Raw genomic sequence first — 57,671 nt, forward strand, 5'->3', positions numbered from 1 at the left:
TGGCCGCGATGATGCCCGACGTCGGCGAGACCAGCTTCGGGCTGCTCGCCCAGGCACCGCCGAGCGACCTGGGCGCATGCATGATCGGTGACATCGCCGGCACCACCACGATCGACCCGACCCGGGCCGGTGAGCTGTTCCACGGCCGGCTCGATACGGACCGGCAATTGCGTCACGTCACCGAGTTGGTCCCCCAGGTCATGGCAGCCGGCCACCGGGGAACCCGGCCCGCTTGCGGCGGGTCCGCCGGTTCGCCGCGTCGCGTCCGGCGGCCTCCTCGGCCAGGAGGACGCGGACGACCTCGGCCGGGTCCCAGCGTTGGGCCTTGGCGGTGGGGATCAGGTCGCTCAACGCCCGTCGCAGGTGCGGGAGTTTGAGCCGCTTGGTGAGCTCGATGGCTTCGGCCAGCGGGTCGCCGTGGGCGCCGGTGATGGTGCGGATCGGGGTGGCCATCAGTGCTCGTCCTTGTCGCTGGTGATGCCGAAGCTGGACCAGGCGGAGGTGCCCGGCTGGAGGCTGTGCTGCTCGGTGGCCCGGGTGGGCTCGACGGTTTCCAGGCCGGCCTGGTAGGTGAGGATGGAGATCAGGTCGTTCTCCGCGAACCGGCCGGCGATCGCCGCGGTGCCGAGCGCCCGGTCGACCTCGGCGACGGAGTGGAGCTTGGCCAGGGCGACGGCCTCTGCCATCTTCGGCTTGAGCCGTCGGGCCCCGGAGGTCGCGGCCTCCCATGAGCCAGGAGGCGGCGCCGGGACCGAGGGCGAGGAAAGCAGCCTCCTGCGCGGTGGTTGCCCGAGGAGTGCGGTCGGCGTCCTTGTTCTCCCGCGGCGGGTAGTGCTCGTCCTTGATCGAGGGATGGCCCGGGGCCGAGCGGTCGTGCCGGGCGACCTCGACGGGCCCGTCCTCGCCAACGGCGGTGACGATCAGCTCGTCGCCGTGGAAACGGGCCCAGACCCGGGTGTCGACCAGCTCGTGCGGGACCGAATAGCGCACTCCCTCAGCGGAGATGGTGGACTCCCAGTTCACCCGCCGCGTGGTGCCGAACGCGACCGTGAACGGTTCCTTCGGCAGCGGATGGAGCCGCTGCCGCTCTTCGAGCAGGGCCTCGGCGGGGCGGCGCCGACTCTGGCGGTGGACGCGGTCGTTGACCGTGTCGCAGAACTCCCGTCAGGCCGCCTTCAGTTGTCCCATCGTCTTGTACTGGGGCAGCAGGTTCGCCGAGGTGGGCACCAGGTCCGCCTTCGCCAACGGTGCGACCAGCCACCGCTGAACGTAGAGGAGGACCCAGTTCCCGTCCGCGTCGATATGCCGCTCGACGGCCTTGAGCATCAGCTCGTGGTCCACGCTGTCGAAGAACGCCCGGATGTCGAGATCGACCACCCAGTCGCTCCGCCAACAGCGCCGCCGGCACTGCTCCACCGCATCCAACGCAGACCGCCGGGGCCGATAGCCGTAGGAGTCCGGATGGAAGACTGGCTCCACCCGCCGCTCCAGATACATCGCGGCCACCGTCTGGGCGATACGGTCAGAAACGGTAGGCACCCCCAGCACGCGGATACCCTTCCCGCCCGCCTTGGGAATCTCCACGGCCTTCACCGGTGGAGGGAAATACGAACCGGACGACATCCGATTCCACAGCTTGAACAGGTTCTTGGAGAGGTTCTTCTCGTACTGCTCGATCGTCACGCCATCCGCTCCGGGTGCACCCTTGTTGGCCTTGACCCGCTGAAACGCCTCCCACACCATCGACTTGGGAATTTCAAACGACTTGACCCTTGCCTGCGGCCCTGATCCGTTCACCTGGCTCCTCCCGGGAACTCCGGTTGACCACCAAACAAAATCAGGACAACCCGCCCCCTTCGCTCCACCCGTATTACACAGGCTTCATCACTACTACGAGGCGGTCCGTCCCCCTGCCGCGCATCGGTACTCTCCCTCTCGCAGTTTCAGCTACTTGAGGTTCTCCCTTATCACCAACGGCCTTGAACCTAACCGCTGGCAGCATCGCGGCGAGGGGTTCTCACGTTTCGCACCAGCGCCTGAACCGAGCTCGCGCCACCTTTATGCCGGGCACCACCTGGCCAGGAAACAGGAACCCGCCAGATTCATCCCGGGGCAACAACTGGACCCCGGTTTCGGTAACCATTGCTACGCTTTCGACACTTCATCAGTGGTTCACTCGCGTTCGCCTTCTCGGCTCACATCTGACGCATCTTGTGCGCCTTTTCCGCAGTGCTCATCACCCCGGCTCATTCACCGGAGCAACCTGCGGCGGTTGGGGACCTCCCCCTGCGTGGGCGGTCCCGGAGGGCCTGCCTCCATCACCGGTGCAGCATCACGTCGGAAAGGATTCGCCTACATCGAAACCTCCCGTTGTGTTCGTGGCGCACAATCGTCCGCATAACGGCAGTAGTTCAGCCGCCTGTAGCCCGGATCATCAGGGTCACGGGAGGGCATAGTCTTCATCTGCTTGCGCAGTGCACGACCTGCTTCCAGATGCCCTTGCTGTTCCAGCCTGAAGGCGCGTTGCCACAGCCGCATATAGGGTCGATGAGCTTTGCGCCGAGCCCCCTGATTGTGAGCGGGGAGCAGGTTCCTCTCGATGTACTTGTCCAGCCGGTCCAGCTAGATATTGGATAGGATCGGCGAGATCACGCCGCCTTGCGGCGAGCCGTCAACGTCGCGTGATATCGCCACTGTTCCAGGTATCCGGCCTGGAGTAGTCCGTCGACCAACCGCAGAAAGCGGTTGTCGTGGATCTTCTCGGCCAGAGTCGACCGCAGGACGCTGTGGTCCAGGCTGTCGAAGCAGGCTTTGATGTCACCCTCGACAAACCACGTGGTGCCCCGCCAGCCGGGGTAGATCGATTGCAGAGCGGTGTGACATCCCCGGCCGGACCGGAACCCGTGGGAATGATCGGAGAACTGCGGCTCGTAATACGCCTCAAGGAGCGAGCGCATCACTTCTTGCAGCAGTTTGTCCGACCACGTCGACAGACCTAAACCACGCCGCTTCTTCGTGCTTCCCTTCTTCTCGATGTAGACGCGGCGTGTTGGTGACCACCGATACCGCTCACTACGGAGCGCGTCGATGATCGTCTGGATCTTTTCCAGACGCATGCCGTCCACCGTTTCGGCCGTGACGCCGGGCGTCATCGCACCGTCGTTGCGGTAGATCCGCCCATAGGCGAGCAGGTACAGATCCCGGTTGAACAAGCACCGGTAGAGACGTTCCAGTGGCAGTCCCTTTCTGCCGCGTTCACGGATGATCCCCAGTAGGGCTTCGGCGCTCTGCATTCCGCATACCTCACCGTCGTGGATGATCTGTTGACACCTGGGGCCCTTCGCCCAATGTGGACGGCTTTCCCGTCCTCCTTGGTCGGTCGTTACTCCGACGACTACTACGACCCCTCCGTAGCCATAGGGCTCGCGCCCCGTAGGCCATCCCGTATTCCCCTTGCGCTGGACGTATCGAGCGTGACGTAGGCGGCCCTTCCGTCTCCTTGAGCGAACTCGCTGTCCGCCGCCCGCCGGCCGGAAGGGTTGAGACGAGGAAACTCGGACTCGCCCGATGCCGACGGCTGCGACCTAAGGCGTCGTGTCGCAGGGTGTGCATTTCCACCGCTGGTGACTGGGCTTCAGGCAGTATGGCTTTCGCCGTATCACGCGGGCTTTGCGCGGCAGCGCCTTTGACGCCTTCTCAACGCTCCACGCTTTCCCGCCATACTGTTGTCCCCTCGCGCTTTCGCGTCCAGGTCAGGCGGGTAGCCCCAAGGTCATCTCCTTCCGAACCTCGGCCCCATGCGGGGGCGATCCAGCGCCGAGTGAAACGGCGCACCGTTTCTGAGTATCCGGCTCTCCAGTGACTATTCCGTGGAGTCAGCGGCCAGTTGCCGCGCATGGATTTCGTCGTGGCAAGCGGCGCAGACTACAAACGTCTTGCGTCGATTCACGGCATCGCCGTCAACCCTCGGAAGAATCGAAGTCAACTCATGACCATTGGTCTTCCCCCCATCGGTAGGATGTGTTCCACGGGCGTTCGCCACTCTTGCGGCATGGCCGAAAGTAAACGCTCCCCATGGCTGCAGAAGTATTATTTTTTCGGGTGTTCAAGTATTCCATTCACAAAGCGGATATCCAGTGTCCACGGAAGCCGTTGATTGAGAATTGAGCCGCAATTGAGTCGCGCCGGATGGCAGGGTGGAACAGTTACCCCTGCGGGCCGAGAGGCCCAGCCGCCATCGAGCAGGAGGGGACGCCTCATGTCAGCAGAGCGGGTAACAGCCCAGTACAACGAGGAGTTCCGCACGCCGTGCAGCGACTTGCCCGCGGCCGCCCAGCACGTCAAGGACTTCCCGACGCTCGCACCTTGGCATGGCGAGCATTTGGCGGAGCCCCTCTTCGTTGCCGAGGCGGGCGAATTGCCCGCCTTCGTCTCGTCCGACGACGTCACCACCCGGGCAGGGCGGACAAGCCCATTGATCGATGTCCCTGTCGTCGACCGCCTGACTGCCGAATTGCTTGATCAGAGTTGCGTGGGTGCTCACAGATGCAGAAATCCAACGAGAAGGCGAACAAGAAGGCCTCTGCATGCGAGACGTGTGGGGAGCGCATACAACGCGTCGAGGGCAAGAAGTCGACACACAACCGCTATTGCTCGAATGCCTGCCGGCAACGCGCTTACCGGCGCCGCGTCAAGGACGGCACACCTCTGGCCGGCGCCAACGACGCGACTCAACTGAGCAGTTTCATCGGCCGCGAGCACGACCTCGTCGAATTGCGTCGCATTCTCCGTACCACCAGGCTCCTCACCGTGACCGGACCGCCCGGCGTCGGTAAGTCCCGGCTCACGACGGAACTCGCGAAGAAGGAACAGCGCGTCGGCCACCGCAACACCGTGTTCATCGATCTCCGCACTCCGGAAATGGCCGGTTCCGATCCCCGGCGGGCCGTCGCGGCCCTTGAGGCGGCCATTGAGGACCAGATCGCGCCGACGATCCGGCGCACGGCCTGTCGCGCCGATGAACAGCGCGTCCTGCTCGACAACTGCGAGCACCTACTGGAGACATGCGGCCCGGCGATTGTCGACCTGCTGTTCCGATTCCCGGGACTACGCGTGATCGCCACCAGCCGGGAGCCGTGGCGCATCTCCGGTGAGGCCGTCTACCGACTCCCCGGACTCTCCCTGCCCGGCGCCGCCTCCGTCGAGTCGCCGGAGAGCTACCTACGGGCGGACGCTGTACGGCTTTTCGTCGAGCGGAGCAGTGCGGTCAACCACGAGTTCCGGCTGAACGAGGAGAACTCGGAGGACGTCAGAGCTGTCTGCACCGCACTGGACGGCATCCCGCTGGCTCTCGAACTCGCAGCCCAGCTCGCCCGCGCGCTCCCCGTGGCCGAGATCAGGGAGCGCCTCAAGGAACCGCTGTCCCTGCTGAATCAAGGCTGGCGGACCGCCGACCCCCGACACCGCAGCTGGCGTGCGGCGTTACGGTGGAGCTACGACCACCTCAGCGCCGATGAACAGCGACTGTTCCGCCGTCTGTCGCTGCTGCCCGGCATCAACAGTGTCGAGGCGGCGACGGTGGCGTACGGCGGCGATCCCGCCGACGCCGAGACGGTCCCCGACCTGCTGATCAGCCTAGAGGCGAAGTCGCTGGTTGTCGTCCGCACGCGCGGACCGCACCGGCCCTCCGGTTACCAGGTGCCGAACTCCGTCGGCAGCCTCGGCCGGCACCACCTGACCGCCTCCGGAGAGGAGGAGGGAGTGCTGAACCGGCTGGCGGACTGGACGGCGGCCCGCGCGAGAACGCTGAACGACGAACTGGTGCTGTCCCCTGGGGCGGTGTACCAGTTGTCCGACGAGCGCGACATCATCCGCCGTCTATTGTCGTGGCTGGCTACCACTGACGACGAGAGGCAGCTCTCCTTGTCCTGGGCGCTCGCCGCCGCAGAGCTGGCGTCCGGTGAGAACGTGGGCGATGTCCTGGAGAGAATCCAGCACACGCTGGCGGTCACCGAGACCTCCTCCGCACGCCGCCACCACGCGCTGGAGGGAGCGCTCACGCTTGCCTGCTGGTATGGGCACGGTCGGCAGGCCATGAATCTCGTCGGGAAGACCGTGGCCGTCGCGCGCCGCTCCGGTGACGACGTACAACTGGCCCGGGCCGCGCTGCTGTCGAGCCTTGCCAACGAGATGTACGGCGACCGTGAGGCCGCGTATCGCGACCTCGATGTGGCTCTGGGCGTCGCGAGACGTGGTGCGGAGGAGGTCCCGCTCGCCGTCTGCCGGGCGCATCTGGCCCGGCACCTGCTGCACCGCGGCCGCTGCGGCCTTGCCGCTGTGCTGCTGGAGAAGACCCTTCCCGTGTTGCGGGCGTCGGCACCGCCGGAACACCTCAGCGCCGCCCTGATCACCGCTGGTGCCCTCGCGCTGGAGAACGACGACCTGCCCAAGGCCGAGGGGTTCTTCCAGGAGGCCCTGGACTCCGCGTTCCGGCCCGGTGCCTACGACGGGATTCTCGGGCTTGCCCTCTGCGCGGCGCGGAGCGATGACTTCGAGCGCGTGCTCAAGCTCATGACCACCACTGAGGGCAGGCCCTCCACGGTGCTGCGCTTCTTCCCGGCCTGGCGTAAGGAGCTCGTCGAGGCCTACGGTGCCGCCACGCGCATCTTGTCGAAGGGGCGGGTCGTCGCGGCACTGGCGTCGGCCCGCGGTCTCGGCCTCCGGCAGAGTGTCGTGCTGACCCGCGCCGACGCCGTTCCCTCCCCGCCGACCGGGGACGACGACCTGCTGACGGCGCGTGAGTGGGAGGTGCTTCAGTTGGTGATGGAAGGACTCGCCAACTCGGAGATAGCCCATCGGATGCACCTCTCCGTGCGGACGGTGGAAACGCACATCCGCAACATCCGGTCCGTCCTGCAACTGCGCTCCCGCGCGCACATGGCCGCCTGGGCCGCCCGCCACCACCCCGAACTCGTTCGCCGACGTCAACAAGACCGCCCACCTGGGATCGCGGCATGACGCGAGTGGAGTCTCCGAGACGGTCCGCGCGTCGGGATCTGGCAGCGGTGGACATCTGCGAGTGCTTCCGACCGCGGCGCGGGCCGCGCCGCCAGGGATCGCCTCCTGGCCATTGACCGCCCCTCGCAGAACAGCGTGCTCCCCGCGTTACGACACGGCCGGGGCCACCGCCCGCTCTCGTAACGGGGGCGATCACCGGTCCCCCGGGAGCGAGCAGCGTCGAGAGTGACGGCATGGAACTCGCGATGGCGGAATTGACCCGCGCGCTACAAGACCCCCTGCTCGACGCGATGAACTTCCTCAACGAGGTCGCCGAGCGGTTCCCCGACGCCATCTCCTTCGCGGCGGGACGGCCGAACGAGCGATTCGTCACCGCCGACGACACCGCGAACGACCTGCGTGCGTTCCGCACCTACCTGACGGCGCACTCGACCCGGCCCGAGCATGACGTCATCAGAGCCCTGTTCTCGTACGGGCCGGCCAAGGGCATCATCAACGACCTCGTCTGCCGGTACCTGCACGTCGACGAGGGCATCGAGACCGTTCCCGAAGCGGTCGTCGTGACCGTCGGCGCGCAGGAGGCGATGGTGCTGGTCCTGCGCGCGCTGTGCCGCGACGCCGCCGACGTCGCGCTGGCGGTTGCGCCGACGTACGCGGGTTTCACAGGAGCGGCCAGCGTGGTCGGTATGCCCGTTCTCCCTGTTTCCTCGGGTGACGACGGAGTCGACCTCGACGACCTGGAGGCCGTTCTCGCCACGGCCCGCGCGGCCGGTCTTCGGCCTCGCTGCCTCTATGTCATCCCCGACTTCGCCAATCCCACCGGGATGTGCCTGCCGATCGCCGAGCGGCGTCGGCTGCTCGAGGTCGCCGAACGCAACCGGCTGCTGATCGTCGAGGACAACCCGTACGGCATCTACGCAGGTCACGGCGAGCGGCTCCCCACCCTCAAGTCCCTCGACGAGGGCGGCCAGGTCGTCTACATCGGTTCCTTCGCCAAGTCGGTGATGCCGGGCGCCAGGGTCGGGTACGTGGTCGCCGATCAGGCGGTGACCTCGGGCGGGCGCAGGACCGGCCTGCTGGCCGACGAACTCGGCAAGATCAAGAGCATGATCACCCTGAACACATCCCCGGTGAGCCAAGCGGTCGTCGCTGGTCGTCTCCTGGCCCACGACTTCAGCCTCGTCCGAGCCAATGAGCGGGTGACCGCCGTATACCGGGACAACCTGGACCGGCTGCTGCGCGGGCTGCGAGTACGGTTCGGCGGCGACGGCGCGCAGGCCGTGCACTGGACCAGGCCGGTCGGCGGCTTCTTCGTCATGCTGCACGTTCCGTTCCGGGCGGACGAGGCCCTGCTGGAACACTCGGCTAGTCGTCACCAGGTGCTCTGGACACCGATGAGCCAGTTCTACCCCGGCTCCGATGCGGGCGCCCGCAGCCTGCGCCTGTCGTGCAGCGCGCTGCGGCCCCAGGACATCGAACCCGGCCTGGACCGGCTCGCGGCACTTGTGGCCGAGCAGAGCTCAGTGGTCGCGTCCTGACGCCGGCCCCGGACGGGGCGGTGGATCTCGCGGACGACTGCCCAGCATCCGTAACAGCGGCTTCTGCGGATCCGGTCGACTCCTGGTCCGCACAGCATGGACGTACTGAGCTGACACGAGGAGAGAACACCGTGATGCCTGTGCTGGAAGATCTGAGTGTTGACCATGTCCGGTTCGCCGTCGCGGACCTCGACACCGCGACCGATGTCTGGGTGAAGCGTTACGGCATGGGCCTGTACGCCCGCTCCGCCGACTCGGCGTCCAGCGCGGGTGTGGCCACCGCGGCGGTAGGGACAGCGGACATCAGGCTGGTGCTCACTGCCGCCGACGGAGCGGACCACCCGGCCGCGGCGTATGTGGCACTGCACGGCGACGGAGTGTCCGACATCGCACTCCGCACCTCCGACGCGGCAGCGGCCTTTCGTACAGCCGTCCGACGCGGCGCGCAGCCGGTGTCGCCCCCGGCCGACCACGACGGGATCATCTGTGCGACGATCTCCGGCTTCGGTGATGTGGTGCATACCTTCGTCGAGCGTCCGAACGCCCTGGGCTCACGTACCCTGCCGGGACTCGTTCCGTCCGGCGAACCAGTCAAACCCGGCGCGGACGACCACTTGGACACGATTGACCACTTCGCGGTCTGCGTCGAGGCCGGCCAACTGCGCCCGACGGTGGACTACTACAAGCAAGTCCTCGACTTCCGCGAGGTGTTCACCGAACGCATCATCGTCGGCGAGCAGGCGATGGACTCCATTGCCATACAGAGCCGCTCCGGTGACGTCACCTTCACGGTCATCGAACCCGATCTGACACGGCAGCCCGGCCAGATCGACGCGTTCATCAAGAACCATGGCGGCGCCGGGGTGCAGCACATCGCCTTCAGTACCCGCGACATCACCCGGGACGTGGAAAGGCTGCGCGACACCGGCGTCCGGTTCCTCGAAACACCCGGGAGTTACTACGACATGCTGCCCGAGCGGCTGACACCCACCCGGCACGGTGTCGAGCAGCTGAGGGCTCTCGACATCCTCGCCGACGAGGACCCCGACGGCCAGCTCCTGCAGATCTTCACCGGCTCCGTCCACCCGCGCAACACCCTGTTCTTCGAGCTCATCGAGCGGCTCGGCTCACGGACCTTCGGCAGCGCCAACATCAAGGCACTGTACACAGCGGTCGAACGGCAGCGCCCCGCGGACGACGACCGCCGGTGAGGTCGGGCCCGCGCCACCCGATTGGGCCACGGCGCGCAACGCACACCGACGGCCACGCCCCCACCGGGCCGCGAGGTCACCACCTGAGCAGGGCTGTACGAGAAAGAGTCCCCCAATGAGCAGCACCGGCGCCGGACCGGGCGTCACTCCACCCTGGACCCGCGTGGCGGAGGCCGAGCAAGCGGCCCGCGACCGGCTTCCGGCGGACATCTGGGACTTCGTCGCGGGAGGCAGCGGGGACGAGTCCGTCCTGACGGGCAATCTGACCGAGCTGAACCGAATCACCGTGGTACCGCGTGTGCTGAACGGGCAACCGGGCGGTGTGCGGCTGGCGCGGCAACTCGGGCGCAGCGAGACCCGGATGCCGGTGGTGATTGCCCCAATGGCCTACCAACGACTCGTCCACCCACAGGGTGAACTCGCGGTGGCCGAGGCTGCGCGCGCGGAAGGCATTCCGTACGTTGTGCCGATGCTCTCCAGCCACCCGCTGGAGAAGATCGCGGACGTGGGCGCGACACTGTGGTTCCAGCTCTACTGGCTGCGCGACCGGGGAGTGCTGCTCGACCTGGTGCGCCGGGCCGAACAGGCCGGCTGCCGGGCCATCGTCATCACGGTGGACGTCCCCGTCATGGCCCGACGGCCGCGCGACCTGCGCAACGGATTCGCCCTGCCTGCCGACGTCACCGCCGACAACCTCGACGACACCGGCCCAACCACCCACACCCGGGTGCCGGGCGCCTCAGCCGTGGCGACCCACTCCGCGGTCGCCTTCGATCCGGCGGCCTGCTGGTCCGACCTGGAGTGGCTGCGCGCCCAGACCGAACTGCCGTTGGTGGTCAAGGGGATTCTCGACCCCCGCGACGCCGTGCGGGCGGCCGAGCGTGGGGCCGACACGGTGGTCGTCTCTAACCACGGCGGCCGTCAGCTGCCCGCGGCCGTGCCGAGCTGCGCCGCGCTGCCCCCGGTGGTCGAAAGACTGGCCGGCCGCTGTGAGGTCCTGCTGGACGGCGGCGTGCGCACGGGAGCAGATGTCCTGCGTGCTCTGGCCCTGGGCGCCGACGGTGTGATGTACGGCCGTCCGGTGCTGTGGGGCCTCGCCGCGGACGGCGGGGCTGGTGTACGCACCGTTCTCGGCCTCCTGCGCACCGAGACCGAAGAGGCCCTGCTGCTGTCCGGCTGCGCCGACCTCGCCGCCGTTCGTCAGCTGACGGTGGCGCGCACCGTCGCGTAACGGTGTCTCACGCCGTTCGGGCGGATGGTCCTGTTCGCCGGGGCAGTGGCGTGCGGCGTCGCCGCGGACAAGGCCTGCTCTGGCCAGTTGAACAGACACGGCAGCTGTAGTTCGTCAGGCGTGAGGCATCGCCGCTGGCCGACGTGGTGGATGGGGTGCCTGCGCGCACGGGTACGGCCACCGGCATCGTGATCTTGTGTGACGAAGAATCGAGAAGCGGTGGATCCGCCAGAAGTACAAACGGTTCACGGCGAAGCGGAAGGCGCTTGCGAAGCTGCGGGAGATCGCCCAGCGATACCCGCGGATGTTCGCGCACTGGCGCCACACCGCACGAGCCGCCTCGGGCTGGTGATCAGAGCGACAAGAGCCGTGTAACGGGAGACTGTTACGCACGGATCTGTGAGAGCCGAGGGGTGGGATTCCCCTCGGCTACTCGGCAATACGCGATGAACGCGTCGAACCACTCGCGGGCGTGGGCCAACGAATCGAACCGTTCGGGATAGTCCGACATGTACTTCGTGGTCTTGAACTGGGCCTCGCTGTAAGGGTTGTCGTTGGAGACCTTCGGCCTCGAGTGCGACCGCGTCACGCCCAGATCGATCAACAGCTGGGAGACTTTCTTCGACGTCATCGAGGTGCCGCGGTCCGCGTGCACGGTCTCGGGCACGATGCCGTTACGGGCGATGGTCTCGCGGATCAACTCCTCGGCCCGCACCGCCGATTCAGCTCGCTCGACGGTGTGGCCGACAATGTACCGGCTGAAGATGTCAATGATCACGTAGGCGTGATACCAGACGCCCTTGACCGGTCCGGCCGCCTTGGTGATGTCCCAGGTGAACACCTGCGAGGGCCCCGTGGCGACCAGCTCGGGCACCGCCTTGGCGGGATGGGTGGCCTGCCGTCGTCGCTCACCGGCCTGATCCTGCTCGCGCAGGATCCGGTACATCGTCGAGACGGAGCAGTGATAGCGCCCGGCATCCAGCTCGCGGGCCCAGATCTGCGCGGACGCGAGCTCGGCGTACTCGTCGCCGTTCATCAACTCCAGCACCGCAGCCCGCTCTTCGGCCGTCAGGGCCGACGGCTGCACCTGCGGGGCACGTGCTCTGCGTGGTGGTGCCGGCCGGAGCCGCCGGTAGTGCGTTGCGCGGGAGCGGCCGGTCAGCCGACAGGCGGCCGTGATGCCCAGCTGAGCCTCGACGCCGGTGAACGCCTCGTCCACGACAGGGTCGACGGCAGGCTTCAGTCCGCGCTCTCGGAGATCATTTCCAAGAGCGCGGAAGCTTTTCCCATCACCTCGAGTGCGGCCTTGTTCCGGGCCAGGTCCCTCTGCAGCCGCTCCACCTGCTGCCGCAGCTTCCAGGGATGTCTCACCCAAGGCTGACAGAGAGGGCTTGCCGCCCGCGGCGCGCTAGAGCGCGACGGCGTCCTTCCTGAACTCATCCGGATACGGAGACTTGCGTCCCACCTGGACATCCCTCCCTGGACCCTCGAGATCCATTGTCAGGGTGTCCACTCCAAAGGATCAGCCTCATACTGGCCTTGGACCTTGACCAAACACATAGGGGCCCCCGCGTCTGGTGACCAGAACGACAAGAGCCGTATGACGAGAGATCGTCACGTACGGATCTGTGAAGGCTGAGGGGTGCGAATCCCCTCGGCTACTCGGCGATCAAGCCCAGTGGCCGGGGCCGCCTCGGTCACCGTCATGGCCTGCACCACTCCAGCACCGCCATTGCGCTGTGCATCTTGTTCTCGGCCTGTTCGAAGGCGATGCCGGCGGGCCCGTCCAAGACATCCGCAGTGACCTCCTCGCCGCGGTGCGCGGGCAGGTCGTGCATGAAGACGGCCTTGGGGCTGTCCTCCCACAGCGCCGCCGTCACCTGGAACGGCGCGAACACGGCCCGCCAGCCGGGGTCGGGCTTGCTGGTGCCGGTGGTCTGCCAGCGGGTGGTGTAGATGACGTCGAGGTCGCCCGGCAGGTCCGCCACGTCGTGCCGCTCCCGGAAGAGTGACCCGTGGCGGGCGGCCTGAGCGGCGGCCCGCTCGCGGTAGGCGGGCGCGAGGCCGTACCCGGGCGGGGTGCGCAACTCCAGCTCGGTGCCGGGGAACCGGGTCAGGGCGAGGGCGAGCGCGGAGGCAGTGTTGTTGCCCTCGCCGACGTACAGCACCCGCAGGCCGTCGATCCCGCCGAACCGGCGGCGCATGGTGGTCAGATCGGTGAGCGCCTGGGTGGGGTGCTCGTCGGCGCTCATCGCGTTGACGACCGCCATCCGGTCCTGGGCCGCCCAGACGCGCATCTCCGCAGGGTCGCCCGAGGTCCGCGCGACCAGCACGTCGAGCATGCGGGACATTACCCGGCCGGTGTCCTCATTGGTCTCGCCCGTGTTGAGCTGGAGGTCGCCCGGCCCGTACGCGACGATCCGGCCGCCCAGGCGCAGCGCGCCGCTGGAGAACGCGGTGCGGGTGCGGGTGGAGGTCTTGCTGAAGTAGATGCCGACGATATCCCCGTCGAGCGGGGCCACCGGGCCGGCGGTGCCGGCCGAGAACTCGGCGCCGCGTGCGACGAGGGCGTGCAGGTCGGCGTCGGTGAGGTCGTCGATCGAGATCAGATGCCGTACGTGTGCCACGGGTTCCTCCTGGCGGGACGGGGGTGGGCGGGGTGGCGGGAGCCACAGGTCATGGCCGCTCTTCGTCGGTGACGACCGGCGCCCGGTGTGCTGCCGGGCGCCGGTCGGCGTCGGGCGCGGTGCGCGCTCAACAGGCGCGGGCTGGCTCGTCGTCGAACTACTCCACGGGGGCGACATCCCCGGCCGGTGGGGCCTCACTCGTGGGCGCGGGCTCCCGGTCCAGTCCGAGCACGAGTGGTACGGCCAGCACGCTGATCGCGGTGAGGAACACCCAGGGCAGCGCCGCACCGCCCTCCAACAGCGCTGTGAGCAGCGCCGGGGCGACGGCACCGCCGAACGACCAGGACATCTGGTAGACGCCCAGATAGCGGCCCCTCAGATGCTCGGGAGCCATCACCACGCTCAGTTCACTGGTCGGCGGCGAGCTGAGGATCTCGGCCACGGTGTAGAGCACCATCGCGATCAGCAGCCCGGCGATCAACGCCCAGCCGGGCAGCACGAGCAGCGTGCCGAAGACGACGAACGCCGCCGCGTTGAACAGCAGGGCCAGCACCAGCACCGTCACCGGCCTGCGGGCCTCGATCCACCGGCTGGCGAGCGTCTGGAGCAGCGCGACCATGGCCGCGTTCAGCACGACCAGCACGCCGACGATCCAGGCGCCGACATCGAGGTAGTCCGCCGCGTAGACGGCGAGCAGCACCATGATCACCGTGGAGGCGAAGACGAAGGAGATGTTCGCCGCGACCAGCCGCAGATACCGGGTGTCCTTCAGCACGGTGCGATAGCCGCCCGAGGGTTGTCCGGTGGTTTCGCCTGCCGCCTGCTCCGGTTCGGCGGGCTTCGGCTCCGCGGGCCCGGCGGCGGCCGCCTTGCTCCTGTCCGCGCCCCGGAACGTGATCACGAGCCAGCCTGCGACGGCGAAGGAGACCACGTTGGTCACCATGACCGCCCTCAGCCCGGTGACGGTTCCGATGCTCAGGGCCACCGCGGACACGGCGCCGCCGAAACCGACGCCGACATTGCGCAGGGCACGGACGAAGCCGAACCAGCGGGCCCGCTCGGCGCCCCGGGCGACCAGCACGATGAGTGGACTGTTGCCCATCCAGAAGGCCGTGGAACCCAGTTGCACCACGAACTGCCACAGCACGATCTGCCAGGCCCCGTGCGAGAAGAGGAAACCGATGAAACCGACCACCGAAATCCAGTTACCCGCAGCGACCACGGTCCGCGGACCGTATCTGTCCAACAGGGGCCCGATAAAGAACGGAACGGGCAGAACGAGCAGCTGGCCGGCGGTCAGCGCGGCGCCGACGGCGACCAATGACAGCGACGTCGTCTTCACGAAGAAGACGACGGTGAACGCCCCCACCAGCCCGTTTCCCAGACTGTCGATCAGATTGGCCGCGACGAACCGGCCTTTCCCCGCGAGATCCGGCAGACCCCAGGCCGACTGAATCCGCCGCCACGACGAAGGCGCGGGGAAATTCTGCGGCATCATGACTTCTCTTTACCTCGCCGTGTCGGCGGGCACTTCGCCCCACACGGGCAGCTCGCTCTGATGAAATACGGCCGCGATGCGCGCGTTCGCGGGCGGCCCGACGGAGATGATGCTGCTCGCACCGGCCGGCACCGCCTTGGCGAACGTTCCCGCGCAACCCTGCGGCGTGTAGAACATGCCATAGACCGCCTGCCACTCCTCGGTTTCCCCGGTCACCGGGTCCACCACGAACTCAGACCGCGGTACCACTCTCTGCTGTACGACACATCCCTCCGCGGCCGAGTCCTCCAGAGCCCGCCGCCACGTGGCGTCGTCCGTCTCCCAGCCCACGACAGCGCCGACTCCGCCGCCCCGTGCGCTGACCTTCAGGATCAACTGCTCGCGCCGCTCCAGGCATTCGTCGACGAGGTCGGTGTCAGTCTTGAGCGCGTCAGTGTTGATCAGCCGGGTCCAGGGCAACACCCGGTCGACGAGCCGGCACTCGTCCTCGCTGAGATCGCGCCGCCGCGCCGCATCGGAAAGCAGGGCCATACAGGACTTGTTGGCGAACATGTTGCTGGACAGGGGGGTCCAGAGCAGTGTCCCGCCGGCCCCGTGCGCACGCAGCAGCGGTGCGACCAGGTCCCAGCCGTCAGGTTCCTCGGCGATCTGGTCCGGGACGAAGGTGCGGTAGACCACGTCGATCTTCGTGTCCCCGAGGTAAAGCGCCCCCTCGCGTTCGTGCACGTCGGAGACCTCGGCCACCAGGATGTCGAGGCCCGCCCAGCGCAGTGCGGACTGGAAGTTGGCCCAGTGCTCGCCGTAGTCCTTCAGGCCGCCACGCCACTCCAGCAGGGCCACCACCGGCTCACGGCCGGGTGCCACCCGGGCGCCGAAGCGGCGCAGGGCCTCCACCACGGCGCGGACGGGATGCACGTAACCAAGCCGGTTCCGGCGCGCGAAGCCAGCGAAGGCGTCGACCTCCATCGCCGCGCGGGAGATCTCCCCCGCGAATCCCCAGCCGCCCGCCTCGCTTCCCAGATTGAACTCAAGGAGCTTGAACGAGGTCCCGTCGTGGTACATGTCGGCCCGGCCGTAATGGGGCGGCAGCAGGTCACCGAACCGCCGAATCGCTTCCCAACGCCCGTCGCTGATTCCCAGCACCGACCGGAATGCCTCCAGATCGCCGCCGAACATCCGGTCCGGCAGAGAGAAGAGCATGTCGATGAGGTGCCGCAGGTCATCGGCAAACTCGCGAATCTCACGCTCGGCCACGAAGAGGGGCCTGGCCAAGAACTCGACATTCCACGGTGCGAGCGTCGGGAAATCCTTGACGTACCGGGCGACCGAGGGCAACTCGCTGTCCGGTGTGCGGAACTCCTCGTTGTACTGGGCTGTGACCCGTTCCGCCGACATGAAGGCTCCACTCGTGCTCGATGGTGACGGGACATCTCGGCCCGCAGAAATCACCGTTTCACCCCGATCTCCCGCGTGACTCAATTGCGGCTCAATTCCCGCTCAACGGCCCCTTCGGGCGCGGAACATCTGTATTAATCTGCAATGACAGCAGACCTGAAAGGAACGGCTCCGCAGTCATGCGGGACGCTTGTTCCTGGCCCTCACGAGCGGCGGACGCCCGTGGAACGCGGCCGGGCCCGGCCGGGGCCCGGGGGCCCCGCGGCGCCCGTCCTGGTCGCCGTAGCTGTTCCGCCGAAGACCAAGGGGAGGTGGCCATGACCGCCATGACGGACACTTTCGCCGACGCCATCGGCGGGCTCGGGGACGCCGAGTGGGACCGGCTCGCCGACGGCAGGTTCTACTCGTCGGCGCTGTGGCTGCGGCTGTGCGCCCTCGACCCCGGGTCGGTCTCCGGCGGTCTGCACGTGGAGACCCCGGGCGGCGGCCGGGCCGCGATCCCCGTGGCGGCGGTGACCGACGAGCCCACCCCAAGCCTGCGGTGGCACGACCTGCTTGCCGCGCGCGGCCTGCCGGCGCCCGAGCCCGGTGGCCTGCTCATCGGCCAGCGCCGAGGCTACCTGGCGCACCTGCTGACCGGAGAGGGAACCGATCGGACCGAGGCCGCCGCCGCGGTGCTCGACGCGGTCCGCGCGCTGCGCTCACCCCTGCACGAGGAGTCGAAGATCGCCCGCGTGGCGATGTACCTGACCACCGAGGACGTGCGGGCGCTGCGCGCGGCGGGGGTACGGACCGCCCCTGTCGCGCTGACGGCCGACGCCTGGATCGAGATCCCGCCCGGCGGCTACGACGCCTGGCTGGAATCGCTGTCGGCGCACCGGGCCCGCCGTATCCGCAGCGAGGTACGGAAGTTCGAGAAGGTCGGGTACGAGGTGGAGCACCGGACGCTCGCCGAGTGCTGGCGGGACGTCGCCCGGCTGCTGGCCTGTTCGCTCGCGCGCTACGGCAGGACCGTCGACGTGGCCCCGATGGCCGAGTCCCTCCGCAAGCAGGGTGAACTCGCTGGTTCGCGCGCCGAAGTCGTGCTGTGCTCGCGTCCCGGCGAGCCGCCCGTCGGCTTCTGCATGTACTTCCGCCGCAGCGACACCGTCTACCTGCGGGCGCTCGGCTTCGACCACGACCAACTTGCCTCGGCCGCCGAGTATTTCAACCTCACCTACTACATGTCGGCGCGGCTTCCGGGAGTGCGCTGGCTGCACGCGGGCACCGAGACCGCCGAAGGAAAGGCGCTGCGCGGTGCGACGCTCCGGCCGCTGTGGCTGCTGGATCTGTCCGAGGACAGCCCGCTGGCTGGGTACGACGAGGAGATCCGCGAGCACAACCGTGCCCTGCTCGCCCAGTTCCGCGACACCTCGCCCGCGATTTCCGACGCCCTGGAGTACGAGCTCTGGGAGCCGTACTGCTGAGCCTGGGTCCACCGGGTTGATTTCGGGGTGAGGGGTTCGGCGGGTTTTGGGTCCTCGCAGAGTTGACCGGTGGTTTCGGGTGTCGGGTGTCCGCTGGTCTGCCCAGCTTTTCCACGTTTCTACAGGTGTCGGGCCCTCTCGGGCGGGTCGTTTCAGGGAGCGTCAGCCGACTGGTGGTGGCGCATGCGTGGCGGTGAATAGCTGGATGAACTCGCTTTCCCAGGGTCAGTGTTGGGGCAGGTGGAGGGTGAGGCGGCGTGCCGTGCGGGCCAGGCGTGTGGGCATGTTGATCAGGTGGTCGCGGATCGTCGCGGTCGTCGCGCGGGCATGGAACGCACAGGCCAGGGCCCCGGCGGCGCGGGTCAGGTTGTGGGCGAGGGCGGCGAGCGTGAGCCAGGCGGCGTTCGCCTGGAAGTGCCCGGAGGGGGCGTGCGCGAAGGCGCTGTTCTTGACGTCCGCGATCACCTGCTCCACCACGGCGTACCGTCGGTGATCACGCTCGGCGTCGATCAGGGTGAGCGGGGAGTCGGTGAACGCGGCGTGGTAGCGCCAGGTAACGAAGAGCGTGCCCTGCCCCTCGGGCAGATCCGCTCGCGGAGTTCTTCGATCTCGGCGTTTTGGTCCTTGACTGTCTGCCTGAGCCGGGTGAAGGCCTCCCATAGCTTTTCTCGGACTCGGGGACCTGGGTGGTCTCGGTCCGGGCGCGTTAAATAGCAACACCCCTTGCGGACTGTCTCTCTACAGCGCCGCAGATCCCGCTACGGCGCTCACACTCTGGGAGTGCCCTATCTGCCGGCAGACGCCAAGGGGTTTTACTCCCCCTTGGCGCTGGCCGTCCGCGGCGACCAGGACGCCCGCACGCGGCCTGCCTGCGGAAACCGAGCCGGAAAGATCACCCGCAGCTTCCCTTCCCCTGTCGCATGGGGAGCGCAACTCCGTGCTCCCATCCCGGAAGAGGGTCGGGAGCCGACAAGGGCCCTTATGCCTCTTGATGCAGAGAGCATCCGAATCGCTAGGGTGATCACAGGGGCCTACGGTTGACGACGGCGCACGAGTTCTCCGTACGGCGTTGTAGGTGCCCTTGCCGGAAATCTCATCCGCCCTGGTGGGGACCGCTTCTTCGGATTCCCGAGACCTTAGCCGCGGTCGCTCGAGCCGACACTCTCGCGCAGCTGCTGTCAGCACGTCATGATGATCGATCGTGCTGCTGCGACTGGCTTCCTTGGGTATGTCGAACGCGTTCGCGATGCTTCGCCTGCTGCCGATGACCGACCGAGATAGGGACGCGGAGAACCTCGCCCTGCGCCACCAGATCACCGTGTTGGAACGCCAACTCGGCAAGGAAAAGGTCCGGTTCACGCCGAGCGATCGGGCATTCCTGGCGGCGCTGCTGCACCGGCTGCCACTTCACGTCCTGCGAAGATTACGGCTGCTTGTACGCCCTGACACGGTGCTGCGTTGGCACCGCACCCTCGTCGCGCGCCGCCATGCCGCCTCCTGCCGGCCCAAGCGTCCGGGACGGCCGCGCACGGTGCGCTCGATCCGCGTCCTGGTGCTGCGGCTGGCGAAGGAGAACCCGAGCTGGAGGTACAGGCGTCTGCACGGCGAGCTGCTTGTGCTGGGGGTAAAGGTGGGCGCGTCCACCGTCTGGGAGATCTTGAAGGAGGCCGGCATCGACCCAGCACCCGAGCGGAACTCCAGTAGTACTTGGGCCACCTTTCTTCGCTCTCAGGCTGATGCCCTGCTGGCATGCGACTTCATGGAGACCATCACTCTGTCGGGGGTACGGATGTACGTGCTCGTGGTGATCGAACACAACAGTCGCCAGATCCGAATCCTGGGCGCCACCACGCAGCCGACCGCCTCCTGGGTAGCGCAAGCGGCGAAGAACCTGGTCATGGACCTCGAAGACCTCGGCTACCGGGCACGGTTCATGATCCGGGACCGGGACGGGAAGTTCCCCGCCCTCTTCGATGACGTCCTCAAGGACGCGGGGATCGACGTCGTCCTCAGCGGCATCCAGATGCCACGAATGAACTCGATCATGGAGCGCTGGATACAGACCTGTCGCCGCGAGCTCCTGGACCGGACATTGATCTGGAACCAGCGACATCTGCTGCACACCTTGCGCGAGTTCGAGCAGTTCTACAACGGACACCGACCACACCAGGGCATCGATGAGGTTTCCGGCAAGGGCAGCCCCCTGGTCTCCCAGCGCCTGCTCGTCGCCGGACGCCATCCCGAGGCACGGCTGTTCACCGGACCCCGCGGCGGACGTATCTCCACCGCGGTGCTGCGGGACGCCACCCACTGGGACGAGGTCGTCACCTCGCTCGGCCTGGAGCACCTGCGCCGCCACGACCTCCGGCATACGGGGCTGACCTGGATGGCCGACGCCGGAATCCCCTTGCACGTGCTGCGCGTCATCGCCGGACACGGATCGCTGATGACCACTCAGCGGTATCTCCACCCCGATCTGCGGGCCATCGCGGAGGCGGGCCGTTCCCTCAGCGCCCACCTGTCCGGGGCTCCGGCGCCCTCGGAGCAACTGGCCGCGTCTCTGCAGGCACTGTAGGAACCCGACAATCGCCGCAAGGGAAGGGGTGATCTTGGTCCCCAGCCGCAAGGCTCTGATCAGGGGTTTCTTCCCTGCCGTGGTCCCCAGGTGGTCGCCGAGCCCCTGACGGAGCGCTATGCGGGGACGGTCCTCCGGATCGACGAAAGACCCGCTGACCTGAGGGTTTCCCCTGCCAGCGGGCCTTCTCACACCGTCGGGACGACAGGATTTGAACCTGCGACCCCTTGACCCCCAGTCAAGTGCGCTACCAAGCTGCGCCACGTCCCGGCGCCCGTTCCGGCCGGGAATCCCCGACTGACCGCGCACGAGAACAATACCGCATGTCAGAGGGTGGGTGCTGCCACATACCCGCGTCGGCCCGGTACGGCCCGCGGGAGAGAGGCGTACCCGTACTCATGCACCGCCGTCACCGTGCCGCCACGCTACGCGCATGACCACTCCATCGATTCAGCGGCCGACGACCACGGCCTTCTTCGTACAGGCCGCGCTCTCCTTCGGGCTGTCGCCGGCGGCGCTGGTGATCGGCATCGTCAAGCTGCCGGTGGGGCCCTGGGAGCGCGGGGTTCTCGCCATCGGCCTGGTCTTCGTGGTGTTCTCGGCGTTCACACTGGCCAAGCGCATCCGCGACCGCCAGGAGGTCGAGGAGGTGACGAACCGGGTGGACAAGGCCCGGATCGACAAGATCCTCATCGAGCAGGACGTCTTCCACCGGGGTCAGGTCTGACCCCGGTGCCGTGGGCCGCGGACCTTCCGGCTCACGGCCCGGCGCCCGGCCTCAGGCACACGCGCTCAGATGCGCTTGTCGAGCCAGGCCAGCAGGTCGTCCTGGACCTCGTCGCGGTTGGTCTCGTTGAGGATCTCGTGACGGGCGTCCGGATAGGCCCGCCAGGTCAGATCGCGGGTGCCCGGATAGCGGAAGTCCTCCAGGAGTTCATGGACCAGGGTCATGCGCTGATGACAGGGGTCCTGGTCGCCGACGGCGACATGGACGGGCAGCCCGCGCGGGATGCGGGCGAGCTGGCCCGGGTCGTTGATCTTGCGGATCGCACGTACCCAGTCGGCCGCCAGGCCCGCGCAGAACGGGAAGCCGCAGTCCTCGTCGGCGGCGTAGGCGTCCACCTCGGCGGCGTCGCGGGAGAGCCATTCATAGCCGGTGCGGTGGGTGAAGGCGTCATTGAAGGAGCTGAAGTGGCGCGGGATGAAGGCGGAGAGCGCACTGCGGCCGTGCTCGGCGATCTCCTGGTCCAGCTCGGCGAGGGCGCCGTCGATGTCCAGGCCGGGCAGGGTACGGAAGGCGCCGGTGAGGATCAGTCCGGCGAGGTCGGCGCCGTACTCCTGGGCGTAGTCGCGGGCCAGCATCGCGCCCATGCTGTGGCCGAGCAGTACCAACGGGACGCCGGGGTGGGCAGCGGCCGCGTGGTTGCCGATGCCCTTGAGGTCGCTGACGGTCGCCCGCCAGGCGTCCTCGCCGGCCACTCCGCGGCCGCCGGTCGAGGCGGCGGTGGCGCCGTGGCCACGGTGGTCGGAGGCGAGGACGGCGTAGCCGTGGCCGGCCAGGAACCGTGCGAAGCGGTCGTAGCGCCGGCCGTGTTCCGCGGCACCGTGGGCGATCTGGACGAGGGCGCGCGGGTGGGCGGACTCCGGGAGCCAGGTGTAGGTGGCGATACGGGCGCCGTCCGGGGCCTGGTGGAAGTCGGTCTGCATGGCCTGCATGGCGTCGTCTCCTGACTGCCGGGGCGGTGGCTGACGAGTCGTCGGCGCCCACTCTTCCGCGCGGGGCGGCGGTGCGCCACGGGGCGCGCATGGCGTACTTGCCCCGGCCGCCGTACGGCGTGACACGATCGATCGGTTCTTTATCGGCGCTGTGCCGCAACCCCCTTTCCCAGGAGGACCGTTGGACACCACGGACCGTTCCGAGAACCGCTTCGAGAGCTCTTCCCTCCGCCCCTCGCCGCTGTCCCGCCGCAGATTTCTGCAGGGCACAGCCTCCGCCGCCGCCGCTGCGGGGCTGGCCGGTGTCACCGCTCCCGCCGCATTAGCGCAGGATGCCGGAGCGAGCGGCGCCACCCTGTCCTTCACGGCCGCCACCAATGGCGCGGCCTCGCTCTCCCCGGCCGGTGACCGGCTGGTCGCCGAGATCCAGAACGTCCTGTGGTCGCTGCCGCGGGCCGGCGGCGATGCGGTGGCACTGACCCCGCCGGACCTGGAACCCACCCGTCCGGTGCACTCCCCCGACGGCCGCCGGATCGCCGTCTGCGCCTACCGCGGCGGCAACTTCCACCTCTGGACGCTCGCCGCCGACGGCTCCGGTCTCCAGCAGCTGACCGACGGCCCGTGGGACGACCGCGGCCCCGCCTGGTCCCCCGACGGCACCCGGATTGCCTTCGCCTCGGAACGGGGCGGGGACGCGGTGACCGGCAGCCCGTACCGGATCTGGGTACTGGAGGTGAAGACCGAGCGGCTGACCCGGGTAACCGGGCTGCCCGGCCAGGACGGCCCGCATCAGGACGCCGCCTGGGAGGACTTCGACCCCTGCTGGTCGCCGGACGGCTCGCGGATCGTGTTCGTACGGGGGCAGGTGGCGGGCGCGGCGCTGGTCTCCCGTACGGTCGCCTCCGTGCCGGCCGACGGACCGGGCCCGGTGCGCACCGAGCACACCGAGACGGCGGCCGCGCAGGTGATGGTGCCGGCGCTGTCCCCCACGGGGCGGCTCGCCTATCTGCGGACCACGGACTATCCGGGACCCACCTGCGCGCTGGTGGTGGACGGTGCCCCGGTCGCGGTCGACGGCGATGTGGAGCCGGTGCCGCCGCGCTGGGTCTCGCGGGAGGAGTTGCTGCTCACGGTCGGCGGGCAGTTCCGGATCGTCCGGGCCGATGCCCCGCAGCGGGCCGAGACCATCCCGTTCACCGCGCGGCTGCCGCTGGACCGGCCCGGCTATCGCGTCAAGGACTACGGCTTCGAGCGGACGACGGCCGGTCCGGTGCGCGGGGTCCATCTGCCCGCGCTCTCGCCCGACGGCCGCAAGGTCGCCTTTGCCGCGCTCAACTCTCTCTGGATCGCGTCCACTTCGGGTGGCGGTGCCCCGCGCAGGATCGTCCGGGCCGAGGCCACCCGCTACGTCCTGGCGCCGAGCTGGTCCCGCGACGGGCGCGCACTGCTCTATGCGGACGACCGGGACGGGCTGTTCGCGGTGCGCCGCCGGGACATCGCCACCGGCCGGGAAACGGTGCTGGCCACCGGCGGCCGGGTGCAGCCCGCACTGTCACCGGACGGCGGACGGCTGGCCGCACTGGACATGTCCGGAAATCTCATTGTACGGACGCTGGCCGACGGCACGGAGAAGGTGCTGGCCGCCCCGATGGGCGCCGGCGGGCTGCCCGGCCGCCCGAGCTGGTCACCGGACGGACGCTACCTGGCGTACTGCGACCGCAATCGCCTCAACCGCCGTTTCCGCGAGGGCTACAACGTCATCCGGATCGTCGACATCCAGACCGGAAAGGACCGGCTCCACCCGGTCGCCGAGCATGTCTCGATCGCCGACCGCTACGACTCCGGGCCCGTGTGGTCGCCGGACGGGCACTGGCTGGCGGTGATCGTCGAGTCCGCACTGTGGGTGCTGCCGGTGCGGCCCGACGGCACGCCGGACGGTGCGCCGCGGCGGCTGACCGACGAGAGCGCCGACCACCCGTCCTGGTCCGGGGACTCCGGCACACTGCTGTACCTCTCGGCCGGGAAACTACGGCTGATCAAGCTGTCCGGCGGCGCGGCACGGACCGTCCCGCTGCCCCTCGACCGGCGCCCCTCACGCGCCCGGGACACCGTCGTCCACGCGGGCCGGTTCTGGGACGGCACCGGCGACGAGGTGCGGGACGATGTCGATGTGGTGGTGCGGGACGGGCGGATCACCGCCGTGGAACCGCATCGCGCCGCCCGCGCGGGCGCGGCCCGGCGGGTGGACGCCTCCGCGCAGACCGTGCTGCCCGGCCTGTGGGACGCGCACACCCACCCCTGGCAGACGACCTACGGCGGGCGGCAGACCGCGCTGCAGCTGGCGTACGGCATCACCACCGCGGTCTCCTGTGGTGGCTTCTCCTACGAACAGGCCCGTATCCGGGAGGCCGTGGCGGCCGGTGTGCTCGCCGGGCCGCGCCTGCTGACCTGCGGAGAGCTGCTGGACGGCGGCCGGGTCGCGTACAGCATGGGGCGGGCCCACCGCACCCGCGCGGGACTGCGCCGCTCGCTGGAGCGCGGCGCGGCCCTGGACTGGGACTTCGTCAAAACCTATGTACGGGCGCCGGGCTGGGTGATGGCAGAGGCCGCACGCTTTGCACACGAGCGGCTCAACGTCCGCGCCGGGAGCCATCTGCTGACCCCGGGAGTCCAGCTGGGCCAGGACCTGACGACCCATCTGCAGGCCACCCAGCGGCTGGAGTTCGGACACGCGGTCACCAGTTCCGGGCACGCCTACCAGGACGTCGAGGAGGTCTACACGAGCACCGGCTTCCATCTTCTGGCCACTCCGTTCTCGGCGGCCGCGCTGCTGGGTGACGATCCGGCGCTGGCCGACGATGTGCGGGTGGCCCGGCTGATGCCGCCGTGGGACACCGCGGTCGTACGGGAGAACGCCGGGCATCGCCCCACCCCGGCGCAGCTGGCCGACATCGAGACCGAGGTCGGCGTCTACCGGCGGGTGCTGGACGGCGGCGGACTGGTCGCGCTGGGGACGGACCAGCCGCTGGTGCCGGTGGGGCTGGGCTTGCATCTGAGCCTGCGGGCGCTGCACCGCGGCGGTCTCGGTGTGAGCCGGACACTGCGCACCGCGACGGCACTGCCCGCCCGGGTGTTCGGTGCGGAACGTGACCTGGGGACGCTGGAGGTCGGCAAGCTCGGCGATATGACGCTGGTGGACGGCGATCCGTTCCAGGACTTCGACTCGCTGGTGCGGACCTCGGCGGTGCTGCGCGGCGGCCGGCTCTTCGAGCAGCGGGAGCTGACCGGCTCCTTCCCGGCACCGGCCACCCAGTCGCTGCGGGCGGCCGGCACCGACTGGCTGGAGGTGGGCCGGCAGCAGCGTCGTGAGTCCTGCTGCGACCTCTCGCACTGACGCACAACACCCCGCCGCGGCGGGGTGGGAGGCGTGGGGTGGCGCGGCTTTCGGGCCTCCGGAGCCGCGCCACAGGCATCCCCGAACCGGGGGTGGTGCGCATCCGCTTCGCGCTTCAACTCTTCGCTTAAATGCACCCAGTTGATGTTTTATGCGCCCCGCAGTAGGTATGCCAACGGGTATTGCACGGGGTAAGCGAAAGATCACTTTCCGGAACGTTCGCTGGGTGCGGCACTGCCAGTGCCGCCCCGAGGCGAGAGGCGACCAGCACGGGGGAGATCGCGAAAGAGGGGCTCGTCTTGCATCGCTACTTCACGGACCAGCGGCATGAGGCGCTCAGGCACCAGGTGCGGGAGTTCGCCGAGAAGGAGGTCCGCCCCCGGGTGGCGGAAATGGAGGCGAACCGTTCCGTTTGCCGTGACCTGTCGCGTCTGATCGCCCGGCAGGGATGGATAGGCGCGACGGTGCACCGCGCATACGGCGGGATGGGCGCCGGCCATGTCGCCAAGACCCTGATCATCGAGGAGCTCTCACGGGTGAGCGCCGCGATGGGCGCCATGGTGCAGGCCTCGCAGCTGGGCGTCGCGAAGATCGTCCACTTCGGCAACGAGGAGCAGAAGAAGACCTGGCTGCCGGCCATAGCCTCCGGCGACTGCCTGCCGACCATCGCGGTCACCGAACCGGAGTCCGGCGGCCATGTGCTGGGCATGACCTCCACCGCGGTCCGCGACGGCGACGACTACGTCCTCAACGGCCGGAAGATCTACGTCGGCAACAGCCATGTCGGCGATCTGCACGGTGTGGTGGTCCGCACCGGCGAGGGTTCCAAGGGCCTGTCGGCCTTTCTCGTCGAGTCCGACAGACCCGGCGTCCGGGTCGCCCCGCAGCAGCCCGCAATGGGGCTGCACGGCTTCAGCTTCGGTGAGCTGTTCTTCGACGACTGCCGCATCCCGGCGGCGAATTTGCTGGGCCGGGAGGGCGACGGACTGTCGGTCGCGTACTCCTCCAGCGTGCTGTACGGACGGCCCAACCTGACCGCCGTGTCGCTGGGCATCCATCAGGCGGTGCTGGACGAGACCACGGCGTTCTGCGCCGAGCGGCAGCGCTACGGCAAGCCGCTGGCGGACCTGGGCAACATCAAGCTCAAGCTCGGACGCATCCAGTCACGGCTGCTGCTGGCCCGGCTGTCCGCGTATCACGCGGTGCATCTGCTGGACCAGGGGCTGCCATGCGATGCGGAGCTGATGAACGCCAAGCTGGTCAATGTGGAATCGGCGCTGGAGTCGGCGCGCGATGCCATGGACATCCATGCCGGGTGCGGGCTGTTCACCGACCGGCCGGTGGAGCGCTTCCTGCGGGACGCCCACCACATCTTCGCGCCGGCCGGCACCTCCGACATCCAGCTGCTCCGCCTGGGCGAACTCGCCCTGGGGCGGGCGCGGGGCGAGTGGTCGAGCCGGCTCGCGGATCTGCTGCGGCGGGAGCCCTCGGAGTGGCCGGAAGAGGGCGACGCCCCGGCAGACGCCCCGGCGGACGCCAGGCGGAACGGTGACACCACGGCCACGGTGCCGGGCCAGCGCACCGGACCGGTGAGCCGGCGTTCATGGTGCACCCGGCCGTGAGGAGCGGCAGGCCCCGTCACGGGGCCGCGGTCACCGGCCCGGAGCCGATGCCGCGGCCCCGGGCCGGCGTCCGGCACAAGGGCCGTCCGCGCCGGGCACCGGGGCCGGGTTCCGCACCGTGAGGCCGCCTCGGGGAAGCCGCCTCAGGCGTCGCTCTGCTGCTTCTCCATGAGATGGATCTGCTCGACGAGTTCGGCGGCCATCGCCTTGATCGTCTCCAGCCCCTCCCGCCCCCAGGGGCGCGGTTCGAGGTCCACGACGCAGACGGTGCCCAGCGCCGTTCCGGTACGGTCGATCAGCGGCGCACCGAGGTAGGAGCGGATACCGATCTCGTCGACGACGGGGTTGCCGGCGAACCGCGGATAGTCGCACACGTCCTCCAGCACCAGGGCCTTGCGGCGGACGATGACATGCGGGCAGTAGCCGTGGTCGCGGTCCATCACCCGGCCCGGCTGGGCGCTGGCGGGCGCCGGTCCCAGCTCGACGGCCCGGTCCTGGGCGGGCGTGTAGAGACCGGCGAAGTACTGCCGACGCTCGTCCAGGAAGTTGACCATCGAGTACGGGGCCCGGGTGGTCCGGGCGAGTTTGCGCGCGAACTCGTCGAACGCGGGCAGCGGGGACTCACCGATACCGAGGGCGCGCAACCGGGCGACGCGCGCCGGGGCCTCGTCGTCCTGCGGGGTGAGCAGCAGATGACGCGTCGGGTCGTAGGAGGGGTACGGGGCGCGGGAGACGGGGTGGTTCATGGCAGCTCCGGGGTCGCGGCGAGGGCAGGGGTGAGCAGATGCTGGACGAGCGCCACCAGGACGCGGGTGGCCGAGCTGCACTGGCGGGCGTCGCAGACCACGACGGGGATGTCCGGGGAGAGGTCCATGGCGGTACGGACCTCGTCCGGGTCGTAGCGGTAGGAACCGTCGAACTCATTGACGGCGACGATGAACTGGATACCGCGCCGCTCGAAGAAGTCGACGGCGGCGAAGCACTGGTCCAGGCGCCGGGTGTCGGCGAGGATGACCGCGCCGAGCGCGCCGTTGGACAGCTCGTCCCACATGAACCAGAAGCGCTGCTGCCCCGGCGTCCCGAAGAGATAGAGGACGTGCGCGGGGCTGAGCGTGATCCGGCCGAAGTCCATGGCGACGGTGGTGGTGTCCTTGTCCTCGATGCCCGCCAGGTCGTCCGTACCGACGCTGATCTGGGTGAGGAGCTCTTCCGTACTGAGCGGCTCGATCTCGCTCACCGCTCCGACAAAGGTGGTCTTGCCGACCCCGAAGCCCCCCGCGACCAGGATTTTGAGCGCGGTGGGGAAGAGGTCGGTCGAGGAATCCCCCGGGGTGTGGGGGTCACAGTCGTTTGCGAAGTCCATTCAGCACCGCCTCCAGCAGGGCTCGGTCGGTACGGGACGCGGGCCCTGCCGAAACGGCTGCGGGGGCCCGCGCGGTGAGCGCCCCGCAGTCGACGAGGTCGGCGAGGAGCACTTTGGTGACCACGGCGGGCAGCCGTATGTGGGCGGCGATCTCGGCGACGGAGACCGGCCCGCAGCACAGCCCCAGCACCTGGGCGTAGTCGGGGCCCTGGCAGGAGACGGGCCGCCGGCCGGTGGCCATCACCATCGTCAGCAGGTCGAAGTGCGCCGTCGGACGGGTCCGGCCGTTGCTGACGGCGTACGGGCGGACCAGCCGGCCCGCCGCGTCGTCGTACCACGCTTCCCCGTTCTGCCCCCGTCGACGACGCACGGTCATGGTCAACGACCGCCCGCGGGCGCCTGCTGGCGTGCGGGGGTGGACAGATAGGGCCGCACGCTCTTGACCAGCATCGACATCTCGTATCCCAGCACCGCCACATCGGCTTCGCGGGCGGCGAGCACGGCCAGGCACGCGCCCGACCCTGCGGTGGACACGAACAGGAAGGCGGACTCCAGCTCGACGACGACCTGCAGGACGTCATCGCCCTCCCCGAAGCGCACACCGGCACTGCGGGCGAGGGAGTAGAGGCCGGAGGAGAGGGCGGCCATATGGTCGGCGCTGTCCGGGTCGAAGCCGTGGGCGGCCTTGACCAGGCCGTCCGAGGACAGCAGCAGCGCGCTCCGGGCATGCGGCACCCGCTGTACGAGCCCGGTCAGCAGCCAGGACAGATCGGTGTGCTGGCCTGACTGCAGCTGCGAATGCGCCTGCGCACGCACATCACTCACCATGGTTGCGGTCGTCTCCTCGGGGGCGGGCCATCGTGGCATCGTGGTCACGGTCGTAGAGCAGGTCGTGGCCGGCCGGGCTGCTGGTGTCGCGGCCCTGGGCCAAGGTGGTGCCGTTGCCGCCGGCGGTGTCACCGGCGTAGGTGTCGTCGGCGAGGCTGAAGCCACGCCGGAAGGCGGCCATCAGGCCGGGGTCGTGCTCGGGCTCCGGGCCCGTACGCCGTGCCGCGGAGGGCAGGATCGGCTCGCCGCGCAGCTCGGGGACGAGATGTGTCTGCTTGAGCCGCCGGGGCAGTCGCGGGCGGGCGCCGTTGTCCACGGCCGGCGGTGCGGGCGGCAGGACGACCGGGCCGGGGTCGGCGGGGCGATCGGCGGGGGTGAGGTCGGGGGCGAGGTCGGGGGTGTGCGACTCGGGCAACTGCGCGTCGGCCATCCGGACTTCAGGAGTGTGGGCGCCCGAGGCGCGGACCAGCCGGCGACGGCCGGCGCCGGGTTCGGTGTTCGCGAGGGCGGGGGGCGGAGCCTGAGCCGGGATCGGGACCGTACGGTCACCGTAGCCGTGCGACGCCATGTCGAGCACATGATCGGGGGCGGGGCCGGGGCTGGGGATGGCCACGGTCCGGTGGCCGGGGCCGGGCGCCGCCGGGCCGGGGGTATGGCGGTCGTGACGCTCAAGGTGGCCGTGGTGCGCCGGGCGGCTGTCGGTGTCGTCGACGAAGCCGCCGCGGTATCCCCCGTCGTGCTCACGCACCGGGTCGGTGTCCGGCGATCCGGTGTGCGGGGCATCCGCCCCGCCCGGTTCCGCGGCGGCCGAATTCGCGCCGAGCAGCTCCTGGGGCACGATCAGCACGGCCTGTACGCCGCCGTAGATGTTGCTCTGCAGCCGGACCACGATGCCGTGCCGCCGGGCGAGCGAGGAGACCACGAACAGCCCGATCCGACCGTCGCTCAACAGCTCGGCGACATCGATGTGTTCGGGGTCGGCCAGCAGGGCGTTCATCCGCGACTGCTCGTCCGCCGACATGCCCAGGCCGCGGTCCTCGACCTCGACCGCGAGACCGGCGGTGACGAGCTGGGCACGCAGCAGGACCGGGGTCTGCGGGGCCGAGTAGATCGAGGCGTTCTCGACGAGTTCGGCGAGCAGGTGGATGACGTCGGCGACGGCGTGGCCGCGCAGGGTGCCCTCGATCGGCGGCACCAGTTTGATCCTCGGGTACTGCTCGACCTCGGCGATCGAGGAGCGCAGCACCTCCGTCATGGACACCGGGCGGCTCCACTGGCGGCGCGAGACGGCGCCGCCGAGGACGGCGAGGTTCTCGGCGTGCCGGCGGATCCGGGTGGCCAGGTGGTCGACGTGGAAGAGGCCCTTGAGCAGGTCCGGGTCCTCGACCTGGTTCTCCAGCTCGTCCAGCAGCTCGATCTCGCGGTGCACCAGGGACTGCAGTCGGCGGGCGAGGTTCACGAAGACCTCGACCTTCTGCTCACTGCCGCTGGCGTTGCTGCGAGCGATGGCGACCGCATCGATGACGGCGGACTCGGCGGCCCGGCCGGCGGCGGCCACCTCGTGGGCGAGCAGATCGAGGGTGTCCCCCGTGGGCACCATGGCCTGTTCGGGCTCGCGGCGCTGGATCCACTCGCCCTGCCGTACGCGGTCGAGCAGGTCGTACAGATCGGACTGGCTGCGGGCGCAGACCTGGCGCAGCCGGGCGTAGCGGGCAACGACGGCGCGGGCCTCGGCGCCGGCGGCGGCGCCCGCGGTGAGCACGATGACGCAGATCAGCGCGAGCCCGCCGCACAGCACCACCCACTCGCGGCCGGTGAGCCGGGCACCGCCTGCCTGGACCACGAAGGCGGCGACGGCCGTGCAGATGACGGCGACGAGGAGGCAGGGGATGGCGGTGAGCCTGACCAGACGGGACCGTATCGCCGAGTCGGCGGCCGACTCGGGGAACGAGGCCCGGCCGTGTCGTCCGCCCTCACGCTCCCGCCGCCGGGCGGAGGCAGGTACGGGGGCGAATCCCGGGGAACCCTGGGGCCCCGGGGATCTCTGAGCCTCCTGAGAGGTCTGGGTCCCCTGGGGGAATGCGGTAGGCATGTGCCCTCCGGATCGGCCGTTGGCAGTTCGCGGAGCACGCACGCTAGTTGTTGCACGGGTGGGGTTCGGACCCACTTCGAGGTTTCGCTACCCCTCGCCACCTCCTTGAGTGGGCGTCGCGCGCACATCAGTACGAGACAATCCGAACTCCCGTACCACTGAAGGGAGTTGAAACCGACCGGGGTGCCTCTTTCGACGGCTCGTGCACGGCGCTCGCAGGCATGACGTACGCCGGGCGCCCGTTCGCCCCGCTGTACGCGCCCGGCACGGACAACGGCGCACCACCACGGCTCACTGCCCCGGCGGACGCCGGTGCGGCGATATGCCGGGGCGCTCGGCGAACGGTGCGGCGGCAGGTCCGGGGGCTGACGCCGGTGGTGCGTGCGAAGCGGTCGCGGAAGGCGGTGGGTGAGTCGAAAACCGACCTGCGCGCCGATGCGTTCACCCGAATGCGCCCCTCCACAGCTGCGCCTGTCCGTACGTCGTGATCGCGGCATGGCACCATGACGGCGCCCGCCACCGCCGGAGCGAATGGCCCTCCGCCCCGGCATCGGCGGGCCCCGGGGCCACCTCCCGCCAGGACCGCGGCATCGGCCGTGTGAGCGGCCCGCTCGTGGAACTCATGGGCACCGCCGACCTGATCCAGGTGTCAGCGGTCCGCGACGAGGTCCACGTCGGAGGCGGAAACCGCCGGCGGCCAGGCGGGCCAGCCGTGGACGGGGGGCACGGCGATCGCCCGCCACCACGGGTAGACGGCCGGCGGTGCGGCGGGCTCGAACGGCTCGCCCGGCCGGGGGTGGGCGCTGCTCACCCCGGCGTTGCGGGCGGCGGTCAGCGTCCACTCGGCAGGCTCGGCCCACGGGTGCGGCGCGAGGTTGAACGTGCCCCAGTGGATCGGCACCAGCACGCCGTGGGACTCCCCGCCCTGGAGGTCGAGGTGGGACCGGACGCCCTGTTCCGGGTCCATGTGGATGTCCGGCCAGAAGTCGCTGTAAGCGCCGATCTGGATCATCGTCGCATCGAACGGGCCGTGCGCCGCGCCGATCTCCGCGAAGCCGGAGAAGTAGCCGGTGTCGCCGCTGTGGAAGATCCGGTGCTCGGGTCCCGTGACCACCCAGGAGGCCCACAGGGTGTGCTGCGGTCCGCGCAGACCGCGGCCGCAGAAGTGCTGCGCGGGGGTGGCCGTGAGGGTCAGCCCGCCGACGCGGGTGGATTCGTGCCAGTCGAGCTCGGTGATCCGCTCCGCGGGCACGCCCCAGAACTCCAGGTCGGCACCGACCCCGAGCGGTACGACGAAGGCCGCGCCGGTGCCGGTCAGGCCCTGGATCGTGGGCATGTCGAGGTGGTCGTAGTGGTCGTGAGAGATCACCACGACATCGACCGGCTCCAGCTCCTCCAGCGCGATCGGCACCGGGTGCATCCGCTTGGGCCCGGCCCAGCTGACCGGCGAACAGCGCTCGCCCCAGACCGGGTCGAAGAGCACCCGCCGGCCGTCCATCTCGGCCAGCACACTCGAATGACCCATCCAGGTGAGCCGCAGGCCGGAAGCGGGCGGCTCCGCCCCGTCCGCGGCGGTCGGGCGGTACACCGGAATCCGGCCGACCGGTGCCCGGCGCAGCCGTCCCTCCCGGCTCAGCTGGGTCCGCATCATCGGCAGCGCCGAGCCGTGGAGCAGTTGTCGGGTCTCCACCGGGTTACGGAACTGGCCGTCCACGAACTGCGGCGACCTGCGCATCCTGGCCAGCCGCTCCCCCGTGGGCACAGCGCCGAAGGCCGCGGGGCGCAGCGCGGAAAGTCGAGTGCGACGGGGTCTGGAACCGGTCACGGCACCTCCATGGTCGGGGCAGTCGCGAAGTGAACGGGCCGCGCGAGCGGCGGGTTCCGGTACGCCGCGCCACACGGCGCCGCCGTACGGTTTCCGCACCACGACACCCGGACTCTCCACACCATCACCCGCAGACACAAACGGCGCGACCGGCCGTGGCATTCCGGGGAGCGGTGTGACCTTTCCCGGAGGCTGCGGCGGGCGCTTCCCCGCCCGGCAACCCGGACGCGTCCATCGGAGCGGCCCCGCGGGCGGGCTGCCGGGGCGGGCGGCCGGGCGCCGGGCGGGGACCGGCCTGCGGGCGAGCGGCCGCAGCCGGTTCCCGGGCGGGCTCACACCCCTTCGACGACCGCGGGCGGGCGGGGCAGGCCCAGCCGGTGGGGCAGAAGGACCGCATACGCAGAAAGATCCGCGGGGCGACGAGAGGGGTGGGCGGCGCGGTGAGGCAGAAGACGTCCCGGAAGGCCGCGCCGACCACACGGTCGATGGCGGCTCGGGCGAACAGCCGGTCGGTGTACCACGTGCTCAGCCGCTCCCCGAGGCCCGCCTTCGCGTCCTCGGGGCTCGCGTACGGGCGGTCCGAGCCGACCGCGGCGAGGCAGGCGGACTCCGCCGCGCGGGGCACCGCCCGCTGTGCCCGAGCGGTGATCCCGGGGCGCGGACCGCCGCCGTCGGCGGGCGCGGTGCGCCCGCCATTGGGGTGCTCTGCCATGTCCGCCTCGCTCCCCCGCCGGCCCGCCCTGCCGCCGCCGGCCCGCTCGCCCCCGTCCCGTCACCGGACCCGGACCCGGCCCCGGACCCGCGCGCCGTGTCAGGATTCGTACGACCGTGCCGGTGCCCGGTCGTCGTCCACGGAGCCTGATCACTGACGGCCGCAGGCTTCAGCGCCCTCGCCCTCGCCCTCCGTGTCAACGGCCCTTTCCGTCACCCGATTCGGGGGCAATGCCGCAGGTCCCGGCCGTCGCGTGTGAGCGCCCGTGCACCACCGGCCACTGATCGTCGGCGCTTCTTGCGCGTCCTTTCCTCCCTCGTGTCACCACAGTCACTGACATCCCGTGAGGAGCCGAGCCTGCGTCTAGACTCCCGGCAGCGGACGCACCTCGTCCGCAAACGGTCTCACCAGCAGGGGATTCGTCTCACCAGCAAGGGATTCAGGGACGCTCGTGACATTCCAGCAGGTTTCCGAGCCGTATGACGCCTATGACGTGCTCGTCGTCGGCGGGTCGGGCGTGGACACCGTCGTGTCGGTCGGCGCACTGCCCGTACCTCTCGCCGACTCCTATGCGGTACCGCCCGTTCACGAAGGGGCGGGGCACACCGGCACCGGTGTCGCGCTCGGCTGTGCGGCACTCGGGCTCACCACCGGATTCGTGGATTTCCTCGGCGACGACCATCCGGGCACGCTGGTCCGTGAGCGGCTGGCCGGCACCGGCGTCGATTTCCGGCCGCTGATCTCGCCGCATGGCACCCGGCGTGCGGTCAACCTCGTGGCCTCCGACGGCCGTCGGATGTCGTTCTACGACGGGCGGGACCCGCTCGATCTGCGGATGCCGCCCGATCATTACCTCCCTCCGCTGCGCCGCACCCGGCACGTCCATCTGTCGATCATGCACTTCGCCCGTTTCCTCTACGACGACATCGAGGCGCTGGGTCTCCCCGTGTCCACGGATCTGCACGACTGGGACGGGCTGACGGACCATCACCGGGAATTCGCGCTCCGCTCGGACCTGGTGTTCCTCAGTACGGCCGGGGCGGGGGAACGGATCGGGTCCGTCATGCGGGAGATCCTGCACGAGGGGCGCGCCGAGGCCGTGATCGCGACGGCGGGCGCGGGCGGGGCCTACCTCCTCACCCGGGACGACCGCACCCCACGCCTGGTGCCGGCCGCGGTCCCGCCCGGCCCCGTCGTGGACAGCAACGGCGCGGGCGACGCCTTCACCTGCGGCTTCCTCTACGGGCGGCTGGCGGGCCGGAGCCTCGACGAGTGCGCGCGCCTGGGCGCCGTCGCGGGTGCCTTTGCGTGTACTTCGCCGGGCACGCACACCCGCCTCGCCGGGCCGGCGGACCTGCGGTCGGCCCGCACCGCGACGGCGCCGGCCACCACCGCCGCGCCGGCCGGTGCCGGACAACGGCTTCCGGGGCCGCCGGACGCCCGGGTGTCGCGCGCGGGTGCGTAACCTCCGGCCGGGCCCACGGGCCCGGCCGGTCAGTCCTTGCGGCCCACCCCGCCGTAGAGCGCTGTGTTGTGGGCATCCTGCTCGCCGGGCACCGCGCCGTCCGGCCGCCACAGCGGCACCCGGACGACGCCCGGATCCAGCAGGGTGAACGGGCCGAAGAGCGGCTCGATCTCGGCCTGCGACCGCAGACTGAGGGTGGCGGTGGCGCTCTTGTAGACGTTCACGACGCCGTCTCGCACCCGCTCGTCCAGGCGGCCCTCCTCGTAGGACCCAGCGGTCGCATGGGACAGGACGAGGTGGCTGCCTGCGGGGAGCGCATCGGCGAGGGCGGCGACGAGTCCGGCGGGGTCCTCGTCATCGCGGATGAAGTGCAGTACGGCCACCAGCAGCAGCCCCACCGGCCGGCCGAAGTCGATCAGTTCCCGGACGGCCGGGTGGTCCAGCAGCGCCTTGGGGTCACGGACGTCACCGAGCACGAAGGCGGTGCCTTCGGTGTTGGTCAGCCGGGCCCCGGCGTGGGTGGCGACGATCGGGTCGTTGTCGACGTACACGACGCGGGTGTCGGGAGCGGTCTCCCGGGCCACCTCATGGGTGTTGCGCGAGGTGGGGATGCCGGTGCCGATGTCGATGATCTGGCGGATGCCGCCGGCGGCCAGTGCGCGCACCGCCCGCCGCATGAAGGCCCGGTTGGTGCGGGCGCCGATCCGCACCTCGGGGTGGACCTCGATGACACGCTCCGCGGCCACCCGGTCGACCTCGTAATTGTCCCAGCCGCCGAGGTAGTAGTCGTACATCCGGGCCGGATGCGGCCGGCTGGTGTCGATCTCCTCGGCCGAGAAACCCGAGTGCTCCGGGCCCTGGATGTACGGTCCGATGTCCGGGACCTCGTCGGCTGCCGCCACGGGTATCTCCTGCTCGCTCATGCCGTCCTCCGTTCGGTGCGCCGGCACGGGGCCGTGGAGAGCAGAAAGTCGGCGTGGCCGGCCTTTGCGCCCTCGATGAAACTCACCATTTCGCGGTGGGTGTAGATCAGCGCGGGGCCGTCCGGGTCGGTCGACTGACGCAGCGCGATCCGGCCGTCGCCCAGCCGCATCGCCTCGACGCACTCGCCGCCGTTTCCTCCGCTCCACGGCTTGTGCCAGCCCTCATTGCCCAGTTCGTTGGCGGGCATGCCGTTGTAGATGCGTATGCGATCCATGGTTCAGATCTCCTTGCGAAAGCCACCCAGAATGGCCTCGGTGGTGTGTGCCGGCGCGGCCTGCGCACACATCCGGTCCAGGGCTTCCAGGAACTGCGAGACGTCGTTGCGCTCGTCGAAGTACACGGCTCCGACGAGGCTTTCCGCGTAGGCGATGTCCGGGAGTTCCGGGATCGGGAAGCGGAAAATGTGGAAGGGGCCGTACATGGCCGGGTGCGGGCCCGCGGCGAAGGGCATGATCTGCAGCCGGACGTTCGGCAGCGCGGTGGCCTCCATCAGCCGGGTGACCTGGTCGCGCATCACCGATGTCCCGCCGATCGGCCGCCGCAGCACGGTCTCGTCCATGACCGCCCACAGCATGGGGGCGTTGTCACGGGTCAGCAGGGACTGCCGCTCCATGCGCAGCGCCACGATCCGGTCGATATCCGGCGCGGAGGCGTGCGGCATACCGGCCCGCACGACGGCGGCGGCGTAGTCCTCGGTCTGCAACAGCCCGGGGATGTAGTGGGGTTGGTAGGCACGGATGAGGTTGGCTTCGCTCTCCAGGCTGACGAATGCGCTGAACCACTCGGGGAGTACGTCCCGGAAGCGGTGCCACCAGCCGGGCTTGTTGGCCTCGCGCGCAAGGGAGAGGAAACCCTCGATCTCGTCGTCATCGGTGACGCCGTAGGTCGCCAACAGCTTCTCGACGTAGGGGAGTTTGAGGCCGACCTCGGCCTTCTCCATGCGTCGTATCGTGGCGTGGGTCACATCGAGGGCCGCGGCAGCCCTTTCGAAGGAGAGTCCCGCCTTCTCGCGCAGGTCCTGCAGTCGCTTGCCGAGCACCATCCGCAGGACGGTCGGTGCACCTGCCGACCGTGGGTCCGCCACGTCCGATCGCCTCCAACTGACATCAGTGATTGCAGTGTGTCATGCCGTCAGCATCACCAACAGACTGCACTTACGATTCTGCAAATTGCAGAGTGATCCTTGCCATCGGTGACCGACATCGCACATAGTTACGACGTGGCTTCCTCCAACAACGCTCCCTCGTTAGGGCGCTGTGGCGGCTTCGTCGCCCAGTGCCCGCAGGACGCGTTCCACTTGCCCGCGCAGCGCACGTCCGTGCCCGAGGCACGCAGACGCGTCAGTGCGCTGCTGCACGAGTGGGGCGCGGATCAACAAGTCCGCGACGATGTGGAGTTGGTGGTCTCCGAGCTGTTCACCAATGCGGTACGGCACACCGACAGCGAGAAGATCGGCTGCGAACTCTCGCTCTTCGGGGCGCACATCCGCATAGAGATCACCGACCAGGGCGGCCCGGAGGACTCGGCGCCGCATGTCCAGCCCGGCAGCGTGGACAAGGAGTGCGGACGAGGACTGTTCCTCGTCGGCGCCCTGTCCGAGAGCTGGGGGTCGCGCCCCGCCGACAGCGGCCGGGGCCGGGTCGTCTGGGCGGACCTGCCGTACTCCTCACAGGCACACTGAGGCCCCGCTCCGCATCGGCGGAATCGGGGCCTCCGTCATGCCGCACCCCTACGGGACCCGGTCGCCCTACAGCGGCAGCAGATCGGGCCGCTTGGGCTCGACATGGTCACCGGACGACTCGCCCCGCAGCCGGCGCCCGATCCAGGGCACGAGGTGCTCCCGCGCCCAGTGGATGTGGTCCCGCCGCGCCTCGGCGGCCGAGCGCTCCGTCTCCGGGGGCCACGGCTGGTCCGGGTCGGCCGGCACCCGCAGCCCGAGGACCTGCCCCGCGCGCAGCGCCACCCGCGTGTGCCCGTCGGCGGACAGATGCAGCCGGTCATCGCTCCATGCCCGCCGGTCCTGCACCGACTTCAGCGACCACAGGTCCAGGACCGGGCAGTCGTGCCGGTCCGCGATGGCCCGGACATGCGCCGTGTACGTGGCGATCTTGCCGCGCAGATGCTTGAGAACGGGGATGCCGCGGGTATCGAAGCCGGTGCACAGCAGGACCATACCGACCTCCTGCCGCAGATCGGCGACCGCCGCCTCGTACCGCTCGGCGACCGCGTCCGGGTCCGAGCCCGGCCGCAGAATGTCGTTGCCCCCCGCGCAGAACGTCACCAGGGCGGGGGCGAGCTCCTTCGCCCGGGGCACCTGCTCCTCGACGATCTGGTCCAGGAGCCGCCCCCTGACCGCGAGGTTCGCATAGCGGAAGTCCCCCTCGGCCTGCTGGTCCGAGAGAAGGACCGCCAGCCGGTCCGCCCAACCGATGTACGCCCCGTCAGGGCCGGGATCCCCGACCCCCTCTGTGAAGCTGTCCCCGACGGCTGCGTACGACCCGATGGCGCCGTGGGCGCCGTTGCTGAGGTATTTCGAATCGTCTGCCACGTCAGGACATAATTCACCCGGAGAAGTGACCTACGCCACCGTAACCAGGGGTTGACGAGGGGTGATTAATGCCACCAGGTCAAATTCTCCTCAAGTTGGAATAAAGATCGATCATGCCCCGCTCCCCCCGGCGCTTCGCTGCGCATCGAGGCGCGGCCGTTGCGACCTGATTGCCTATTGCATCAATGTCGTATCGTCGGAGGTGCCCCGCCTCGCCGACGAGCGGCGCCGGCGGACGAACCCGAGGAGCGCGCCCGTGACGCAGCAGACGCCGCAGGTCCCACAGGCCCAGCCCGAGCTCACGGAGGTCCGCAACTTCCGCGATGTGGGCGGTCTGCCGACCGTGGACGGGCGTCGCGTACGGGAGGGCAGGCTGTTCCGCAGCGGGCACCTCGCCCACGCGACCGAGGCGGACGCCGCATTTCTGGCCGGCCTCGGCCTGCACACCATCTTCGATTTCCGCAATGCCTCGGACATCAAGCTGGAAGGCCCCGATGTCACGCTCCCCGGCGTGCGCCACGTGAATATCCCGCTCACCGACCCGGCCGACGGCGCGGAATTCTGGACGATGGTGCGCGACGGCGAGCTGGACCAATTGCGTTCCGCGCTCGGCGACGGCAAGGCCGCAGCGCGGATGGCCGCCACCTACCGCCACATCATCATCACCCGCACCGAGGACCACAGCAGGGTGCTGCATGCGCTCGCCGAGGACAGCGTCCCCGCGCTGATGCACTGTGCGGCCGGCAAGGACCGCGCGGGCCTGTCCGTCGCCGTGACGCTGCTCGCGGTCGGGGTGGAGCGGGACGCCATCGAGGCGGACTACCTCAAGTCCAACGATCCCCATCGCCGCTACAAGATCCGTCGTTCCGACAACTCCGCGGTCGGGATGTCGCAGGAGGTCATGGAGCTGCTCTCGCCACTGTTCGGGGCGCACACCGACTATCTCGCGGCCGCCTACGACGCGATCGTGCAGACCTGGGGTTCGACGGAGAAGTACCTCACCGAAGGCCTGAAGCTGTCGCCCGCCACCCGTGAGCGGCTGCGCACCCAGCTGCTGACGGACTGACCACAGCACTGCCCGCGCACCGCACCGTGTCCCACCCCGCGGCCGCGCTCCGGCCGCGGCCGGGACGGTGCCCCGCTCCCCCGACGTCCGCTCCCCCGCCGTCCCGCGCGCCCGGCGGGCCGTCAGGTCGCTGACGGCCCGTGCCGTTGCGGCGCCGGGCAGCGCCTCCCCCGGTCCGCTCAGCGGTTGGCGACCGCCTGCTTGACCAGCGTCCGCCCGAAGTCCCACATCAGACCGCCGCCCCCGTGCGCGTCGTCCATGACGGCCGTGAACGCCTCGACGAAGCGGTCCACTTCCCGCTCGCCGATGATCAGCGGCGGAATCAGCTTGATGACTTCGAGGTGGTCGCCGGAGACCTGGGTCAAGATGCGGTGCCGCTGCAGCAGCGGCACCACGACCATCTGCGCGAACAGCCCCTTGCGGGCCGTCTGCAGCATCGTCCAGCGGCTGCGCAGACCGAGGGACCTGGGCCGGCCGAACTCGATGCCGATCATCAGGCCGCGGCCCCGTACATCGTGCAGCAGCTCGTATGTGTCGACCAGCGCGGCAAGCCGGGAGCGCAGCAGCTCGCCGGTGTGCCGGGCGCCCGCGACGAGCTGCTCGTCCTCCAGCACCGAGAGCACCGCCAGACCGGCTGCCATCGCCTGGGCATTGGCGCCGAAGCTGGCGGAGTGCACCAGCACCCGGTCCATGGACGAGTAGACCTTCTTGAAGATCCAGTCCTTGCCGAGGGTCGCCCCGACCGGGACATAGCCGCCGGACAGCGCCTTCGCCACACACACGAGATCCGGCTCGACACCGTCCTCGTGCTGATAGGCGAAGAAGTCGCCGGTACGGCCGAGGCCGGTCTGCACCTCGTCGGCGATCAGCAGGGCCTTGTGCCGGTGCAGCAGCTCCTGCGCGGCCCGCAGGAAACCGGGCGGGGACGGGTGAACGCCCTTGCCCTGGATCGGCTCGATGACGAACCCCGCCACGTCACCGCGCTTCAGCTCCCGCTCCAGCGCGTCCAGATCGCCCATCTCGACGGCGGTGTCCGGCAGCAGCGGGGCGAAGCCGTCCCGGAAGCCGTCCTCGCCGTTGACGGAGAGCGAGCCGGTGGTCAGGCCGTGGAAGGCATGGGTGCAGTAGAGGATGCGCGGTCGGCCGGTGGCGTAGCGGGCGAACTTCAGGGCGGTCTCGACGGCCTCGGTGCCGCTGTTGCCGAAGAAGGCCCGGTCGAGGTGGGGCGCGTAGCTCAGCAGTTTCTCGGCGAGCAGGCCGGGCAGCGGCTGGCAGTCGAAGCGGGTGAGGTCGGGGAGTTCGGCGTCCAGGACGTCGTGCAGTGCCTTGCGGACGACGGGGTGGTGCCGGCCGAGGCCCATCACCCCGAATCCCGCGAGCATGTCCAGGTAGTCCTGGCCGTCGGTGTCCCAGAAGTAGGCACCCTGGGCCCGCTCGTAGACCTTGTCGAAGCCGATGGTGTGCAGCATGCGCGGGAGTTGGTGGTTGAGGTGGCGGGCGTGCAGCTCGTAGCGCTCGCCTCCGCGCTCGGCGAGCAGTTCGGTCAGATCGAATCCGGTCACGAGTGGCTCTCCTTCCGGGCCAGCGCGGCGCTGATCCGGCCGGCGATCTCGGCCGGGGTGAGGCCGAGATCGGCCAGCAGCTCACCACGCCTGGCGTGCGGCAGAAACTGCTCGGGGATGCCGAAGGTGCGCAGCGGCACGTCCACCCCGGCGTCCCGCAGAGCCTGGCCGACCGCCCAGCCCACGCCTCCGGTAGAGCAGTTGTCCTCGACGACGGCCACCATGGCGTGCTCCGCCGCGAGCCCGGGGAGGGCTTCGTCGACCGGCTTGACCCACCGCGGGTCGACGACGGTCGCATCGACGCCGCGCGCCGCGAGCAGTTCGGCGACCCGCAGACAGACCGGAGCCATCACACCGACCGCGACCAGCAGGACGTCCGGATGCGGCGCCCGGTGGAGGACATCGATGCCGCCGGTCCGGTCCACGGCCGGGATCGGGTCGTCCACCGGTGCCTTGGGGAAGCGGACCACGGTCGGTGCGTCGGCCACGTCCAGCGCTTCGCGCAGCTGGGCGCGGAGCTGGTCGGCGTCGCGCGGCGCGGCGATCCGCAGGCCCGGTACGACACCGAGCACCGACAGGTCCCACATGCCGTTGTGCGAGGCACCGTCGGTACCGGTGACGCCGGCCCGGTCCAGCACGAAGGTGACCCCGCACCGGTGCAGCGCCACATCCATCAGCACCTGGTCGAAGGCGCGGTTGAGGAAGGTGGCATAGACCGCGACGACCGGATGCAGACCGCCGGTGGCCAGCCCCGCCGCCGACACCGCCGCATGCTGCTCGGCGATGCCCACGTCCCACACCCGGTCGGGGTACGCCTCGGCGAACTTCCCGAGCCCGACCGGCCGCAGCATCGCCGCGGTGACGGCGACGACGTCCTCGCGTTCGGCACCGATGCGGACCATCTCGTCGCCGAACACGGACGTCCAGGACGGTGCGCCGGACGGGGTGACGGGTGCGCAGGTCAGCGGGTCCATCACGCCGACGCTGTGGAAATGGTCCGCCTCGTCCTCCAGGGCGGGCCGGCAGCCGCGGCCCTTCTCGGTGAGGCAGTGCACCAGCACCGATCCGTGGAAGCCCGCCGCGCGGCGCAGCGCGGATTCGACCGCCGCGATGTCATGGCCGTCGACCGGTCCGAGATACTTCAGTCCCAGGTCCTCGAACATGCCCTGGGGCGCGAAGGCGTCCTTGAAGCCCTTCTTGGCACCGTGCAGCGAGTCGTAGAGCGGCTGTCCGACGACCGGGGTGCGCTGGAGCACGTCCTTGCCCCAGGCCAGGAATTTCTCATAGCCGTCGGTGGTGCGCAGGGTGGCGAGGTGGTCGGCGAGGCCGCCGATGGTGGGGGCGTAGGAGCGTTCGTTGTCGTTGACGACGATGATCAGGGGGCGGTCCTTGGCCGCGGCGATGTTGTTGAGCGCCTCCCAGGCCATCCCGCCGGTCAGCGCGCCGTCGCCGATGACGGCCACCACATGGTCGTCCCTGCCGCGCAGCCGGTTCGCCTTGGCCAGGCCGTCGGCCCAACCCAGCACCGTCGAGGCGTGGCTGTTCTCGATGACGTCGTGCGGGGACTCGGCCCGCGACGGATAGCCGGACAGTCCGCCCTTGGCCCGCAGCTTGGAGAAATCCTGACGTCCGGTCAGGATCTTGTGCACATAGGACTGGTGGCCGGTGTCCCACAGGATGCGGTCGGCGGGCGAGTCGAAGACCCGGTGCAGGGCGATGGTCAGCTCGACCACCCCCAGGTTGGGCCCCAGGTGGCCGCCGGTGCGGGCGACGGCCTGCACGAGGAAGTGCCGGATCTCCTCGGCGAGTTCGGCCAGACACTCCCCGGGGAGCGCCTTGAGGTCGCGTGGCTCCCGGATGTTCTCCAGCATCGTCATGTTCGGTCCCCCTCTACGGGTTCAGCTGACAAAGACCGGCCCGGCCCGGCCCCACGCGCGGCGTACGGCGCAGGGGCACAGGCCGGACCGGGACGCCGGTGAGCCGTGATGCCGCGGGCTCACCACTGGTCAACGGTCACCCGTGGTTTCCGGCGACGGTCTCCCTGGCCGCCCGGAGCGACTCCTTGAGCGACCCCATGGTGGCGAGGACGGCGGTCGGCTCGTAGCCGCAGTGCGCCATGCAGTTGGCGCAGCGCGGGTCCTTGCCGCGGCCGTACTTGTCCCAGTCGGTCTCCTCGATGAGCTCCCGGTACGTCGGGACGTAGCCGTCGCTCATGAGGTAGCAGGGGCGCTGCCAGCCGAAGAGCGAGTAGTTGGGGATCGCCCAGGCCGTGCACGGGAAGTCCGCCTTGCCCTCCAGGAAGTCCAGGAAGAGCGGGCTGTGATTGAGCCGCCAGCGGCGCCGGTTGCCGCCGGCGAAGGCCTTCTTGAACAGCTCCCGGGTCTGCTCGACGCCGAGGAAGTGCTCCTGGTCGGGGGCCTTCTCGTAGGCGTAGGCGGGCGACAGCATCATTTCGTCGACCTGCAGCTCGTCATTGAGGAAGTTGAGGACCTCGATGATGGTCTGCGGGGTGTCGGTGTTGAAGAAGGTGGAGTTGGTGGTGACCCGGAAGCCGCGCCGCTTGGCTTCCTTGATCGCCGCCACCGCCTCGTCGAACACGCCCTCCTTCGCGACGGATTCGTCGTGCCGCTCCCGCATTCCGTCGATGTGCACCGCGAACGCGAAATACGGCGAGGGCGTGAACTTCTCCATCTTCTTACGCAGCAACATCGCGTTGGTGCACAGGAATACATACTTCCGCTTCGCCACCAACTGCCGCACGATCTCGTCGATCTGCGGGTGCATCAAGGGCTCGCCACCGGCAATGGAGACCATCGGCGCACCGGACTCCAACACCGCGCCGACCGCCTGCGCCACCGGCATGCGCTGTTTGAGCACGCCCGCCGGATGCTGGATCTTCCCACAGCCTTCGCATTTCAGATTGCACGCGAAGAGCGGTTCCAGCTCGACGATGAGCGGGAACTTCGCCCGCCGACGGATCATCTTCTGTTCAAAAAGATAGGTCCCGACCCGGATGGACTGACGGAGCGGCATAGCCATCTGGCTCACCTCCAGGGGAGCAGCAAAGAACGGTGCCATTCAGAGAAAACAGGAAGTACGGAGCGCAGCACTCGGAAGGCTGATATTCCACCGCGGACGGTGCCGATGCGTACGAGTTCATGTTCTGGAGCGTCCACGACCACCCGGACGGCCGCAACCGGACGGCTTCCGGCGCGCCGGGCGGCACGGAGTGTCGCGGCGGATTCCATGTCCACCGCGATCGCGCCGGCGGCATGCAGCCCGGCCCGCTCCGCGCCGCGTACGACGTGGTCGGAGCCGCGCAGCAGACCGCTGTGCACGGTCAGGCCGCGCTGCCGCAGGGCCCGTAGCAGCGGGCCGTTGTCGTGGCAGAGCGTCTCCGGTGCGTCCGCGTGATGACCGCGGGTGGCCTCGGCGACGACCACGTCCCCGGGGCGCATCCCCGGGGCGAGGCCGGCGCAGAAGCCACTGGCGACGACGGGGGAACGTTCGGTGACCGATCCTGCACTCAGGGCTTGGGTGAGGGCGCGTTCGGCCGCCTGGGGGCCCATCCCCGTGCGGAGCGTGACGAGCTGCGGGCCGGTTCCGCCCGCCGCTCCCCCGCGGCCGCCCCCGCGCAGCGCGAACCGCTCGATGCCGAGCGCACAGGCGACCAGCAGGGGTGGGACCGCGTCCGTGGAGGGCGGCCGGCCCGGCATCAGGACCCCACCGGCGCGCAGGCCGGTCCCCCGTTGAGGTAGCGGCCCAGTGCCGTCAGCGGGAAGACCTCGCGGTAGAGGTGATAGTTGATGGAGAAGTCCCAGGGGAAGCCCGTGCCGGTGAAATACGGCTCGTCCCAGGACCCGTCCTCGCGCTGGGTCGCGGTCAGCCAGCGCACTCCGCGCCGTACCGCCTCGCTGTCCCGTTCACCGGCCGCGAGCAGCGCCATCAGTGCCCAGGCGGTCTGTGAGGCGGTCGAGGCGCCGCGCCCCGCCCACCGCTCCTTGTCCTGGTAGGAGCGCTGGTCCTCGCCCCAGCCGCCGTCGTCGTTCTGCACCCGCTCCAGCCAGAGCACCGCCCGGCGCACCGCGGGGTGCGAGGCGGGGATGCCGGCCGCGGCGAGCGCCGGGAGCACCGAGCCCGTACCGTAGAGGTAGTTCGTGCCCCAGCGGCCGAACCAGGCACCGCTGGGCTCCTGTTCGGCCAGCAGCCAGGCGATGCCCCGGCGGGTGCGCGGGTCGTGGGTACGGCCGACGTCGGCGAGCATCTCGACGACATGGGCAGTGACATCGGCCGACGGCGGGTCGATGACCTCCCCGAAGTCGCAGAACGGCAGACGATTGGGGAACGGGCTGGTGTTGTCGACGTCGAAGGCTCCCCAGCCGCCGTTCCTGGACTGCATGCCGAAGTTCCAGCGCACCGCGCGGCCCACCGCGGCCTCGACCCGCTGTGGATCGGGGTGCTTGACCCGGCGCAGCGCGAGCACCACCTCGGCGGTGTCGTCGATGTCCGGGTAGTTGTCGTTCTCGAACTCGAACGCCCAGCCTCCGGAGGGGAGTTGGGGGCGCTTCACGCTCCAGTCGCCGGGCCGGTCGATCTGCTCGTCGAGCATCCAGTCGACGGCTTTGACCAACTGCGGGTGGCCGGCGGGCAGTCCGGCGTCGGCGAGCGCGATGGTGGCCAGGCAGGTGTCCCAGACCGGGGACTGGCAGGCCTCGATCATCCGGGCCCCGTCCTCGCGCCATACGGCGAACCGGTCCAGGGAGGCCAGGCCGGTGCGGAGCACGGGGTGGTCGAGGTCGTAGCCGAGGAGGTGCAGGGCGATGACGGAGTAGACAGCGGGGGGCTGGATGCCGCCCCAGCAGCCGTCGTTCTCCTGCCGCTCGATGATCCAGCGGGCGGCGGAGCGCATCGAGGCGCCGCGCAGCTTGCCCAGGGCGACCTTGCGGTAGAGGTGCAGCGCCTTGTCGAGGCGCTGGAAGAGACCGTCCCAGGTGGTGGCGGGGGCGAGCGGTCGCGGCGGGTTGGGCCGGCGCGGATCGGTGTGCAGCTCGTCGAGGCCGAACGGCGCCGGGCGCACCGGACGCTTGGCCGAGACGATGGTCAGCGGCACGATGGTCTGCCGCGCCCAGCACCCGAAGTCATAGATGTTGAGCGGGAACCACTTGGGGAAGTAGAGGAGTTCCGGGGGCAGTTCGGGCAGGTCGTCCCACTTCCACCAGCCGAAGAGGGCCAGCCAGATGCGGGTGAAGACCCGGGCCGCGGCGATGCCGCCCCGTTCGCGGATCCATGCGGAGGCCTTGGCCATGTGCGGGGCGTGGGGGGCGTCCCCGGCGAGGCGCAGGGCGACATAGGCCTCGATGGTGGCGGAGAGCTCGCCGGGCCCGCCGTGAAAGGTGGCCCAGGTGCCGTCCGCGCACTGCTCGCCGCGGATGTGCCGGGCCGCTGCCGCGGTGAGCTCCGGGTCCTGGATTCCCAGGAATTGACGGAGCATCAGATCTTCGGCGTCCATCGTGACGTTGGTCTCGAGGTCGCCTTTCCACCATCCGGCGGGATCCTGGAGGGAGAGCAGACGGTCCGTGGCCCGGACGGTCGCACGCCGGGCGGCCTCCGCCGTGTCCTGTCGTACGGCGGTCCGGGTGGGTGTGGCTGGTTCGGTTGTCTCAGCGGTGGCCTCGCTGGCCGAGGGGGCCCGGGGCGGCAGCGCCCCGGTGCTTCCGTCGGTCGTCGCTGTCATGGTTTCCCCTTCTGCAGTGAACTGTGAAAAGCGTGCTCAGGGATTCCGTCGGCCGGCACCCGGATGGCGCCGGCCGGCGACTGCGATCTATTCGGTGTCGATGGTGATCATCTCTTTCGTACAACGACGAAGTCCGCGAGTGCGACGAGCTGTGCGCGGACCTTTTCGGGAATGTCGATCCCGTCCAGGGCAGCGATGGCGGTGGCGTGCTGGCGGCGGGCCTCCTGGGAGGTCCACTCGCGGCCGCCGGCCTCCTCGATGAGGGCCGCACGGGAGGCGAACTCCTCCTCGGTGAAGTCGGCAATCTCGGTCTCGCTCTTCTTCGCGTCGACCGCCAGGATCCCGGCGAGACGCTCCGAGGCCGGGCCGCCGGCGGCCAGCGCGGCGACGACCGGCAGCGACTTCTTGCGCTGGCGCAGGTCGCTCCAGGGCCGCTTGCCGGTGGCGTCCGGGTCGCCCCAGATCCCGAGCAGGTCGTCGACGGCCTGGAAGGCGAGGCCGAGGTGGTAGCCGTACTTCTCCAGGGTGTCGGCGGTGCGGTCGTCGGCGCCGCCGAGGACGGCGCCGATGGAGACGGCGCAGGCCAGCAGCGCGCCGGTCTTGTTGCCCTCCATCTCCAGGCACTCCTCGACGGTGACCCGCTCGCGGTGCTCGTAGGAGATGTCCTGGGCCTGGCCGTCGATCAGTTTGCGGGAGGCCTGGGTGAGCCGGCGGGTGGCGCGGCCGGCGTCGACCGTGCCGAGCTCCAGCAGTATTTCGTTGGCCAGGGCGAACAGCGCATCGCCGACCAAGATGGCCTGCGCGGGGCCGTGCACCTTCCAGACGGTGTCCCGGTGCCTGCGCTGCTCGTCGCCGTCCATGAGGTCGTCGTGCAGCAACGAGAAGTTGTGCACCAGCTCGACGGCGACGGCGCCGGGGATGCCCACCTCCGGGGCGGCGCCGGCGGCCTCGGCCGACAGCAGGGCGAGCGCAGGCCGGACCGCCTTGCCGCTGTCGCCCGCGGTGGGGCGACCCTCGGCGTCGATCCAGCCGAAGTGGTAGGCGGCGACGGTGTCCATGGGAGGAGCGAGCCGGTCCACGGCGGCACGCAGCACGGGAGTGGCGAGTGTCCGCCCGCGCTCCAGCAGCGCGGTGACGCTCTCGGTGTCGATAGCTGGGGAAGCCGGATTCACGGTTTCTCCTCTGTTTCCGATGCTCGTGCTCGTGCGAGCGCTCGTACTCGTAGTCATGCCGCCTCCTGAGGCAACTGGCCCTGGGGGAAGCCGAGTTCGGTGAGTGCCTCGCGAGCGGCGGCAGTGCCGCTGCGAACAGCGCTTTCCATGGTCGCGGGCCACCCGGTGGCGGTCCACGCACCGGCCAGGAACAGGCCGGAGGCTTGGGTGCGGGCGGCGGGGCGGAGCCTGCCGACGCCCGGGGCGGGCGCAAAGGTCGCGGTGCGCTCGCGGGTGACGAAGAAGTCGTAGATCCTGGCGCCCCGGGCGGCGGGCAGCAGCCGCTCCAGCTCGGGCAGGTAGCGGGCACGGAGCTTGGCGACCGGCTGGTCGATCTCGTCTTGCGCGGCGGACTGCGAGACCGCCAGATACTGGCAGCGCTCACGGCCGGCGAGATGCGTCAGCCCCGAGGCCTCGGTACGGTCGAAGACCCACTGGACCGGGGAGCCGACCGCGGCGAAGAAGGGGCGGCGCAGCACCTTGCGGTCGTAGACGACATGGAGGTTGAGGATCGGGGCCGTGCCGATGTCCAGCAGCCCGTCCTTGCCGTCCAGCGTCCCGTCGGGCAGCAGGGTGTGGGCCTCGCGCTGCGGTACGGCCAGGACGACGGTGTCCGCGGTCAGTTGCTCGCTGCCGTGCGGGCCGTTCTCCACCGTGACCTGCCAGCCGTCGTCGCCGCGGGTGACCGCCCCGGCGCGGGTGCGCAGGGCGATGCGTACGCCGGCCTTCTCCAGGGCCGTGCGGGCGAGGGTGTCGTGGACGTCGCCGAGCGGGACGCGGGACCAGCCGATGTCGGCGGCGCCGGGGGCGGACAGCAGCCCGGTCTTGAAGACCTTGGCGGCCAGGCCCATCGAGACGTCATCGGCGCGGGCGTTGAGGGTGGCGATGCCGACCAGGTCCCACAGCGCCTCGACGGCGCGGGCGGACTGGCCGTACCGGCGCAGCCAGCTGCCGAAGTCCACGGCGTCCAGCGCGGGGTCGGCCGGGTCGAGGCCCTTGAGCGCGAGGGTGGCGCGGACGACCCGGGCCCGCTCGGCGGGCGAGAGGTGCGGGTACCCGGCCAGGCTCCGGGCGAGGTGCAGCGGTACGGGAAGCGCGGTACGGCGCAGCCGGCCGAGCCGCATCCGGTCGGCGTCCAGGACGGGTACGTCCATGCGGTCCTGGAGGGGCACCAGCTGTGCGGCGCCGATCCGCTCCAGCAGCCCGCTGTAGGCGGTACAGCAGCGCAGATAGACATGCTGGCCGTTGTCGACGGTCAGCTCACCGGCGCCGGAATCGCGGCGGAAGGAGAAGACCAGCCCGCCGAGGCGGGGCCGGCCCTCGACGAGGGTGACCCGCAGCCCCGCGTCGGCCAGTGCGAGCGCCGCGGTGGTACCCGCGAGACCGCCCCCGACGACCACCGCGGCCGCCCCTTCGGGACGGCCGGGCGGCAGGTCGTACCGCCGGCCGGGCCGCATGGCTCCCGATGTCATGTGCTCTCCCCCCGTACTGCTGTCAGGGACGCAGCCGCCCGGGGGAGGGTTGCCCGCCGGGCTGACGCGGGATCACCGCCGCCGTTCGCCGTCCGGTGCGTCATCCGCGCCTCCGGACGGACTCCCGGCGGCCGATCGCCCGCGCGTCGAGCCCGGACAGCCCGCGCACCGCGACGAACGCCTTCTCCCGGCCGGGCAGCGAGACCCGTCCGCGCAGCACCGCCTCGGGGTCGGCGGCGATCCGGGACAGCAGACGGTGGTAGATGCCGGCCATCGCGGCCACGCAGGCGCCGCTGCGCCGGTCGAGCATCGGCAGCAGCCGGAAGCCCTCGGCGAACAGCGCACGGGCGCGTTTCACCTCGAAGTGGACCAGACCGGAGAAATCGGAGCCGGGTGGCGGCACGGAACGCTCGAAGCCGTCCGCACAGCCGAACTTGGCGAGGTCCTCGGCCGGGAGGTACGTGCGGCCGTTGCCGGCGTCCTCGCGAACATCCCTGAGAATGTTGGTCAGTTGCAGGGCGAGGCCGAGGGTGTCGGCGTACTCGGAGGCGCGCTCGGCGTCCCGCGCGCCCGGGACCGTGCCGAACACGCCCAGCGAGAGCCGGCCGATGGCGCCGGCGACACAGCGGCAGTAGCCCCGCAGCTCGTCCCAGGTCTCGTAGGTCTCGCCGTGCACATCCATCAGCACGCCGTCGATCAGCTCGTCGAGCCCCTCCAGCGGCAGTGGGAAGCGGCGCGCGGCGTCGGACAGCGCGACGGCGACCGGGTCGGTGTCGTCCTCGGCGATCCGGCCGTCCTTGATGCGCGCCAGCAGCGCCCGGGTGTCCTCCAGGCGCCTTTGCTTGGCGGTGGGCTCCAGGGTGCCGTCGCCGATGTCGTCGACCCGGCGGGAGAAGGCGTAGAGCGCCGACATGGCCTGCCGCTTGTCGGTCGGCAGCAGCCGGATGCCGTAGGCGAAGTTGCGTGCCTGCTGCCCGGTGATGGCCTCGCAGTAGCGGTACGCAGCGAGCACCGGCGCGGACGCGTGTGCAGTTGCCTCCACGGTCCGACTCACCCCTTCCTTCGCAATGTCGCCCCCACCTCGCGCAGCAGGCTGAGCTTGGTCGGCTTGGGCGGTCCAGGGAGTACGTCGTGATCGGCGGCCGCGACCGCCTGGAGTGCAGCGCGTCCGCCGGCCACGAAACCGGCCAGCAGCAGCTTGAGTCTGCCGTGGACGCTACCCACCAGCGGGGTGCCTTCACTCAGCAGCTCACGGGCGCGTTCGGCTTCGTAGGCGATCAGTGCGCGCACCGATGCGCCCCCGCTCGGCGCGGCCAGATCGGCCTCGTTGACACCGAAGCGTTTCATGTCCTCGGCGGGGAGATAAATGCGGTCCCGCCCGAGGTCCTCGGCCACGTCCTGGACGTGTTCGACGATCTGGAGGGCGGTGCAGACCGCGTCGGAGAGGCGGATGCGCGCGGGGCTCGCGGTGCCGGTGAGGGCGAGGACGAGCCGGCCGACGGGGTTGGCGGACAGCTCGCAGTAGGCGGCCAGGTCGTCATAGGTGCCGTAGCGGCTCACCCGCTGGTCCTGCCGGTTGGCCTCGATGAGAGCGAGGAACGGCTCGGGGGTCAGCGCACAGCGGCGGACGGTCGGGCCGAGCCGGCGCAGCAGCGGATGCCCGGGGCCGGGGGCGCGGTCGCTGAAGACGCGGTGCAGGTCGGCTTCGAGCGCGTCCAGCAGCACAAGCCGGGCTCCCCCGCTCTCGGCCGCACCGGCCCGCGAGGTGCCCCCGGCGTGCGCGCGGTCGAGTCCGAGGAGTACGGCATCGCCGCCGCCGGGTGCGAGATCGCCGTCACCGATGTCGTCGACGAGCCGGGCGAAGCCATAAACGGCCATCAGATCGGCCCGCCAGGCGCGGGGCAGGAAGAACGGCGCCACCGGGAAGTTCTCGTGTGCGGCCTGATCGAGCACGGTGCGCGTCTGCTCCCGCTCGTCGCCCGCCGCCCCCTTCCGGGGGAAGGCGCGACGCGCCTGCTCGTTGTCTCGGCTCACCGGGGGCTGCCCGGCGCATTTCGGTGCCGGAGCGAACCAGTAGCCATTGCCGTCACGTCTCCCGTTCTACACCGCCAAGCCAAAACATCCTATTTCGGACACGCCGCAGCAGGCGACGCGCCCCGATCGAGCCCACATCGCCCGCTCGGGTGAGCATTGCCCGACATATACCACTTGTGTTGTTCGGTACCCGTACAGCTTACGCCGTACATCTCACCCGCGATCGAGGGGGTACCGAAGCCGAGGGCAACCACCCGGTCAACATCCATTACGCCCGAACTGTTCCCGCTGCCAACGGAGTTGGCCATTTCGTGACACCCGAAGGCCTCCGCGAGGCGGACTCACGGAGGCCTTCGGGTGCGGAACGGGCTATTTGCCCGTTTCCTTTTCGTACGCCTTGATCACTTCGTCCGTGGCGCCGTCCATCATCAGCTCGCCGCGCTCCAGCCACAGGACCCGGTCGCAGGTGTCCCGGATCGACTTGTTGTTGTGGCTGACCAGGAAGACCGTGCCGGCTTCCTTGCGCAGTTCGCGGATGCGGGCCTCGGAGCGCTTCTGGAAGCTGCGGTCGCCGGTGGCCAGCGCCTCGTCGATCATCAGCACGTCGTGGTCCTTGGCCGCGGCGATGGAGAACCGCAGCCGGGCCGCCATGCCGGACGAATAGGTACGCATCGGCAGCGAGATGAAGTCGCCCTTCTCGTTGATGCCGGAGAAGTCGACGATGCCGTCGTAGCGCTCACGCACCTGCTCCCGGGACATGCCCATGGCCAGGCCGCCCAGGACGACGTTCTTCTCGCCGGTCAGGTCGTTCATCAGCGCCGCGTTCACGCCCAGCAGCGAGGGCTGGCCATGGGTGTAGACCTTGCCGCGCTCGGCGGGCAGCAGGCCGGCGACCGCCTTGAGCAGCGTCGACTTGCCGGAGCCGTTGGAGCCGATCAGGCCGATCGACTCGCCGCGGTAGGCGGTGAAGGAGACGCCCTTGACCGCGTGCACCTCGCGCACGCCCGTGGAGGGCTTGCGGCGGACGATGCGGTTGAGGGCGGCGGTGGCGCTGCCCTTGCCGGCGCCGGTGCCGTAGACGCGGTAGACGATGTGCAGATCGTCCGCGATCACGGTCGGGATGCGGGCCAGGGCGGCCTCGGTCGGCTGGATGCCGCTCTTGTCCTCAGCCACGTCCATATCGCTCCTCAGCCTTCCAGAAGTACACAAAGCCGGCCACGCCGGCGAGCAGCGCCCAGCCGACGGCGAACGCCCACACATGGTGCGGCAGCTGGTTCGCCTTGAAGCTGTCGATCAGGGCGAAGCGCATCAGGTCGATGTAAACGGCAGCCGGATTGCCGTTGAGCAGCACCCCCACGAAGGCGGGGGCGTGCTTGCCCTTGAGGATCAGGTCGATGCTGAACATCACGCCGGACGCATACATCCACGTCCGCATGATGAACGGCATCAGCTGCGCCAGGTCCGGGGTCTTCGACCCGAGCCGCGCCATGACCATCGCCAGACCGGTGTTGAAGAGGAACTGCAGCGCCAGGGCCGGGAAGACCAGCAGCCACGACCAGGTCGGCACCTGGCCGAAGCCGAGCAGGATGACCACCAGCACGCCCATGGAGAACAGCAGCTGCTGCAACTGCATCAGGCAGAAGGAGATCGGCAGGCAGGCCCGCGGGAAGTGCAGCGCCCGCACCAGACCCAGGCTGCCGGAGATCGCCCGCGTACCGGCCATCACCGAACTCTGGGTGAAGGTGAAGATGAAGACACCGGTGACCAGGAACGGGACGAAGTCGGGGACGCCCTTGCGGGTGCCGATCAGCAGGCCGAAGATGAAGTAGTAGACGAGCGCGTTCAGCAGCGGTGTCGCCACCTGCCAGACCTGACCCAGCTTGGCCTGGCTGTACTGCGCCGTCAGCTTGGCGCTGGCAAACGCGGAGATGAAATGCCGCCGGTCCCACAGCTGCCGGATGTACTCCGGGAGGCCGGGGCGGCGCCCGCTCTGCGAAAGCCCGTACTTCTCGGCCCGCTGGGCAGGAGTGAGCCCTTCATCGGAAGATGGCGGGGCACTCATGGCGACCGCACTGTCGTGCGTGGTCTCGCTCACAGTTGACACTTTCGTCCTCAAGGTGCGCTGCCGGGGCCCTGCCCCGGTTCGCGCCTGATGCTCTTGGATATCGAGCTTGTCAGATGACGGGAGGGCGGCCCAGTCGGGTCAGTCGCCAAACGGTAGCCCACTTCATGGGGCGCCTGGGACCGCACGGGGTTGCCCAGCCCTCCTTGAAGCCGCCCAGCCAGGCCCGCAGCGCCGGCCGCGACGGCCGGCGGGCGAGCGTGAGCAGAAACCAGACACCGAGATAGACCGGAACCAGCGGGGCGGGAAGGTTGCGGCGGGCCAGCCACACACGGTTACGGGCCACCATCCGGTGGTAGACCGCGTGCCGGGCCGGTGCCGTCGTCGGGTGGAAGAGCACCATGTCCGACCGGTAGTCGATCTGCCAGCCCGCGTCCAGCGCACGCCAGGCCAGATCGGTTTCCTCGTGGGCGTAGAAGAAGTCGTCGGGCAGCCCGCCGACCTCCTCGAAGACAGGGGTACGGACCGCGTTCGCACCGCCGAGGAAGGTGGTGACCCGCGACGAGCGCATCGGGTCCGAGGCCCGCAGCCGCGGTACATGGCGGCGCTGGGTCTCCCCCGTGTCCGGGTCGGCGATCCGGAAGCTGATGATGCCGAGCGCGGGGTCGGCGGCGAACGCCTCCCGGCAGAGTTCAGCGGTGTCCTCCCTGGCCAGCAGCCCGTCGTCGTCGAGGAAGAGCAGTACATCGACCTCGCTGCCGCCAGGTCCGAACGCCTCGATGCCGACATTGCGGCCGGCCGGGATGCCGACGTTCTCCGGCAGCTCGACGGTCCGCACGCCCTCCGGGAGCTCCGGCAACGGCGAGCCGTTGCCGACGACCGCGATCTCGATCGGATCGCCCTCCTGCTTGGCGACCGAGTCCAACAGCGCGCGCAGCTCCTCGGGGCGGTTGCCCATGGTCAGGACGACCGCACCGAGCCGCATGCTCGTACCCACATCGGCTCCCGTCACTTGAGCCTGCTGGAGGCGAGGATGGACACGAGGTGGAGCAGCGTCTGGAGGATCGCGATGCCGGCGAGCACGGCGACGCCGAGACGCGAGAAGAACAGGTCGCCCCTGACCGTGTCCAGGACCGCCAGGACCAGGATCAGCAGGGACGCCTCGATCCCGAGGACGAGCCGGTGGAACTTCAGCGCCCCGGCGGCCTTGCGGGCCAGCGCCAGACCGGACGAACGCGGCTCGGATGCCGCCTCCTTGACCGGCGGCAGCCCGACCTGGTGACGGGCGACACCGACGAGGTCGGTCTCGGCCTTGATCAGGATGGCGCCGAGCGCGGCGAGCGTACCGAGGAAGGCCCACAGCCAGTCGATCCGCCCCGAGCCCCACAGGTCGGCGGCGCGAAGCCCGAAGCCCACCAGGACCGCGGCGTCGCACAGATAGGCGCCGACGCGGTCCAGGTACACACCACCGAGCGAGAACTGCTTGCGCCACCGGGCGATCTCGCCGTCCACGCAGTCGAGCAGCAGATAGAGCTGGACCATCACCACACCGAGCACGGCACCCGGGATTCCCGGCACCAGCAGGGCCGGGGCGGCCAGGACGCCGGCCACGGTCATCAGATAGGTGAGCTGGTTGGGCGTGATCCTGGTGTTCACCAGGTACCTGTCGCAGCGCAGCGAGATTTCCCGCATGTAGAGGCGACCGGCCCAGTGCTCACCGCTGCGCCGGTCCTTGACACCCTCGGGGTGCACGACCGGGCGGAGTTCAGCTACTGACGGCTTGTGCATAGTCGGCGTATGCGTCCCTGATCTGGTCGGTGGACAGGTCGAGGTGCTCCAGGATGGTGTAGCGCCCCGGGCGGGTCTTGGGTGCGTACTCGACGGCCGTGACGAATTCCTCGTCGGTGAAGCCGATCTCGTCCGGCGTGACCGGCAGGCCGTGCCTGCGCAGCACCTCGACCATCAGGTCACGGGTCTCCTTGTCCCCGCGCAGATGCGTGGCGAACGCGGCGGCGAGGCCGCACTGCTCGCCATGGCTCGCGGCGCGCTTGGGGTAGAGGATGTCGAGCGCGTGATTGATCTCGTGGCAGGCGCCGGAGGCCGGACGGCTGTCACCGGCCACCGACATCGAGATGCCGGTCAGGACCAGGCCCTCGGCCAGCACCTGGAGGAAGGCGTCGTCGCCGACCCCGCCGGGGTGCCGCAGCACGGCCTCGCCGGCCTGGCGTGCCATGGCGGCGGCCAGCCCGTCGATCGCCTCGCCGGTCTCGCGGTGCGAGAGCTCCCAGTCCGCGACCGCGGAGATGTTGGAGATCGCGTCGCCGATACCGGAGCGGACGAACCGGACCGGGGCCTCGCGGATGATGTCGAGGTCGATCACCACGGCGATCGGGTTCGGCACCCCGTAGGAGCCGCGGCCCGCGTCGTTGTCGAGGGTGGCGACCGGCGAGCACAGGCCGTCGTGCGACAGGTTCGTCGCCACGGCGACCAGCGGCAGGCCGATCCGCGCGGCGGCGAACTTGGCGCAGTCGATGATCTTGCCGCCGCCGAGACCCACGACCGCGTCGTAGTGCCCCTTCTTCATGGCGTCGGCGAGCTTGATCGCCTCATCGAGGGTGCCGCCGCCGACCTCGTACCACTCGGCGCCGGGCAGCGCGGGCGACAGCCGATCGCGCAGCCGTGCGCCCGAGCCGCCGCTGATCGCGATGGCGAGCTTGCCGGACGCGGAGATGCGCTGATCGGCCAGCAGGCCCGCCAGGTCGTCCAGAGCGCCGGCGTTGATGTCAACGACGACCGGGGACGGAATGAGGCGGGTCAGTACTGGCATGCGATGTCACGGCCCTTCGCGAGGTCGTCGTGATTGTCGATCTCGACCCACTTGACGTCGCCGATCGGGGCCACGTCCACCGTGAAGCCACGGTTGACCAGCTCCTGGTAGCCGTCCTCGTAGTAGAGGTCGGGGTCCCGCTCGAAGGTGGTCTTCAGGGCGTCGGCCAGCTCCTCGGCGGCCTCGCCCTCGATGAGCGTCACGCCGATGTACTCACCCGTCGCCTCGGCCGGGTCCATCAGCTTGGTGATCTTCTGGACGCCCTTGGCGGGGTCCACGACGACCTTCATCTCCTCGTCGGCGAGCTGCTTGACGGTGTCCAGCGCGAGGATGATCTTCTGGCCGTTGCCGCGGGCGGCGAGCAGGGTCTTCTCGACGGAGACCGGGTGCACGGTGTCGCCGTTGGCGAGGATCACGGTGTGCTTGATCGAGTCACGGCCGCACCACAGGGAGTAGGCGTTGTTCCACTCCTCGGCCTTGTCGTTGTCGATGAGGGTGAGCTTGAGGCCGTACTTCTGCTCCAGGGCCTCCTTGCGCTCGTAGACGGCTTCCTTGCGGTAACCGACGATGATCGCGACCTCGGTCAGGCCGATCTC

The 57,671-nt window shown here is 69.8% G+C and carries 44 protein-coding genes, 1 tRNA gene and 6 pseudogenes (1 of these 51 running past the window's edge); 13 read left to right on the plus strand and 38 right to left on the minus strand.

Going from position 1 to position 57,671, the window contains the following annotated elements; genetic code table 11:
• Window positions 1–207 precede the first annotated feature (207 nt).
• The 3 pseudogenes from ACWGJY_RS25845 to ACWGJY_RS25855 form a co-directional block, all read right to left on the minus strand.
• Window positions 208–453 (minus strand): annotated as a pseudogene (locus ACWGJY_RS25845) (ATP-binding protein); the annotation flags it as partial.
• Window positions 453–1,743, minus strand: a pseudogene (locus tag ACWGJY_RS25850) (reverse transcriptase domain-containing protein). The pseudogenes ACWGJY_RS25845 and ACWGJY_RS25850, both read right to left, overlap by 1 nt.
• A 645-nt stretch (window positions 1,744–2,388) precedes the next feature.
• Window positions 2,389–3,293, minus strand: a pseudogene (locus ACWGJY_RS25855) (reverse transcriptase/maturase family protein); the annotation flags it as partial.
• 1,252 nt (window positions 3,294–4,545) lie between these two features.
• Here ACWGJY_RS25855 and ACWGJY_RS25860 point away from each other — a divergent pair.
• From ACWGJY_RS25860 to ACWGJY_RS25875, 4 genes are all read left to right on the plus strand, one after another.
• A complete protein-coding gene (locus tag ACWGJY_RS25860; protein WP_453263229.1) occupies window positions 4,546–7,017 on the plus strand; it encodes an ATP-binding protein in 2,472 nt (823 codons plus the stop codon).
• A 233-nt stretch (window positions 7,018–7,250) separates the two neighbouring features.
• Window positions 7,251–8,555: an aminotransferase-like domain-containing protein gene (locus tag ACWGJY_RS25865; protein ID WP_453263230.1), complete on the plus strand. Its 1,305-nt coding sequence runs from the start codon at window positions 7,251–7,253 to the stop codon at window positions 8,553–8,555.
• Window positions 8,556–8,689: 134 nt separating this feature from the next.
• Window positions 8,690–9,766, plus strand: coding sequence for a 4-hydroxyphenylpyruvate dioxygenase (gene hppD, locus ACWGJY_RS25870; RefSeq protein ID WP_453263231.1), 1,077 nt, complete (start codon window positions 8,690–8,692; stop codon window positions 9,764–9,766).
• 115 nt (window positions 9,767–9,881) lie between these two features.
• Window positions 9,882–10,997: an alpha-hydroxy acid oxidase gene (locus ACWGJY_RS25875; protein ID WP_453263232.1), complete on the plus strand. Its 1,116-nt coding sequence runs from the start codon at window positions 9,882–9,884 to the stop codon at window positions 10,995–10,997.
• Between the two features lie 385 nt (window positions 10,998–11,382).
• Here ACWGJY_RS25875 and ACWGJY_RS25880 read toward each other — a convergent pair whose 3' ends face one another.
• The 5 genes from ACWGJY_RS25880 to ACWGJY_RS25900 all read right to left on the minus strand — a co-directional run bounded on the left by ACWGJY_RS25880 (window position 11,383) and on the right by ACWGJY_RS25900 (window position 16,517).
• Window positions 11,383–12,216, minus strand: a complete 834-nt coding sequence (locus tag ACWGJY_RS25880) for a transposase (protein ID WP_453263233.1) — start codon at window positions 12,214–12,216, stop codon at window positions 11,383–11,385.
• A gap of 20 nt (window positions 12,217–12,236) precedes the next feature.
• Complete coding sequence (locus tag ACWGJY_RS25885; RefSeq protein WP_453263234.1) at window positions 12,237–12,368, minus strand: hypothetical protein; 132 nt, start codon at window positions 12,366–12,368, stop codon at window positions 12,237–12,239.
• A gap of 332 nt (window positions 12,369–12,700) precedes the next feature.
• On the minus strand, window positions 12,701–13,624 hold the full coding sequence (locus ACWGJY_RS25890; RefSeq protein ID WP_453263235.1) for an ornithine carbamoyltransferase: 924 nt from the start codon (window positions 13,622–13,624) through the stop codon (window positions 12,701–12,703).
• Window positions 13,625–13,781: 157 nt separating this feature from the next.
• Window positions 13,782–15,122 carry an MFS transporter gene (locus ACWGJY_RS25895; protein WP_453263236.1) on the minus strand — a complete coding sequence of 447 codons (1,341 nt, stop codon included), beginning with the start codon at window positions 15,120–15,122 and terminating at the stop codon, window positions 13,782–13,784.
• A gap of 9 nt (window positions 15,123–15,131) precedes the next feature.
• The gene (locus ACWGJY_RS25900) at window positions 15,132–16,517 is read right to left on the minus strand and encodes a hypothetical protein (protein WP_453263237.1); all 1,386 of its coding nucleotides are present in this window, start codon (window positions 16,515–16,517) and stop codon (window positions 15,132–15,134) included.
• Between the two features lie 317 nt (window positions 16,518–16,834).
• Here ACWGJY_RS25900 and ACWGJY_RS25905 point away from each other — a divergent pair, with 317 nt between their 5' ends.
• On the plus strand, window positions 16,835–17,983 hold the full coding sequence (locus tag ACWGJY_RS25905) for a GNAT family N-acetyltransferase (protein WP_453263238.1): 1,149 nt from the start codon (window positions 16,835–16,837) through the stop codon (window positions 17,981–17,983).
• 228 nt (window positions 17,984–18,211) lie between these two features.
• On the opposite strand, the pseudogene ACWGJY_RS25910 reads toward ACWGJY_RS25905, so the two are convergent.
• A pseudogene (locus ACWGJY_RS25910) lies at window positions 18,212–18,562 on the minus strand (transposase); the annotation flags it as partial.
• A gap of 622 nt (window positions 18,563–19,184) precedes the next feature.
• Here ACWGJY_RS25910 and ACWGJY_RS25915 point away from each other — a divergent pair.
• Both ACWGJY_RS25915 and ACWGJY_RS25920 read left to right on the plus strand, forming a co-directional pair.
• A pseudogene (locus tag ACWGJY_RS25915) lies at window positions 19,185–20,159 on the plus strand (integrase core domain-containing protein); the annotation flags it as partial.
• The gene (locus tag ACWGJY_RS25920; RefSeq protein ID WP_453263277.1) at window positions 20,157–20,558 is read left to right on the plus strand and encodes a tyrosine-type recombinase/integrase; all 402 of its coding nucleotides are present in this window, start codon (window positions 20,157–20,159) and stop codon (window positions 20,556–20,558) included. The pseudogene ACWGJY_RS25915 and the gene ACWGJY_RS25920, both read left to right, overlap by 3 nt.
• A 196-nt stretch (window positions 20,559–20,754) precedes the next feature.
• Here ACWGJY_RS25920 and ACWGJY_RS25925 read toward each other — a convergent pair.
• Window positions 20,755–20,828 (minus strand) — tRNA-Pro (locus ACWGJY_RS25925).
• 163 nt (window positions 20,829–20,991) lie between these two features.
• Between ACWGJY_RS25925 and ACWGJY_RS25930 the strand changes: the two genes are divergently transcribed.
• Window positions 20,992–21,285 (plus strand): YiaA/YiaB family inner membrane protein, encoded by a 294-nt coding sequence (locus ACWGJY_RS25930; RefSeq protein WP_453263239.1) that lies wholly within the window; start codon window positions 20,992–20,994, stop codon window positions 21,283–21,285.
• 65 nt (window positions 21,286–21,350) lie between these two features.
• Here ACWGJY_RS25930 and ACWGJY_RS25935 read toward each other — a convergent pair whose 3' ends face one another.
• The gene (locus tag ACWGJY_RS25935; RefSeq protein WP_453263240.1) at window positions 21,351–22,274 is read right to left on the minus strand and encodes an alpha/beta fold hydrolase; all 924 of its coding nucleotides are present in this window, start codon (window positions 22,272–22,274) and stop codon (window positions 21,351–21,353) included.
• 181 nt (window positions 22,275–22,455) lie between these two features.
• Here ACWGJY_RS25935 and ACWGJY_RS25940 point away from each other — a divergent pair, with 181 nt between their 5' ends.
• Window positions 22,456–25,668, plus strand: coding sequence for an amidohydrolase family protein (locus ACWGJY_RS25940; protein ID WP_453263241.1), 3,213 nt, complete (start codon window positions 22,456–22,458; stop codon window positions 25,666–25,668).
• A 299-nt stretch (window positions 25,669–25,967) separates the two neighbouring features.
• Complete coding sequence (locus ACWGJY_RS25945) at window positions 25,968–27,290, plus strand: acyl-CoA dehydrogenase family protein (protein ID WP_453263242.1); 1,323 nt, start codon at window positions 25,968–25,970, stop codon at window positions 27,288–27,290.
• 143 nt (window positions 27,291–27,433) lie between these two features.
• Here ACWGJY_RS25945 and ACWGJY_RS25950 read toward each other — a convergent pair whose 3' ends face one another.
• The 8 genes and pseudogenes from ACWGJY_RS25950 to ACWGJY_RS25985 form a co-directional block, all read right to left on the minus strand.
• Complete coding sequence (locus tag ACWGJY_RS25950) at window positions 27,434–28,036, minus strand: GAF domain-containing protein (protein WP_453263243.1); 603 nt, start codon at window positions 28,034–28,036, stop codon at window positions 27,434–27,436.
• A complete protein-coding gene (locus ACWGJY_RS25955) occupies window positions 28,033–28,653 on the minus strand; it encodes a GTP-binding protein (protein ID WP_453263244.1) in 621 nt (206 codons plus the stop codon). Before ACWGJY_RS25955 ends, ACWGJY_RS25950 begins: the two co-directional genes overlap by 4 nt.
• The gene (locus ACWGJY_RS25960) at window positions 28,631–29,029 is read right to left on the minus strand and encodes a DUF742 domain-containing protein (protein ID WP_453263245.1); all 399 of its coding nucleotides are present in this window, start codon (window positions 29,027–29,029) and stop codon (window positions 28,631–28,633) included. The genes ACWGJY_RS25955 and ACWGJY_RS25960 overlap by 23 nt, the downstream gene beginning before the upstream one ends.
• A gap of 2 nt (window positions 29,030–29,031) precedes the next feature.
• On the minus strand, window positions 29,032–29,481 hold the full coding sequence (locus tag ACWGJY_RS25965; RefSeq protein WP_453263246.1) for a roadblock/LC7 domain-containing protein: 450 nt from the start codon (window positions 29,479–29,481) through the stop codon (window positions 29,032–29,034).
• Window positions 29,471–31,573, minus strand: a complete 2,103-nt coding sequence (locus ACWGJY_RS25970) for a sensor histidine kinase (RefSeq protein WP_453263247.1) — start codon at window positions 31,571–31,573, stop codon at window positions 29,471–29,473. Before ACWGJY_RS25970 ends, ACWGJY_RS25965 begins: the two co-directional genes overlap by 11 nt.
• Before the next feature lie 343 nt (window positions 31,574–31,916).
• A pseudogene (locus ACWGJY_RS25975) lies at window positions 31,917–32,025 on the minus strand (AraC family transcriptional regulator); the annotation flags it as partial.
• Window positions 32,026–32,222: 197 nt separating this feature from the next.
• Entirely contained in the window at window positions 32,223–33,398 is a 1,176-nt protein-coding gene (locus ACWGJY_RS25980; protein ID WP_453263248.1) for an MBL fold metallo-hydrolase, read from the minus strand.
• A 124-nt stretch (window positions 33,399–33,522) separates the two neighbouring features.
• Entirely contained in the window at window positions 33,523–34,110 is a 588-nt protein-coding gene (locus ACWGJY_RS25985) for a hypothetical protein (protein WP_453263249.1), read from the minus strand.
• 451 nt (window positions 34,111–34,561) lie between these two features.
• Here ACWGJY_RS25985 and ACWGJY_RS25990 point away from each other — a divergent pair, with 451 nt between their 5' ends.
• A complete protein-coding gene (locus ACWGJY_RS25990) occupies window positions 34,562–35,575 on the plus strand; it encodes a carbohydrate kinase family protein (RefSeq protein WP_453263250.1) in 1,014 nt (337 codons plus the stop codon).
• Between the two features lie 29 nt (window positions 35,576–35,604).
• Here ACWGJY_RS25990 and ACWGJY_RS25995 read toward each other — a convergent pair whose 3' ends face one another.
• From ACWGJY_RS25995 to ACWGJY_RS26005, 3 genes are read right to left on the minus strand one after another with little or no spacing between them, the layout of a single operon-like run.
• Window positions 35,605–36,498, minus strand: coding sequence for an SAM-dependent methyltransferase (locus ACWGJY_RS25995; protein WP_453263251.1), 894 nt, complete (start codon window positions 36,496–36,498; stop codon window positions 35,605–35,607).
• Window positions 36,495–36,773, minus strand: coding sequence for a DUF397 domain-containing protein (locus ACWGJY_RS26000; protein ID WP_453263252.1), 279 nt, complete (start codon window positions 36,771–36,773; stop codon window positions 36,495–36,497). Before ACWGJY_RS26000 ends, ACWGJY_RS25995 begins: the two co-directional genes overlap by 4 nt.
• A gap of 3 nt (window positions 36,774–36,776) precedes the next feature.
• Window positions 36,777–37,601 carry a helix-turn-helix domain-containing protein gene (locus ACWGJY_RS26005; protein ID WP_453263278.1) on the minus strand — a complete coding sequence of 275 codons (825 nt, stop codon included), beginning with the start codon at window positions 37,599–37,601 and terminating at the stop codon, window positions 36,777–36,779.
• A 150-nt stretch (window positions 37,602–37,751) separates the two neighbouring features.
• Between ACWGJY_RS26005 and ACWGJY_RS26010 the strand changes: the two genes are divergently transcribed.
• Entirely contained in the window at window positions 37,752–38,240 is a 489-nt protein-coding gene (locus ACWGJY_RS26010) for an ATP-binding protein (RefSeq protein WP_453263253.1), read from the plus strand.
• Window positions 38,241–38,306: 66 nt separating this feature from the next.
• On the opposite strand, the gene ACWGJY_RS26015 is transcribed toward ACWGJY_RS26010, so the two are convergent.
• The gene (locus ACWGJY_RS26015; protein ID WP_453263254.1) at window positions 38,307–39,107 is read right to left on the minus strand and encodes an SGNH/GDSL hydrolase family protein; all 801 of its coding nucleotides are present in this window, start codon (window positions 39,105–39,107) and stop codon (window positions 38,307–38,309) included.
• A gap of 256 nt (window positions 39,108–39,363) precedes the next feature.
• Here ACWGJY_RS26015 and ACWGJY_RS26020 point away from each other — a divergent pair, with 256 nt between their 5' ends.
• On the plus strand, window positions 39,364–40,173 hold the full coding sequence (locus ACWGJY_RS26020; protein WP_453263255.1) for a tyrosine-protein phosphatase: 810 nt from the start codon (window positions 39,364–39,366) through the stop codon (window positions 40,171–40,173).
• Window positions 40,174–40,352: 179 nt separating this feature from the next.
• On the opposite strand, the gene ACWGJY_RS26025 is transcribed toward ACWGJY_RS26020, so the two are convergent.
• The 15 genes from ACWGJY_RS26025 to ACWGJY_RS26095 all read right to left on the minus strand — a co-directional run.
• Window positions 40,353–41,735, minus strand: coding sequence for an aspartate aminotransferase family protein (locus ACWGJY_RS26025; protein ID WP_453263256.1), 1,383 nt, complete (start codon window positions 41,733–41,735; stop codon window positions 40,353–40,355).
• Entirely contained in the window at window positions 41,732–43,612 is a 1,881-nt protein-coding gene (dxs, locus tag ACWGJY_RS26030) for a 1-deoxy-D-xylulose-5-phosphate synthase (RefSeq protein ID WP_453263257.1), read from the minus strand. The genes ACWGJY_RS26025 and dxs overlap by 4 nt, the downstream gene beginning before the upstream one ends.
• Before the next feature lie 136 nt (window positions 43,613–43,748).
• Window positions 43,749–44,774 carry an adenosyl-hopene transferase HpnH gene (gene hpnH / locus ACWGJY_RS26035; RefSeq protein WP_453263258.1) on the minus strand — a complete coding sequence of 342 codons (1,026 nt, stop codon included), beginning with the start codon at window positions 44,772–44,774 and terminating at the stop codon, window positions 43,749–43,751.
• 5 nt (window positions 44,775–44,779) lie between these two features.
• Window positions 44,780–45,451 (minus strand): phosphorylase family protein, encoded by a 672-nt coding sequence (locus ACWGJY_RS26040; protein ID WP_453263259.1) that lies wholly within the window; start codon window positions 45,449–45,451, stop codon window positions 44,780–44,782.
• On the minus strand, window positions 45,451–47,469 hold the full coding sequence (gene shc, locus ACWGJY_RS26045) for a squalene--hopene cyclase (protein WP_453263260.1): 2,019 nt from the start codon (window positions 47,467–47,469) through the stop codon (window positions 45,451–45,453). Before shc ends, ACWGJY_RS26040 begins: the two co-directional genes overlap by 1 nt.
• Window positions 47,470–47,576: 107 nt before the next feature.
• A complete protein-coding gene (locus tag ACWGJY_RS26050) occupies window positions 47,577–48,641 on the minus strand; it encodes a polyprenyl synthetase family protein (RefSeq protein ID WP_453263261.1) in 1,065 nt (354 codons plus the stop codon).
• Window positions 48,642–48,694: 53 nt separating this feature from the next.
• Window positions 48,695–50,152 (minus strand): hydroxysqualene dehydroxylase HpnE, encoded by a 1,458-nt coding sequence (gene hpnE / locus ACWGJY_RS26055; protein ID WP_453263262.1) that lies wholly within the window; start codon window positions 50,150–50,152, stop codon window positions 48,695–48,697.
• A gap of 100 nt (window positions 50,153–50,252) precedes the next feature.
• Window positions 50,253–51,206 (minus strand): presqualene diphosphate synthase HpnD, encoded by a 954-nt coding sequence (gene hpnD, locus ACWGJY_RS26060; RefSeq protein WP_453263263.1) that lies wholly within the window; start codon window positions 51,204–51,206, stop codon window positions 50,253–50,255.
• Window positions 51,203–52,105, minus strand: coding sequence for a squalene synthase HpnC (gene hpnC, locus ACWGJY_RS26065; RefSeq protein WP_453263279.1), 903 nt, complete (start codon window positions 52,103–52,105; stop codon window positions 51,203–51,205). Before hpnC ends, hpnD begins: the two co-directional genes overlap by 4 nt.
• A 450-nt stretch (window positions 52,106–52,555) precedes the next feature.
• On the minus strand, window positions 52,556–53,365 hold the full coding sequence (locus ACWGJY_RS26070) for an ABC transporter ATP-binding protein (protein ID WP_453263264.1): 810 nt from the start codon (window positions 53,363–53,365) through the stop codon (window positions 52,556–52,558).
• The gene (locus ACWGJY_RS26075; RefSeq protein WP_453263265.1) at window positions 53,352–54,281 is read right to left on the minus strand and encodes an ABC transporter permease; all 930 of its coding nucleotides are present in this window, start codon (window positions 54,279–54,281) and stop codon (window positions 53,352–53,354) included. The genes ACWGJY_RS26070 and ACWGJY_RS26075 overlap by 14 nt, the downstream gene beginning before the upstream one ends.
• 79 nt (window positions 54,282–54,360) lie before the next feature.
• Window positions 54,361–55,233, minus strand: a complete 873-nt coding sequence (locus ACWGJY_RS26080) for a glycosyltransferase family 2 protein (RefSeq protein WP_453263280.1) — start codon at window positions 55,231–55,233, stop codon at window positions 54,361–54,363.
• 23 nt (window positions 55,234–55,256) lie between these two features.
• Window positions 55,257–56,036 carry a CDP-alcohol phosphatidyltransferase family protein gene (locus ACWGJY_RS26085; RefSeq protein WP_453263266.1) on the minus strand — a complete coding sequence of 260 codons (780 nt, stop codon included), beginning with the start codon at window positions 56,034–56,036 and terminating at the stop codon, window positions 55,257–55,259.
• The gene (locus ACWGJY_RS26090; protein WP_453263267.1) at window positions 56,014–57,075 is read right to left on the minus strand and encodes an iron-containing alcohol dehydrogenase family protein; all 1,062 of its coding nucleotides are present in this window, start codon (window positions 57,073–57,075) and stop codon (window positions 56,014–56,016) included. The genes ACWGJY_RS26085 and ACWGJY_RS26090 overlap by 23 nt, the downstream gene beginning before the upstream one ends.
• Window positions 57,063–57,671, minus strand: the 3' portion of a protein-coding gene (locus ACWGJY_RS26095; RefSeq protein WP_453263268.1) for a phosphocholine cytidylyltransferase family protein. It continues 129 nt past the right edge of the window; only the last 609 of its 738 coding nucleotides appear in the window; its start codon lies off the right edge, out of view; it ends in the stop codon at window positions 57,063–57,065. Before ACWGJY_RS26095 ends, ACWGJY_RS26090 begins: the two co-directional genes overlap by 13 nt.

The sequence above is a fragment of the Streptomyces sp. NPDC054765 genome (assembly GCF_053612065.1).

Bases quoted from the DNA above. Each gene is read 5' to 3' on its own strand.
- ACWGJY_RS25860 (WP_453263229.1), top strand. From the start codon at position 4,546: ATGCAGAAATCCAACGAGAAGGCGAACAAGAAGGCCTCTGCATGCGAG.
- ACWGJY_RS25865 (WP_453263230.1), top strand. From the start codon at position 7,251: ATGGAACTCGCGATGGCGGAATTGACCCGCGCGCTACAAGACCCCCTG.
- hppD (WP_453263231.1), top strand. From the start codon at position 8,690: ATGCCTGTGCTGGAAGATCTGAGTGTTGACCATGTCCGGTTCGCCGTC.
- ACWGJY_RS25875 (WP_453263232.1), top strand. From the start codon at position 9,882: ATGAGCAGCACCGGCGCCGGACCGGGCGTCACTCCACCCTGGACCCGC.
- ACWGJY_RS25895 (WP_453263236.1), bottom strand. From the start codon at position 15,122: ATGATGCCGCAGAATTTCCCCGCGCCTTCGTCGTGGCGGCGGATTCAG.
- ACWGJY_RS25900 (WP_453263237.1), bottom strand. From the start codon at position 16,517: ATGTCGGCGGAACGGGTCACAGCCCAGTACAACGAGGAGTTCCGCACA.
- ACWGJY_RS25905 (WP_453263238.1), top strand. From the start codon at position 16,835: ATGACCGCCATGACGGACACTTTCGCCGACGCCATCGGCGGGCTCGGG.
- ACWGJY_RS25930 (WP_453263239.1), top strand. From the start codon at position 20,992: ATGACCACTCCATCGATTCAGCGGCCGACGACCACGGCCTTCTTCGTA.
- ACWGJY_RS25935 (WP_453263240.1), bottom strand. From the start codon at position 22,274: ATGCAGGCCATGCAGACCGACTTCCACCAGGCCCCGGACGGCGCCCGT.
- ACWGJY_RS25950 (WP_453263243.1), bottom strand. From the start codon at position 28,036: ATGAACCACCCCGTCTCCCGCGCCCCGTACCCCTCCTACGACCCGACG.
- ACWGJY_RS25955 (WP_453263244.1), bottom strand. From the start codon at position 28,653: ATGGACTTCGCAAACGACTGTGACCCCCACACCCCGGGGGATTCCTCG.
- ACWGJY_RS25960 (WP_453263245.1), bottom strand. From the start codon at position 29,029: ATGACCGTGCGTCGTCGACGGGGGCAGAACGGGGAAGCGTGGTACGAC.
- ACWGJY_RS25965 (WP_453263246.1), bottom strand. From the start codon at position 29,481: ATGGTGAGTGATGTGCGTGCGCAGGCGCATTCGCAGCTGCAGTCAGGC.
- ACWGJY_RS25970 (WP_453263247.1), bottom strand. From the start codon at position 31,573: ATGCCTACCGCATTCCCCCAGGGGACCCAGACCTCTCAGGAGGCTCAG.
- ACWGJY_RS25985 (WP_453263249.1), bottom strand. From the start codon at position 34,110: ATGGCAGAGCACCCCAATGGCGGGCGCACCGCGCCCGCCGACGGCGGC.
- ACWGJY_RS25995 (WP_453263251.1), bottom strand. From the start codon at position 36,498: ATGAGCGAGCAGGAGATACCCGTGGCGGCAGCCGACGAGGTCCCGGAC.
- ACWGJY_RS26000 (WP_453263252.1), bottom strand. From the start codon at position 36,773: ATGGATCGCATACGCATCTACAACGGCATGCCCGCCAACGAACTGGGC.
- ACWGJY_RS26005 (WP_453263278.1), bottom strand. From the start codon at position 37,601: ATGGTGCTCGGCAAGCGACTGCAGGACCTGCGCGAGAAGGCGGGACTC.
- dxs (WP_453263257.1), bottom strand. From the start codon at position 43,612: ATGACGATGCTGGAGAACATCCGGGAGCCACGCGACCTCAAGGCGCTC.
- hpnH (WP_453263258.1), bottom strand. From the start codon at position 44,774: ATGGCTATGCCGCTCCGTCAGTCCATCCGGGTCGGGACCTATCTTTTT.
- ACWGJY_RS26040 (WP_453263259.1), bottom strand. From the start codon at position 45,451: ATGCCGGGCCGGCCGCCCTCCACGGACGCGGTCCCACCCCTGCTGGTC.
- shc (WP_453263260.1), bottom strand. From the start codon at position 47,469: ATGACAGCGACGACCGACGGAAGCACCGGGGCGCTGCCGCCCCGGGCC.
- hpnE (WP_453263262.1), bottom strand. From the start codon at position 50,152: ATGACATCGGGAGCCATGCGGCCCGGCCGGCGGTACGACCTGCCGCCC.
- ACWGJY_RS26070 (WP_453263264.1), bottom strand. From the start codon at position 53,365: ATGGACGTGGCTGAGGACAAGAGCGGCATCCAGCCGACCGAGGCCGCC.
- ACWGJY_RS26080 (WP_453263280.1), bottom strand. From the start codon at position 55,233: ATGCGGCTCGGTGCGGTCGTCCTGACCATGGGCAACCGCCCCGAGGAG.
- ACWGJY_RS26085 (WP_453263266.1), bottom strand. From the start codon at position 56,036: ATGCACAAGCCGTCAGTAGCTGAACTCCGCCCGGTCGTGCACCCCGAG.
- ACWGJY_RS26090 (WP_453263267.1), bottom strand. From the start codon at position 57,075: ATGCCAGTACTGACCCGCCTCATTCCGTCCCCGGTCGTCGTTGACATC.